At 42.0% G+C, this 57,671-nt stretch carries 58 protein-coding genes, 2 tRNA genes and 1 riboswitch (2 of these 61 only partly in view); of the genes, 29 read left to right on the top strand and 31 right to left on the bottom strand.

What is annotated here, in order from left to right; all coding sequences use genetic code 11:
* Nucleotides 1–408, bottom strand: partial view of an endonuclease/exonuclease/phosphatase family protein gene (locus tag F885_RS12620; RefSeq protein ID WP_005315193.1) — the beginning only. It extends 711 nt beyond the left edge of the window; the window shows 408 of its 1,119 coding nt (coding positions 1–408); it begins with the start codon at nucleotides 406–408; the stop codon falls past the left edge of the window.
* A 188-nt stretch (nucleotides 409–596) separates the two neighbouring features.
* Between F885_RS12620 and asd the strand changes: the two genes are divergently transcribed.
* From asd to truA, 5 genes are all read left to right on the top strand, one after another.
* Nucleotides 597–1,715, top strand: a complete 1,119-nt coding sequence (asd, locus tag F885_RS12625; protein WP_004802505.1) for an aspartate-semialdehyde dehydrogenase — start codon at nucleotides 597–599, stop codon at nucleotides 1,713–1,715.
* 141 nt (nucleotides 1,716–1,856) lie between these two features.
* Nucleotides 1,857–3,320 carry a FimV/HubP-related protein gene (locus F885_RS12630; RefSeq protein WP_005315192.1) on the top strand — a complete coding sequence of 488 codons (1,464 nt, stop codon included), beginning with the start codon at nucleotides 1,857–1,859 and terminating at the stop codon, nucleotides 3,318–3,320.
* Between the two features lie 61 nt (nucleotides 3,321–3,381).
* Nucleotides 3,382–4,641, top strand: a complete 1,260-nt coding sequence (locus tag F885_RS12635; protein WP_005315191.1) for a hypothetical protein — start codon at nucleotides 3,382–3,384, stop codon at nucleotides 4,639–4,641.
* A 44-nt stretch (nucleotides 4,642–4,685) separates the two neighbouring features.
* A complete protein-coding gene (locus F885_RS12640; protein WP_005315189.1) occupies nucleotides 4,686–5,654 on the top strand; it encodes an asparaginase domain-containing protein in 969 nt (322 codons plus the stop codon).
* Between the two features lie 15 nt (nucleotides 5,655–5,669).
* Nucleotides 5,670–6,467: a tRNA pseudouridine(38-40) synthase TruA gene (gene truA / locus F885_RS12645; protein WP_005315187.1), complete on the top strand. Its 798-nt coding sequence runs from the start codon at nucleotides 5,670–5,672 to the stop codon at nucleotides 6,465–6,467.
* Nucleotides 6,468–6,513: 46 nt separating this feature from the next.
* Here truA and F885_RS12650 read toward each other — a convergent pair whose 3' ends face one another.
* A complete protein-coding gene (locus F885_RS12650) occupies nucleotides 6,514–7,521 on the bottom strand; it encodes an AraC family transcriptional regulator (protein WP_004656037.1) in 1,008 nt (335 codons plus the stop codon).
* A 229-nt stretch (nucleotides 7,522–7,750) separates the two neighbouring features.
* Here F885_RS12650 and infA point away from each other — a divergent pair, with 229 nt between their 5' ends.
* Nucleotides 7,751–7,972 carry a translation initiation factor IF-1 gene (infA, locus tag F885_RS12655; RefSeq protein ID WP_001284370.1) on the top strand — a complete coding sequence of 74 codons (222 nt, stop codon included), beginning with the start codon at nucleotides 7,751–7,753 and terminating at the stop codon, nucleotides 7,970–7,972.
* A gap of 62 nt (nucleotides 7,973–8,034) precedes the next feature.
* On the opposite strand, the gene F885_RS12660 is transcribed toward infA, so the two are convergent.
* Complete coding sequence (locus F885_RS12660) at nucleotides 8,035–8,406, bottom strand: lysozyme inhibitor LprI family protein (RefSeq protein ID WP_004656039.1); 372 nt, start codon at nucleotides 8,404–8,406, stop codon at nucleotides 8,035–8,037.
* 175 nt (nucleotides 8,407–8,581) lie between these two features.
* Between F885_RS12660 and F885_RS12665 the strand changes: the two genes are divergently transcribed.
* Entirely contained in the window at nucleotides 8,582–8,980 is a 399-nt protein-coding gene (locus F885_RS12665) for a hypothetical protein (RefSeq protein ID WP_004802495.1), read from the top strand.
* A gap of 52 nt (nucleotides 8,981–9,032) precedes the next feature.
* Here F885_RS12665 and leuB read toward each other — a convergent pair whose 3' ends face one another.
* The 4 genes from leuB to leuC all read right to left on the bottom strand — a co-directional run bounded on the left by leuB (nucleotide 9,033) and on the right by leuC (nucleotide 12,952).
* Nucleotides 9,033–10,112: a 3-isopropylmalate dehydrogenase gene (gene leuB / locus F885_RS12670; protein ID WP_005315175.1), complete on the bottom strand. Its 1,080-nt coding sequence runs from the start codon at nucleotides 10,110–10,112 to the stop codon at nucleotides 9,033–9,035.
* Between the two features lie 46 nt (nucleotides 10,113–10,158).
* Nucleotides 10,159–10,734 carry a hypothetical protein gene (locus F885_RS12675; protein ID WP_032859189.1) on the bottom strand — a complete coding sequence of 192 codons (576 nt, stop codon included), beginning with the start codon at nucleotides 10,732–10,734 and terminating at the stop codon, nucleotides 10,159–10,161.
* 136 nt (nucleotides 10,735–10,870) lie between these two features.
* A complete protein-coding gene (gene leuD / locus F885_RS12680; protein ID WP_005315172.1) occupies nucleotides 10,871–11,521 on the bottom strand; it encodes a 3-isopropylmalate dehydratase small subunit in 651 nt (216 codons plus the stop codon).
* Between the two features lie 12 nt (nucleotides 11,522–11,533).
* Nucleotides 11,534–12,952, bottom strand: coding sequence for a 3-isopropylmalate dehydratase large subunit (gene leuC, locus F885_RS12685; protein ID WP_005315166.1), 1,419 nt, complete (start codon nucleotides 12,950–12,952; stop codon nucleotides 11,534–11,536).
* Nucleotides 12,953–13,294: 342 nt separating this feature from the next.
* On the opposite strand from leuC, the gene F885_RS12690 reads away from it, so the two are divergent.
* Nucleotides 13,295–13,501 carry a DUF2061 domain-containing protein gene (locus tag F885_RS12690; protein WP_004656050.1) on the top strand — a complete coding sequence of 69 codons (207 nt, stop codon included), beginning with the start codon at nucleotides 13,295–13,297 and terminating at the stop codon, nucleotides 13,499–13,501.
* Between the two features lie 53 nt (nucleotides 13,502–13,554).
* Nucleotides 13,555–14,418: a LysR family transcriptional regulator gene (locus tag F885_RS12695; protein ID WP_004802484.1), complete on the top strand. Its 864-nt coding sequence runs from the start codon at nucleotides 13,555–13,557 to the stop codon at nucleotides 14,416–14,418.
* A gap of 9 nt (nucleotides 14,419–14,427) precedes the next feature.
* Here F885_RS12695 and F885_RS12700 read toward each other — a convergent pair whose 3' ends face one another.
* The 4 genes from F885_RS12700 to F885_RS12715 form a co-directional block, all read right to left on the bottom strand.
* On the bottom strand, nucleotides 14,428–15,213 hold the full coding sequence (locus F885_RS12700) for a glycine-rich domain-containing protein (RefSeq protein ID WP_005315163.1): 786 nt from the start codon (nucleotides 15,211–15,213) through the stop codon (nucleotides 14,428–14,430).
* A 71-nt stretch (nucleotides 15,214–15,284) separates the two neighbouring features.
* Nucleotides 15,285–16,031: a sporulation protein gene (locus F885_RS12705; protein WP_005315160.1), complete on the bottom strand. Its 747-nt coding sequence runs from the start codon at nucleotides 16,029–16,031 to the stop codon at nucleotides 15,285–15,287.
* A gap of 56 nt (nucleotides 16,032–16,087) precedes the next feature.
* A complete protein-coding gene (locus tag F885_RS12710; protein WP_005315158.1) occupies nucleotides 16,088–17,521 on the bottom strand; it encodes a DUF2252 domain-containing protein in 1,434 nt (477 codons plus the stop codon).
* A 138-nt stretch (nucleotides 17,522–17,659) separates the two neighbouring features.
* Nucleotides 17,660–18,310: an HAD family hydrolase gene (locus F885_RS12715; RefSeq protein WP_005315155.1), complete on the bottom strand. Its 651-nt coding sequence runs from the start codon at nucleotides 18,308–18,310 to the stop codon at nucleotides 17,660–17,662.
* A gap of 183 nt (nucleotides 18,311–18,493) precedes the next feature.
* Here F885_RS12715 and F885_RS12720 point away from each other — a divergent pair, with 183 nt between their 5' ends.
* Together F885_RS12720 and ptsP are read left to right on the top strand one after the other, a co-directional pair.
* Nucleotides 18,494–18,970, top strand: coding sequence for an RNA pyrophosphohydrolase (locus F885_RS12720; RefSeq protein ID WP_004656060.1), 477 nt, complete (start codon nucleotides 18,494–18,496; stop codon nucleotides 18,968–18,970).
* Nucleotides 18,971–19,063: 93 nt separating this feature from the next.
* Nucleotides 19,064–21,358 (top strand): phosphoenolpyruvate--protein phosphotransferase, encoded by a 2,295-nt coding sequence (ptsP, locus tag F885_RS12725; RefSeq protein WP_005200346.1) that lies wholly within the window; start codon nucleotides 19,064–19,066, stop codon nucleotides 21,356–21,358.
* Between the two features lie 78 nt (nucleotides 21,359–21,436).
* Here ptsP and F885_RS12730 read toward each other — a convergent pair whose 3' ends face one another.
* Entirely contained in the window at nucleotides 21,437–21,886 is a 450-nt protein-coding gene (locus F885_RS12730; RefSeq protein ID WP_005200349.1) for a hypothetical protein, read from the bottom strand.
* 631 nt (nucleotides 21,887–22,517) lie between these two features.
* On the opposite strand from F885_RS12730, the gene F885_RS12735 reads away from it, so the two are divergent.
* The 3 genes from F885_RS12735 (at nucleotide 22,518) to F885_RS12745 (ending at nucleotide 24,975) form a co-directional block, all read left to right on the top strand.
* A complete protein-coding gene (locus F885_RS12735; RefSeq protein WP_005192148.1) occupies nucleotides 22,518–24,038 on the top strand; it encodes a catalase in 1,521 nt (506 codons plus the stop codon).
* Nucleotides 24,039–24,130: 92 nt separating this feature from the next.
* Nucleotides 24,131–24,571: a thiol-disulfide oxidoreductase DCC family protein gene (locus F885_RS12740; RefSeq protein WP_005315150.1), complete on the top strand. Its 441-nt coding sequence runs from the start codon at nucleotides 24,131–24,133 to the stop codon at nucleotides 24,569–24,571.
* Nucleotides 24,568–24,975: a DoxX-like family protein gene (locus tag F885_RS12745; RefSeq protein ID WP_005315140.1), complete on the top strand. Its 408-nt coding sequence runs from the start codon at nucleotides 24,568–24,570 to the stop codon at nucleotides 24,973–24,975. Before F885_RS12740 ends, F885_RS12745 begins: the two co-directional genes overlap by 4 nt.
* Here F885_RS12745 and F885_RS12750 read toward each other — a convergent pair.
* The gene (locus tag F885_RS12750) at nucleotides 24,962–26,014 is read right to left on the bottom strand and encodes an MBL fold metallo-hydrolase (protein WP_005315137.1); all 1,053 of its coding nucleotides are present in this window, start codon (nucleotides 26,012–26,014) and stop codon (nucleotides 24,962–24,964) included. The genes F885_RS12745 and F885_RS12750 overlap by 14 nt on opposite strands.
* A gap of 392 nt (nucleotides 26,015–26,406) precedes the next feature.
* On the opposite strand from F885_RS12750, the gene F885_RS12755 reads away from it, so the two are divergent.
* Entirely contained in the window at nucleotides 26,407–27,315 is a 909-nt protein-coding gene (locus F885_RS12755) for a LysR substrate-binding domain-containing protein (protein WP_005315133.1), read from the top strand.
* A 64-nt stretch (nucleotides 27,316–27,379) separates the two neighbouring features.
* On the opposite strand, the gene F885_RS12760 is transcribed toward F885_RS12755, so the two are convergent.
* The 4 genes from F885_RS12760 to F885_RS12775 form a co-directional block, all read right to left on the bottom strand.
* Nucleotides 27,380–27,988 (bottom strand): glutathione S-transferase family protein, encoded by a 609-nt coding sequence (locus tag F885_RS12760; protein WP_005315129.1) that lies wholly within the window; start codon nucleotides 27,986–27,988, stop codon nucleotides 27,380–27,382.
* A 52-nt stretch (nucleotides 27,989–28,040) separates the two neighbouring features.
* Nucleotides 28,041–28,739 carry a helix-turn-helix transcriptional regulator gene (locus tag F885_RS12765; protein ID WP_004802456.1) on the bottom strand — a complete coding sequence of 233 codons (699 nt, stop codon included), beginning with the start codon at nucleotides 28,737–28,739 and terminating at the stop codon, nucleotides 28,041–28,043.
* Nucleotides 28,740–28,814: 75 nt separating this feature from the next.
* On the bottom strand, nucleotides 28,815–29,489 hold the full coding sequence (locus F885_RS12770; protein ID WP_005315127.1) for an HAD-IA family hydrolase: 675 nt from the start codon (nucleotides 29,487–29,489) through the stop codon (nucleotides 28,815–28,817).
* On the bottom strand, nucleotides 29,486–30,418 hold the full coding sequence (locus F885_RS12775; protein ID WP_005315123.1) for an RluA family pseudouridine synthase: 933 nt from the start codon (nucleotides 30,416–30,418) through the stop codon (nucleotides 29,486–29,488). Before F885_RS12775 ends, F885_RS12770 begins: the two co-directional genes overlap by 4 nt.
* A gap of 432 nt (nucleotides 30,419–30,850) precedes the next feature.
* Here F885_RS12775 and F885_RS21000 point away from each other — a divergent pair, with 432 nt between their 5' ends.
* From F885_RS21000 to F885_RS12795, 5 genes are all read left to right on the top strand, one after another.
* On the top strand, nucleotides 30,851–30,997 hold the full coding sequence (locus F885_RS21000) for a hypothetical protein (RefSeq protein WP_004637771.1): 147 nt from the start codon (nucleotides 30,851–30,853) through the stop codon (nucleotides 30,995–30,997).
* A gap of 209 nt (nucleotides 30,998–31,206) precedes the next feature.
* A complete protein-coding gene (locus F885_RS12780; protein WP_005315120.1) occupies nucleotides 31,207–34,548 on the top strand; it encodes an Rne/Rng family ribonuclease in 3,342 nt (1,113 codons plus the stop codon).
* 194 nt (nucleotides 34,549–34,742) lie between these two features.
* On the top strand, nucleotides 34,743–36,584 hold the full coding sequence (locus tag F885_RS12785; RefSeq protein ID WP_005315117.1) for a long-chain-acyl-CoA synthetase: 1,842 nt from the start codon (nucleotides 34,743–34,745) through the stop codon (nucleotides 36,582–36,584).
* Nucleotides 36,585–36,757: 173 nt separating this feature from the next.
* A tRNA-Lys gene (locus tag F885_RS12790) sits at nucleotides 36,758–36,833 on the top strand.
* 120 nt (nucleotides 36,834–36,953) lie between these two features.
* Nucleotides 36,954–37,029, top strand: a tRNA-Lys gene (locus F885_RS12795).
* A 122-nt stretch (nucleotides 37,030–37,151) separates the two neighbouring features.
* Here F885_RS12795 and hemW read toward each other — a convergent pair.
* A complete protein-coding gene (hemW, locus tag F885_RS12800; protein ID WP_005315104.1) occupies nucleotides 37,152–38,306 on the bottom strand; it encodes a radical SAM family heme chaperone HemW in 1,155 nt (384 codons plus the stop codon).
* Between the two features lie 139 nt (nucleotides 38,307–38,445).
* Between hemW and F885_RS12805 the strand changes: the two genes are divergently transcribed.
* From F885_RS12805 to F885_RS12820, 4 genes are all read left to right on the top strand, one after another.
* A complete protein-coding gene (locus F885_RS12805; RefSeq protein WP_005315101.1) occupies nucleotides 38,446–38,907 on the top strand; it encodes a DMT family transporter in 462 nt (153 codons plus the stop codon).
* A gap of 30 nt (nucleotides 38,908–38,937) precedes the next feature.
* The gene (locus tag F885_RS12810; RefSeq protein WP_005315090.1) at nucleotides 38,938–40,296 is read left to right on the top strand and encodes an MATE family efflux transporter; all 1,359 of its coding nucleotides are present in this window, start codon (nucleotides 38,938–38,940) and stop codon (nucleotides 40,294–40,296) included.
* 173 nt (nucleotides 40,297–40,469) lie between these two features.
* A complete protein-coding gene (locus F885_RS12815) occupies nucleotides 40,470–41,762 on the top strand; it encodes an ABC1 kinase family protein (RefSeq protein ID WP_004802440.1) in 1,293 nt (430 codons plus the stop codon).
* 210 nt (nucleotides 41,763–41,972) lie between these two features.
* Nucleotides 41,973–42,227: a type B 50S ribosomal protein L31 gene (locus tag F885_RS12820; RefSeq protein WP_004802437.1), complete on the top strand. Its 255-nt coding sequence runs from the start codon at nucleotides 41,973–41,975 to the stop codon at nucleotides 42,225–42,227.
* 91 nt (nucleotides 42,228–42,318) lie between these two features.
* Here the strand turns inward: F885_RS12820 and F885_RS12825 are convergent, their stop codons facing one another.
* The 3 genes from F885_RS12825 to F885_RS12835 form a co-directional block, all read right to left on the bottom strand.
* Complete coding sequence (locus F885_RS12825) at nucleotides 42,319–42,648, bottom strand: DUF190 domain-containing protein (protein ID WP_005315087.1); 330 nt, start codon at nucleotides 42,646–42,648, stop codon at nucleotides 42,319–42,321.
* 16 nt (nucleotides 42,649–42,664) lie between these two features.
* Complete coding sequence (crcB, locus tag F885_RS12830) at nucleotides 42,665–43,045, bottom strand: fluoride efflux transporter CrcB (RefSeq protein ID WP_005315084.1); 381 nt, start codon at nucleotides 43,043–43,045, stop codon at nucleotides 42,665–42,667.
* 132 nt (nucleotides 43,046–43,177) lie between these two features.
* Nucleotides 43,178–43,244: riboswitch (Fluoride riboswitch) on the bottom strand.
* 80 nt (nucleotides 43,245–43,324) lie between these two features.
* Entirely contained in the window at nucleotides 43,325–44,176 is an 852-nt protein-coding gene (locus F885_RS12835; RefSeq protein WP_005315082.1) for a DUF2071 domain-containing protein, read from the bottom strand.
* A gap of 140 nt (nucleotides 44,177–44,316) precedes the next feature.
* Between F885_RS12835 and F885_RS12840 the strand changes: the two genes are divergently transcribed.
* On the top strand, nucleotides 44,317–44,649 hold the full coding sequence (locus F885_RS12840; RefSeq protein ID WP_004802427.1) for a HopJ type III effector protein: 333 nt from the start codon (nucleotides 44,317–44,319) through the stop codon (nucleotides 44,647–44,649).
* Between the two features lie 47 nt (nucleotides 44,650–44,696).
* Here F885_RS12840 and F885_RS12845 read toward each other — a convergent pair whose 3' ends face one another.
* From F885_RS12845 to F885_RS12865, 5 genes are all read right to left on the bottom strand, one after another.
* Nucleotides 44,697–45,299, bottom strand: a complete 603-nt coding sequence (locus F885_RS12845) for a flavin reductase family protein (RefSeq protein ID WP_005315080.1) — start codon at nucleotides 45,297–45,299, stop codon at nucleotides 44,697–44,699.
* An 18-nt stretch (nucleotides 45,300–45,317) separates the two neighbouring features.
* Entirely contained in the window at nucleotides 45,318–45,728 is a 411-nt protein-coding gene (locus F885_RS12850) for a GFA family protein (RefSeq protein ID WP_005315077.1), read from the bottom strand.
* Nucleotides 45,729–45,845: 117 nt separating this feature from the next.
* Nucleotides 45,846–46,505, bottom strand: coding sequence for a hypothetical protein (locus F885_RS12855; protein ID WP_005315075.1), 660 nt, complete (start codon nucleotides 46,503–46,505; stop codon nucleotides 45,846–45,848).
* A 58-nt stretch (nucleotides 46,506–46,563) separates the two neighbouring features.
* Complete coding sequence (locus F885_RS12860) at nucleotides 46,564–47,751, bottom strand: TIGR03862 family flavoprotein (protein ID WP_005315073.1); 1,188 nt, start codon at nucleotides 47,749–47,751, stop codon at nucleotides 46,564–46,566.
* Nucleotides 47,744–48,388: a class I SAM-dependent methyltransferase gene (locus F885_RS12865; protein ID WP_005315071.1), complete on the bottom strand. Its 645-nt coding sequence runs from the start codon at nucleotides 48,386–48,388 to the stop codon at nucleotides 47,744–47,746. Before F885_RS12865 ends, F885_RS12860 begins: the two co-directional genes overlap by 8 nt.
* Before the next feature lie 91 nt (nucleotides 48,389–48,479).
* Here F885_RS12865 and F885_RS12870 point away from each other — a divergent pair, with 91 nt between their 5' ends.
* Nucleotides 48,480–48,671 (top strand): DNA gyrase inhibitor YacG, encoded by a 192-nt coding sequence (locus tag F885_RS12870; protein ID WP_004802417.1) that lies wholly within the window; start codon nucleotides 48,480–48,482, stop codon nucleotides 48,669–48,671.
* A gap of 268 nt (nucleotides 48,672–48,939) precedes the next feature.
* Nucleotides 48,940–50,676: a hypothetical protein gene (locus tag F885_RS12875; RefSeq protein ID WP_005315069.1), complete on the top strand. Its 1,737-nt coding sequence runs from the start codon at nucleotides 48,940–48,942 to the stop codon at nucleotides 50,674–50,676.
* A 63-nt stretch (nucleotides 50,677–50,739) separates the two neighbouring features.
* On the opposite strand, the gene F885_RS12880 is transcribed toward F885_RS12875, so the two are convergent.
* From F885_RS12880 to F885_RS12900, 5 genes are all read right to left on the bottom strand, one after another.
* Nucleotides 50,740–51,384 carry an MBL fold metallo-hydrolase gene (locus tag F885_RS12880; protein WP_005315067.1) on the bottom strand — a complete coding sequence of 215 codons (645 nt, stop codon included), beginning with the start codon at nucleotides 51,382–51,384 and terminating at the stop codon, nucleotides 50,740–50,742.
* 29 nt (nucleotides 51,385–51,413) lie between these two features.
* On the bottom strand, nucleotides 51,414–52,430 hold the full coding sequence (gene hemH / locus F885_RS12885; protein WP_005315065.1) for a ferrochelatase: 1,017 nt from the start codon (nucleotides 52,428–52,430) through the stop codon (nucleotides 51,414–51,416).
* Nucleotides 52,431–52,500: 70 nt separating this feature from the next.
* The gene (locus F885_RS12890) at nucleotides 52,501–53,529 is read right to left on the bottom strand and encodes a DUF4062 domain-containing protein (protein WP_004802409.1); all 1,029 of its coding nucleotides are present in this window, start codon (nucleotides 53,527–53,529) and stop codon (nucleotides 52,501–52,503) included.
* A gap of 95 nt (nucleotides 53,530–53,624) precedes the next feature.
* Complete coding sequence (murI, locus tag F885_RS12895; RefSeq protein WP_005315062.1) at nucleotides 53,625–54,512, bottom strand: glutamate racemase; 888 nt, start codon at nucleotides 54,510–54,512, stop codon at nucleotides 53,625–53,627.
* Between the two features lie 43 nt (nucleotides 54,513–54,555).
* Complete coding sequence (locus tag F885_RS12900; RefSeq protein WP_005315060.1) at nucleotides 54,556–55,179, bottom strand: DUF1285 domain-containing protein; 624 nt, start codon at nucleotides 55,177–55,179, stop codon at nucleotides 54,556–54,558.
* Nucleotides 55,180–55,365: 186 nt separating this feature from the next.
* Between F885_RS12900 and F885_RS12905 the strand changes: the two genes are divergently transcribed.
* Both F885_RS12905 and F885_RS12910 read left to right on the top strand, forming a co-directional pair.
* A complete protein-coding gene (locus F885_RS12905; protein WP_005315055.1) occupies nucleotides 55,366–57,078 on the top strand; it encodes an electron transfer flavoprotein-ubiquinone oxidoreductase in 1,713 nt (570 codons plus the stop codon).
* A 409-nt stretch (nucleotides 57,079–57,487) separates the two neighbouring features.
* On the top strand, nucleotides 57,488–57,671 hold the 5' portion of the coding sequence (locus F885_RS12910; RefSeq protein ID WP_005315052.1) for a hypothetical protein. The gene runs 254 nt beyond the window's last position; 184 of the gene's 438 nt are visible here — the first part of the coding sequence; the start codon lies at nucleotides 57,488–57,490; its stop codon lies beyond the right edge, outside the window.

Here is a 57,671-nt window from a genome sequence, read left to right as displayed (position 1 = left end):
CGACTCCAGCGTAAGTACCAAATCTGGCTTTAAAATTTCAATTTGATCAAGTAACAGATGATATTTGTGATTAGGTGTCAGTACATTTGCCACCAATAAGGAAATTTGTTGCTCTGGATTGAGTTGCGTCTTTTTGACTTTTTTGACTTGCTTGCGCCATAACGGCGTATAAGGCAACACCATTTTAAGCTGATAGGCTATTGCTGCAACCAGCCCAAGAAAGAGCAGTTCAGTACTCAAGGTCCAATCGGAAAGCACAAATAACATCGCAAAAAATGTGATGATCCCGAGTGCTAATATTTGTAATCTCGGAAAGTCTGCACCCCGAAACCACCATTCATCTCTGGGGATCAAAGACCAAAATGAAAGCCATATCACCAGTGCTGCGCAAATCTGAATCCATATCATGTTCATTTTTCTCTTTGGGGTAGCATAGATTTACAATAAAGTTTTCGCTTTATCAATTTTCTATCTAATATAAACAAGATATTCCACTCAATAAACGCACTGTTTTATTTCAGTAAAGCTTGCAGTTGTGGGCACTTTTGATACACTCAAACCCCTTTAAAATTTTTTACATACCGAGGCACAATGACATGAAAGTAGGTCTGGTCGGTTGGCGTGGGATGGTTGGTTCTGTCCTAATGCAACGTATGGTTGAAGAGAATGATTTTGCTCATATTGAGCCATTCTATTTCTCTACCAGTAATGCAGGTGGCGAAGCACCTTCATTTGGTGGTAAGACTGCCCCAGCACTTATGGATGCAACAGACATTAACAGTCTGAAGCAAATGGATGTCATTTTAACCTGCCAAGGTGGTGATTATACCTCTGAAGTCTTCCCAAAGCTTAAAGCTGAAGGTTGGGATGGCTATTGGATTGATGCCGCATCTACGCTGCGTATGGCAGATGATGCAATCATCGTTCTTGATCCAGTCAACTTAAATGTGATCAAAGATGGTTTGGTCAACGGTACTAAAACTTTCGTTGGCGGTAACTGTACCGTTTCATTGATGTTGATGGGCTTAGGTTCACTGTTCCAAAATAATTTAGTGGAATGGGCGACTTCAATGACCTATCAAGCAGCGTCTGGTGCGGGTGCGCAGAACATGCGTGAACTGATCACAGGTATGGGTTATTTGTATAACAATACTAAAACCTTATTGGATGACCCTAAATCTGCAATCCTTGATATTGACCGTCAAATCGCAGAATTACAACGTGGCGAAGGTTTCCCGAAAGCAAACTTTGGCGTGCCATTGGCGGGTTCATTGATTCCGTATATCGACAAACAACTCGAAAGCGGTCAATCGAAAGAAGAATGGAAAGGTCAGGTTGAAACCAACAAGATTTTAGGTAATCAACAAATCGTTCCAATTGATGGTCACTGTGTGCGTATTGGTGCAATGCGTTGCCACTCTCAAGCAATCACATTGAAATTGAAAAAAGATGTGCCACTTGATGAAATCGAAGACATGATTCGCAACTCTAGCCAATGGGCAAAAGTCGTTCCGAATACTCGTGAAGCCTCTATGACAGATCTTACCCCTGTTGCAGTCACAGGTACTTTAACTGTTCCTGTTGGCCGTTTGCGTAAGCTCAATATGGGTAAAGAATATCTTGGTGCATTCACTGTTGGTGACCAACTGCTTTGGGGTGCTGCCGAGCCATTACGCCGTATGCTTCGTATTCTGGTGGAATACAAGAACGCTTAAGCAAAAATTCCTAAAAATCAAAAGCCGATCACATTTGATCGGCTTTTTTCTTGCGACGAAAGATGAATAATTTACAATTCATTTACATCACGGTAATGTATACTTTTTCCAGACCATAACATCACTTTTTCATGGATCGAGATGACTGTTTATAACAAATTAAAAATTGCCATTTTAGCCATCATTTCTTCGCAACACCTTTATGCAATTACGCTTGATCCAATTCAAATCCAGTCTGCGCCTGGTGAACTTCTTTATGCCGAAATGAGTTTCCACCAAGCCGATGCCAATTCTAAATTAGACGTCAGTTTGGCAACACCTGAAGATTTATTGATGCTTGGCGCTGCGCATCAGCCCCCTGCTAATCTTAATTTTTTTACACGCCGTAATAATCAAGGTGAAGGCGTGATTGTGATCACTTCATCACGTCCCATGACCGATGCTGAACTGAATATTATTTTAAAAATTCAGGAAGGTGGCGCATCTCATTTAAAGCATATTCGCCAACCGATGCGCCAAGTCGCGAAAGCACCTCTAGCGAAGAATGCCAATGAAAAATCACTCACACCCAAGTTTATTGTCAGTGAAAAAGATATCGCTTTAAACTTACCTGAAAGCACACGCTTTAATGTTACAAACGCAAATTCACAAGGGCAAAACTTAAAACAAGAAACACTCCTGAATGCGCCATTTACCCTTCCACCTGTATTAGAAACATCAAAGCCAAGTACGACAACAACAGTTGCCAGTGCAGTTTCAATCGCTCCTCCCGTGAAAGTAGAAACAACCGCGGCAGCGGCGAGCTCCGTGCCACAGCCAGCAACGCCTATCGCAGAAAAAGTACCACAGCAGCCAAAAACAGTGCCTGTCAAACAGGAAAGCACTCAAACTGTGAGTACGGCCGCTACCAAGCAAAGTACTGCATTGGATGAGGAACTCAAAGTAGCTGAACTTAAACCGATTGAAACCAAAGAAAAAGCAAAAACACCTAATCCAGTGAAAGAGACAGTCCAAGCGGCCAAAAAGAAGCTCCCGACAAAAGCAGCAGCAAACGATGACAAAGCCCAACAGCATGTGGTGCAACGGAATGAATCATTATGGAGTATTGCACAACATATTGCAGGGCAAACACAGCAGCCTGTTGCTCAGGTCATGAATCAAATCAAAGCACAAAATGAACATGCCTTTATTGGGGGCAACGCCAACCGCCTTAGACAGGGCTCACATTTAAACTTTAATCTTACTGCCACATCTACACAGCAGAATAAGAACACCAATCAAATTGCGGCACAAACACAGCGTCCAGCCGTAGGAAAAGCCAAATATCGGTTACAACAAGCTGAAATGTCTCTAGTGGCTGAGAGTAATCAAGATTCCAGTACTGGAAGTGCCAAAAAAGACACATTACAGCAAAAAACCAGTGCCGATTTATCATTAAAAGTTATGACAGCACGAGAAAAAACCGTTACATTACAAAGAAACGTAACACAGTTAGAATTGGCACTACGTCAGAAGGAACAACGTATTCAGCTGTTAAATGCTCGACTTGCTGAACTGCAAGATCAGTTGAAAGCGCAACAGGACACTAAAAAGCCAACACGCTAGGTTACGAGAATATTCTCATAAATTTGCATAAAAGCGGCTCTATCTTTAAGGGGTATAGATCATGTCAACTATAATCATTGTACTGCTCGTCATTGTACTGATTGTAGCTATCGTTTTAAAAAAACGTGAAAGCAATCAAGCCAATACTGCACCTAAAAAAGGTGCAAGCAAAACGACAAAAAAAGCAGCGACACGATCTGCTTCACGAACCACGCTCGTACGTGAAGAACAAGAGCCAGCAGCACCTCCAACGACTACAGCAATTTCTGAAAGCTTACGTCAAAAACTTGAACAACAAATTCAAAGTGGTAACTTTCAGTCTGCCGAGGCACAAATCAATCAAGCTTTAAAACAAGACAATTCTCAACATGAATTATATTTGTTTTTACTGGATATTCATTTAAAGCAAAAAGATGATTTGGCGATTGATCAATTGATCAAACATATTCATGCCTTAAAACTGGAAGATATTGCACAAGCAGCAGAAGCGAAGCATCGTGAATACGAGCAGAATAAACAGCCTGATTCAATTGAATTTAATTTAGCATCACATAGTTTTCAGCAAACACCTACATCTGAGCCACAGCTTCAAAGCAATGCTGCTGACTTTGATGCACTGGTTCAAACACCAGCTGCACAATCATTTGATGACTTACAGTCAGAATATGCTGCACCGACAGAAGAAGCAAAGCCTGTAGAAGCTGCCCCTGAAGTTCAACCTTTAGACTTTAATTTCTCCTTTGAACAGAAGCCTGTTGATGAAGCCGTGCCAGCACAGTCTCCAGTTGAAACATCTGAGAGTAAAGAACAGCAGCCACTTGAGTTTTCGTTTAACTTAGAACCAACACCACCAAGCATTGAAGAAGCAAAAACTGAAGACCTAAAACCTGAGCTTGATTTTAACTTTACTTCTTTAGAGGTTGCATCTCAGCCCGTTGCAGAAAAAGCACCTGTAGAAGAAGCGGCACCTAGCTTAGATTTTAATTTTGAACCTACCGTAGAAAAAACTGAACAACCTGCACCACTTGAAACCACAACGTTTTCATTTGACATTGCAGAACCAGCTGCAGTTGACACACAACCTGAATTGATCACTCCTGCGGCAACACCTGCAGCAGCGATTACAGTTCATGACCCATTGGCCCAGTCTTTCCCAGACCTGCAACAACTTGATGAAGCACAGCTGAATTTAGAGCTTGCAGAGCAGTATATTGAACTGGGCGCCTATGATTCTGCACGTGAGTTGTTAAAAAACAATCAGGCATTCAATGCAGAACAACAACAACGTTCAGAAAATTTACTGAATAAAATAGCTTCCTGAATTTGATCAGTCTAATATAAGCAGTCTCTCAGGCTGCTTTTTTTATGATGAAAACAATCGCTTTAATTTATATGGGTGGGACGTTTGGTTGTATTGGTGAACCCTTGATACCAATGCCTGAACAGGATTTTTTACCTTTATTAGTGAAGGTGATTCCACCACATTTGCAGGTTGAATGTTTCGCTGCCCCTAGCATTAAAGACAGCAGCGCTTGTACCGCAAGTGATTGGTTGAAATTGGTACAACAAATCCAACAATTACAACTCAATGGCTTTCAGCATTTTGTCATTATTCATGGAACGGATACACTGAGTTATGCTGCGGCAACACTGGCACGTTTTTTAGGCCATTCTTGCCACGCCATCATTACGGGCAGCCAATACCCATTATTGAATATTGAAGGCAATGATACCCGCGAATTCACCGATGCAATCGGCAATCTGTATTTAGCACTGGAGCAAGTGCTTACCTTACCAAGTGGTGTTTATCTTACCTTCCATGAACAAGTCTTTCATGCACAAAGTACTTTAAAAGCCCATACCACTGAATTAGACGCCTTTGTTGGCATCAAAGCAGACCAGAGCTGTAACACTACAGCAGATGCTTTTATTGTCCAAAATGAACAGATTGAGCAAGCCGCTCAACTTAGTGTTTTGAATTTGATGTTACAGCCGATTGAGAAACAACAACTTATTGTGCAGTTAAAAAATCTTCTGCTTAACCCACCTCACTTTTTGGTTCTGCAAGGCTTTGGTACAGGCAATATTGCGGTGAATGATGAAATTCTAGCATTATTTGAACAGCTCTATCAGCAACGGTGCTTACCCATTATTAGTACACAAGTGACCTTTGGGCAACTTGATCAACGCTATGCGGTCAGCTCATGGATTCAATCTGCCAAAGTTTTAGTCAATGATTGCCATAGCCATGCCGATTTATATGCAAAAGTCTTGCAAATGTATTTAAAATATCCGACCCACGAACAATGGTTCGCGCATTGGCATCAACATTAATTCTGAGGTTAGAACATGCAACGTTATGCAATCGGTATTGAATTTTGCGGTACTCAATACCGTGGTTGGCAAACCCAACAGGCTGGCGTTATCACTGTTCAGGAAACCATAGAAAAAGTACTGAGTCGTATTGCCAATCAGCCGATTATGTTGCATGGCGCTGGACGAACGGATGCAGGTGTACATGCGACCAATATGGTGGCACATTTCGACACCGAAGCCATTCGCCCAGAACAAGGTTGGATTCGTGGTGCCAATAGTCAATTGCCCAAAGACATTTCAATCCAGTGGATTAAATGTATGGATGAAAATTTCCATGCGCGTTTTAAAGCGGTGGCTCGTCGTTATCGCTATGTGGTGTATAACGCCCCGACTCGCCCTGCCTTGTTATATAAACAGGTCACCCATCTTTATCAAAAGCTTGATGTGCAAAAGATGATTACTGCCGCTGCAAAATTCGAGGGTACGCATAATTTTGAGACTTTTCGTGCCGCAGCCTGTCAATCCAATCAACCTGTACGTCATGTAAAACACTGTCGCTTATTCGAACATGGCCGTTATCTGGTCTTAGATATTCAAGCGGATGGTTTCTTGCACCATATGGTACGCAATATCATGGGCTGCCTGCTTGAAATTGGGCAAGGCATGTATGAAATTGACCATATTGATACCATGTTTGCCGCAGAAGATCGCACCGCTGCGGGGATTACCGCCCCACCTGATGGTTTATATTTTATTCAGTCTTATTATCCAGATGAATTCGATTTACCACAGCTACCTTTAGGTCCACACTGGTTAAATTTAGCTGAATAACAAAAAAGCCTTATCACAATGATAAGGCTTTTTTACTTAGAAGCAATTAACGCTGTTTACGCTTGCGATATTCAACTGGCGTTTCATTGGTCCAACGCTTAAAGGCACGATAGAAGGTACTTGGTTCAGAGAAACCAGTTAAATAGACAATACGCTCGACACTTTCATTGGTATTCGCCAACAGCTTTTTGGCTAAACGACAACGATAATCTGAAAGAATTTGCTGGAAGCTGGTATTGGCTTCACTGAGTTGGGTTCTTAAACGCCGAGGAGTAATATTCAACTGTGCTGCCACCGTTTCCAAGGTCGTTTCACCACTTTCAAGGGTTGAACCAATGGCACGACGGACTTCCCCAACGAGGTCATAACGCGCAAGTTCTTGTAATTTTTCAATCGCCAATTGCTCATGCAATTGTAATAATTCAGGCTCTGCTTGCCATAAAGGATAATCCAGTACGGCCGCATCAAAATAAAGGCGGGTTTCTTTTTGCCCCAAGCTCACTGGGCAGCCATAGACTCTAAAGTATTCGTCATCAGCAGCGCCCTCATTGAAGTTAAAATCAATATAAATCGGGTGAAACTGACCTTCGGTAATAAATTTAAAGAAACGTAAAATGCCTGACATAGCACATTCAGAGAAATGACGGTTGACCAAATTATCTGGCCAATACTGTTCGCCATTGCTCAAGTAACAGCGACCATCTTCAATCACCAGTTTGGCATCGAAAGCATCACTGATCAGGCGTTGATAGGCCAAGGCACGTTTTAAGCCCTCACCAAAGGTTTCACTACTAATAAATAAATGTTCAATCACTTGCCCACGATAAAGTGGTAGATGTTCACCGAGATGAAGCCCGATATCAGGATCGTTACTCACATCCTGTGCAGCGATCCAGAACGCATTTTGTGCACTTAGCGGCGTTCTTGCATTGGTATCCACTTGATTTAATGCCACGCCGGCCTTTGTTAAAATCTCTTCAGTTGGTAATCCTGCTTTACGAATTGCCTGATAACCAAAGCGCAATACAACTGATGCATCTGTTAGCTGACCCACGCTGTGCCCTTCCCTGTAGATACGTTATTATGACAATGAACAACAATTTTAGATTAACGTTGATTGACCAAACTGACAACAATATTCTGCTTATTTTGTTAAAAAAAATCGCGAATTGTCTGACAGTTCCTTTCGGTTAATATCTGACAGCCTCTAACAGACTTGATCTTGTAAATTTTAAATAAATTGACTATAATTTGCGCCTTCCCAATTTGATCTCAGGTAGGCTATGGCCAATAAAGAGGAACTCATTGAGTTCGAAGGCGTTGTCACCGAAACGCTTCCTAATACGATGTTCCGTGTACGTTTAGAAAACGGTCACGAAGTTATTGCTCACATTTCTGGTAAAATGCGTAAACACTATATCCGTATTTTGACAGGTGACAGTGTTAAAGTTGAAATGACACCTTATGATTTAACTAAGGGTCGTATCACTTATCGTGCACGCTAAGTCAGATTAGTGAATGCAAAAAAGCCACATCATGTGGCTTTTTTTATTGCTGATACGAAAGTTTATTCACTAAGGCGTGTTGTTTTACAACCCACCGTCTGACATTCACGGATACGCTCTTGCAGCCAGTTATTGCGTTCTTGCGTTGCGTTCAATTGGCATTGCACATAAACCGTACTCTTGGAATCATCACTACATTCTGCATCACGATGGCGAATCCACGCCAGTTGTGATTTTTTTAAAATTTTTTGTTGTGTATCGCTCAGCTGTTTGCGTAATTGCTGATAGTTTTTATTTAAATCAGCATCTGCACTGGCAAAAATTTTATTGGTACAGTAGATATCATCATAAGTATTACGGGCATTTTCGCAGTTATCCGCATAGCTCAATGTCGCCATTGCCCCACAGATCAAGCCAAATATTATTTTGCGCATGAAGTTGTCCAAATCGCTTAATTATCATCATTATCTAAGCATATTTTGCTAGGCTTGAACATTGTCCAAAAGTAGACAAGATTGTATCTTTTTAGCAATTCACATAAATGCTCTCGACACTCCTGCACTTTTGCAATTGAATAAAAAAAGATCAAAAAGATAAAGGATGATCATAATGAAAAATTATAAGTACCTGTTGTTCTGTACGCTTCTCGGTTTACAAGCTTGTGCGACATCAAACCAGCCAAATATTAGCCTACCCGACTATCTAAAACCGTTTATTGGGCAATCTGCGCAGACCATCCAGCAACAGCTCGACTTAAAACCCTTAGGTTTCCAAACACTGGCCCAACCGGTTAAGCAAAATAATCAACTGATTTATACCGTGATTCGTCCTGTCCGTATCCCGATTCCGATTGCACAATCAACCGAACTTGGCGCTCAGAATATTCCAATTCAAACTGCTGGCAATGCAGGTAGTGCTTATGATCTGAACTTAAAATGCCATATTATTTTTGAGCTGGATCAACAACAAATTGCACAATCAATTCGTTATGAGGGTAAGGCCTGCTGATTTATCAAATAAAAAACGCAGCTCATGCTGCGTTTTTTATAGACTTCAAGGCTTAGTTTAATGCTACAACTACAGCCTCACCCATCGCATCTGTACCGACCTTGTTCATGCCTTCCGACATAATATCGGCAGTACGTAAACCTTGGTCTAACACCTGACCGACCGCATCTTCAATTGCTTTCGCAGCTGCTTCTTCACGGAAGGTATAGCGCAACATCATTGCTACTGAAAGCACTGTTGCCAATGGATTGGCAATATTCTGACCTGCAATATCTGGCGCTGAACCATGACATGGTTCATACATACCTTTGCCATTCTCATCTAAAGAGGCAGATGGCAACATACCAATTGAACCCGTCAACATCGCTGCTTCGTCAGAGAGGATATCACCGAACAAATTACCTGTGACAATCACATCAAATTGCTTAGGTGCGCGGACCAACTGCATTGCTGCGTTATCTACATACATATGCGACAACTGAATATTTGAATACTGTGCTTGCTGCAAGTCAGTGACGGTTTGTTTCCACAATTCCGTTACTTCAAGTACGTTGGCTTTATCCACCGAACAGACCTTGCCACCACGCAATCCAGCCAACTCAAAAGCCACTTTGGCGATGCGTTTGATTTCACTTTCTGAATAGACGTCAGTGTTATACCCCTGCTTTTCACCATTTTCGAGTTCACGAATACCACGTGGCTGACCAAAATAGATCCCACCCGTTAACTCACGAACAATCAGAATATCAAGACCAGCAACGATTTCAGGCTTTAAGCTAGACGCATCCGCCAATTGTGGATACAAAATCGCAGGACGTAAGTTGGCGAATAAATTGAGTTCACTTCGAATTTTTAACAAGCCGCGTTCAGGGCGAATTGAACGCTCAATGCTATCCCACTTCGGACCACCGACTGCACCTAATAAAATTGCATCGGCTTTTTTCGCCTGTTCACTGGTCACTGTTGGGTACGGTTCGCCATGCGCATCAATTGCAGAACCACCAAGCAAACCATGTTCCCATGTCAAACCTAAATTAAATTTATCATTGACCTTGGTTAAAACCTTTTCAGCAGCTGCTACGATTTCAGGACCAATGCCATCACCCGCTAAAATTAAAATATGCTTCGACATTTATTTTTCCAATTTTCCTATGTGCAGCGATAACACTGCGAGCCTATTAAACCTTTTTCTCAACAAACTCACCAAGACCTGTACTGACGTCAAATGGACGACAGAAACGGCGAATGGTGTGTTGCTCTTGCTGTAAATCTACACACAATGGATCAGGTACAGAAACATTAAGTAAACTGCCTGAACGACGTGTTCGGTCTCGGTACATTTTAAAGGTATAGCGCACATGCGGTTTAAATGCATGAATCACATGGAAAGTTTCGGAACGATCAGGAGAAATCGGATAAAAACGAATGACGACTTCATATTGCTTGGCTGGCACACTTAAATAGACCTGCTGTTTGCGGCTAAATACTGAACCATGTAAGCGTACAATGCCGCGTTCCATTGCCTGTTGGCTAATCCGATGAGTTTTTGCATCAATGACCGCAATGTCACCAATTCGTTCAAACTCACAATTCTCAACACCTGAACAATATAAAGTTGTGTTGTCCGCCTTACTTTCCAATGTGTTCTGTGCAATACGAACCTGATCCACCACATTGGGTGCATTTTGACACGCAGTCAAAGTCATCGTAGCGCCTAGACACAGTAAAATACTGCGAGCGAGTCTTCTTTTCATTATTCAAGCCCAGTCCTCATGTCTTGTTAACATGTAAGCAAAATATTATCCGCTAGCATGTTAACAAGAGTTCAATCTCTGCGCTATGCCTATGTTAAAAATGTCTAAAACCCAATCTGGTTTCTTGCACCCAAACTTATGCTCGGATGTCTTGAAACACCCAAGGACGCGCTTGTTTCGCCTTAGCTTCAAAAGCACGAATATCATCGGCCACTTGTAAAGTTAAGCCAATATCATCCAAACCATTCAACAAGCAATGTTTACGGAATGGGTCAATTTCAAATTTAAATGCTTCACCTGCGGGCGTACGTACTTCCTGAGCTTCTAAATCAATCGTAAGTTGATAACCCTCATTCTCAGCACACTCCTTGAACAATTGATCCACAATCTGTTCAGATAAAATCACAGGTAACATGCCATTTTTAAAGCAGTTATTAAAGAAGATATCAGCAAAACTTGGTGCAATGACGGTACGAAATCCATATTCATTTAATGCCCATGGCGCATGCTCACGGCTTGAACCACAACCAAAGTTAGTCCGTGCCAATAAGATAGTTGAACCTTGATAGCGCGGTTGATTTAACACGAAGTCAGGATTCTTTGGGCGCTTACTAATGTCTTGACCTAAGAAGCCTTCATCTAAATAGCGTAACTCATCAAATAAGTTATCGCCGAATCCCGTACGTTTAATCGATTTCAAAAACTGTTTTGGAATAATTAAATCGGTATCGACATTGGCACGGTCTAAAGGTGCAACAACACCTTGCTCTACAGTGTATTTTTCCATGATATTGCTCCCTTAGAATGAACGAACGTCAACAAAATGGCCTGCAATTGCCGCTGCCGCTGCCATCGCTGGGCTTACTAAATGCGTCCGCCCACCATTGCCCTGACGACCTTCAAAGTTACGATTCGAGGTTGAAGCACAATGTTCACCGGGTTGTAACTTGTCAGCATTCATAGCCAAACACATTGAACAGCCTGGTTCACGCCATTCAAAACCTGCCGCCAAGAAAATTTGATCTAAACCTTCTTGTTCGGCTTGCTGTTTCACCAAACCAGAACCCGGCACAATCATTGCTTGCTTAATACTTGAAGCAACTGTACGCCCCTTCACGACATCTGCAGCAGCTCGGATATCTTCAATACGTGAGTTAGTACATGAGCCAATGAAAACACGATCTAACTGAATATCAGCCAAAGCTTGACCAGCAGTTAAGCCCATATATTGATAAGCACGGGTCCAGTCATTGCGTTGTACATCATCTTTGGCTTGTTCTAAAGTTGGTACTGCCTGTGAAACAGGAATCACCATTTCTGGAGAAGTTCCCCAAGATACTTGAGGCTCAATCTCTGCACCATTCAATACCACCACCGCATCAAATACGGCATCTTCATCCGAATGCAAGGTATCCCAGTATGCGACTGCTTGATCCCACTGCTCACCTTTTGGTGCATAGTTGCGGTCTTTCACATAGGCAATGGTTTTGTCATCAACAGCAACCATACCAACTCGAGCACCCGCTTCGATCGCCATATTACATACGGTCATACGACCTTCGATTGACATATCGCGGAACACTTGCCCGCCAAACTCAATGGCATAGCCTGTACCACCCGCAGTCCCAATTTTACCGATAATGGCTAACACGACATCTTTAGAAGTCACGCCTTTACCTAATACACCATCAACACGAACCAACATGTTTTTCGACTTCTTCTGTACCAAGCATTGTGTAGCCAATACATGTTCCACTTCCGACGTTCCGATACCATGTGCCAAACAGCCAAAAGCACCATGTGTTGCGGTATGCGAATCACCACAGACCACGGTCATGCCCGGCAAAGTTAAACCTTGTTCTGGGCCAACCACATGGGCAATCCCTTGACGGATATCATTAATCCCAAACTCAACGATATTAAAGGTTTTACAGTTGTCATCTAAGGTTTGTACTTGAATTCGAGAGGTATCATCTTCAATCCCTGCAATGCCCTGTTCACGCTCTTTTTTAGAAGTTGGCACGTTATGGTCAGGTGTTGCAACGTTAGCACTTAAACGCCAAGGTTGGCGATCGGCAAGCTGTAAGCCTTCAAACGCTTGAGGACTGGTCACTTCATGTAATAGATGGCGATCAATATAAATTAAGCTCGAACCATCATCGCGTTGTTTTACTAAATGGTCATCCCATAATTTGTCATATAAGGTCTTGCCTGCCATGTCGTCGCCCTCCATCGTGCTTGCCATTGGTCTGGGTATTTTTCATCTTGAATTGATTATAGCAATCGCTTCACATAAATCTAATTTATCATTTTTATAAATTAACAAACTTTTAGGAATGATAAATTTAAATTTTATATCTTGATCATCTCATTAAATTAAAAAAATTTAAATCATCTTAGCTGAGCACATTTCATACGCACTCTGGCTTTGAGCAGCTGATGTTAAATCAATCACCTCACGATTTATAAATCCAATCGTCCTGAATTGAAATTTCCTTTTTACATTTTAAATGATAATGATTATTATTTAATTAAATAGAGATTTTGTAGGGTGAAACAGATGTCAAATATTCAACAATTTGTCATGAACAATAGTCGGACTTTGAAAAAAACCTTGAGTTATTACATCATGCATATTAGTGTTGCGATGATCGTTGCTTACCTGATTACAGGCAATTGGCTCATGGCAGCTACCTTAAGTTTAATTGAACCAACGGTACAAGCCTTTGCTTTTTTCTTTCATGAAAAAGTATGGAATTATTTCTAATTCAAAAATACTGCTTATAAAACTAATTTTAAAATCTCCTTGGACAAGCTTGTATGAACCTCGCTGCTTTTGAAGCATTTGTAAAAGTGATGGAAACTGGTTCAATTTCCATCGCAGCAGAACAATTATTTATTACCCAACCCGCAGTCACCAAACGGATTCATAGCTTAGAAGACTATTTTGGGGTCAAACTATTTGAATCTGCGGGTCGGGGCATTCAGCCCACCCATGCAGCACATTCTCTATTGCCTAAAGTTCGTACTTGGCTAAATGAATTAGGGGAAATTCACCATACCTTAAGTCATGAACAAGCTCAGGTCCAAGGTCGTTTAAAAATAGGGACCAGTCATCATATTGGCTTACACCATTTAGCTGAACCCCTTAAGAACTTTGTACAACACTATCCTCAAGTCACCTTGGATGTGCATTTTGTCGATTCAGAACAAGCCCATGAACAAGTTTTGGCAGGTGAATTGGAACTGGCATTTTTAACCTTACCACCGGTTGGGGATGATCGTCTCAATTACGTGACCATTTGGAATGACCCTTTAGTCTTCGTGGCTGCTCCCTTCCACCCCTTGGCTCAACAGACACAGCTTAAATTGGAAGACTTGATTGCCTATCCAAGCCTATTACCAGCAGCACAAACTTATACCAGCCAAATTACCCTTTCAGAGTTTGAGAAAAATAACTTAAAACCAAAAATCACCATGAGCAATAATCCACTTGAGTCAATCAGAATGCTGGTGTCAATTGGTTTAGGTTGGTCTGTGTTACCAAAAACCTTGGTGAATCAAGATTTAAAACAACTTGATTTAAAACTAGATATGCAGCGTCAACTGGGTATGGTTTGGCATCCCGCACGAATCCAATCCAAAGCGGCTGAAGAACTGATTCGAATGATGCATGTAGGCTAGTGGTATCTGTTAATCTCCACCGCCCCCACCACAGCTGCTGCAACTACTACAGCTATTGCTGCTACTTCCACAACTCGAAGAGGATGACGAAGACTGAGCTTGCAAATATTGCGCATAATCCTTGGTCATCAATTCTAAATTAAAATACTGCCCTTCCTGCCAATTTAAGACCTGATCAATGGCAAATAGTCTCGGTAACAACGTGGTATTTCTTGGCTGAAAAGCATGCAACGTACAATTCATTCGCCATGCTTCAAACAATTGTTTGGTTTGCTGTTGAGACGGAGTCGTTGCATCATAGGGGCTATGCTGTAACTGCCGACCGAGTATCTGTTCACATAAGTCTTGATACTGCTTTGGGAACTCCAACATCACATGCCATAACGAATCCACTGCATGCGAAGGCATGGCATAGGCCTGTTTTTGCATGACATGCAATGCCAAATAATCCTTAAATCCAGCTTCGATCAATTGCCGTTGTTTTAGACCCAGTTCAGGATAATAGAATCTGAATTTGTTCCAAAAAATCGGATCGAATTTAAATTGCTCAATCTTTTGTAGTTTTTTAGATTTGGAACGCGCAATCAAAGCCAGATTCAGCACGATCAACGTCCAAAGTAAAGGTAAGATCACCCAAGCAGTAAAAAGCTGTTGCTGCCAACTGTACATTAAGATCAAGACGAACAGCGGGAGCGCGATCCATCGCATTTTAATCATGGGTTGTTGTCGTTTTAATTGCAGTAATGCATCGATTGAAATAGAAGTCTGCGCTTCCTGATTTATTTTTATTTTCATAAAGTGATCTTAAAAATAAATGATGACATTAATATGACAAAAAACCTCCCTGCTGGGAGGTTTAATCAAGATTATTTAATCTGCAATAAATGGCGAATTTGCTGAGCCATCTGCTGAACATCCAAGAGGTGGTGTGGAATCGTCATCGACAATAATTGATCTGAGCGGTGACGGCGATCAACCTCAAGCATGACATGGGTTTGGTGCGGTTCAGCCACAAAAGACACTTCCACCTCATTAAAACCACTGAATAAACGCGAAGAGACAAATTCAAGTTCTTGGTAGCAACCAATGGTCGATCTAAAGTTATGCGCAGTCAGTTGGCCTTTTTCCACATCCACGCTGGATAATACAAATCCGCATTGCTGCATGGCTTGTAAAAACATGTGCATGGCAGGTGTTGGCAGAACGCTTAAATAATCACGATCCGTTGCGTCCACACCCCAATCCACATCCAGACGGGTATTGATCCAAACCCGTGTTCCATTACGGCGGCAAGAAACTTCGGTGATTGGGGTTTCATGCGGTATTTCCATGGTGAAAGGAACATTGTGCGATTGATTTGCCGGCAATGAAAAATTAGAACTGATTAACCATTGATCCAACACCAAAGGCTGATTAAATTCATGATCGCCCGATTCCACCTCCGCCATGGTCATTAATTGCAGATAGAGGCCTTTAATTTCTTTATCGGTTGAGCCACCTTTAAAGTTAATCTCGCCACGTAACGTCTCGCCCGCTTGTAAGGTTGAATTAAACAAACGGGTTTCAAGCGTGACACCTTGCAGGCCCAAACCTGACATAATTTTGCTAAACATTTGTGTTTTTTCTCTCAAATCATCACTATTTTATGTCTGTACTCACAGACCTATTATTAAAGGGCGTCATCGCCAGCGAGCTGAATCTGACCATCGCTTACCGCGTTCATGAATTGCTGGTAGTCATTTAAATTACGCTCAGCTGACTGAGTCGCATAATTCTGTAAAACCCCAACGATCGTACTGCCTTCACCTAAATATCCCATCAACACATCGGCATTACCTGCTTTGGCATGCGCATGGGCTAAAGCAAGGCCGCAACTTTCTGCATATTCATAGAAATATTCATCATCCATATCACTAAGATCGACCGAGATTTTCATATCTCGTAACTGACGAACATGAAAATCTTGTTTCAAGCTGGAAAAACCCAAGAAAATATCACTGGCCGCTTGCATCAATTGCTGACCATGAATCACCCGCTCGCCTTCATGCTCAACCTTATTTTTAAACAGTGGACTGAGAATTGAAGGATTGGCTTCCTTCATTTGTAAGATCAGCGGTTCACGGTCTGCATCTTCAAATAAGGCAATTGCTGAACGGGTTCCAACACTGCCGACCCCGACCACTTTGAGTGCCACATCGGTCCGCTGATAACGATCAAACAATACCTGTCGGTCATATTTCAATGAATTACGATAGCGTTGAAAAAATTCATCGACCTGCTCAGCAAAGGGTTCATCCGCTTTGGGGTGCCATAGCAAAGGAGCATCATCAATAAAATGTCTAAACCCGGTTGCATCATCTTGTTGGGTCAACTTGGGTAATACCGAATGTGCATTGCGCTTTTGAGCTGAATCCAAATGCTTGGCGCGTTTCTTTCTGAGTTTTCGGCATTCTGTATTTTCTAATAAAGTGGTGGCATCAACCTTTTCATACCAAACTTGCAATGGGGATAAGGCCATATTTTCTAGCAAGTGTTTGCGATAGCTGTTCAGCATGGTTTTAATGGCTTTTAAGCCGCTGCGCTCTCCCAAGCCAATGTCTTTGGCCGCAATCACAAAACTGGTCACTAGACGTTTTAAATCCCACTCAAATGGCGCAACCAAGGTTTCATCAAAGTCATTGATGCCAAATAACAGGTTACGTTCAGGACTGGCAAAACCGCCAAAGTTGCTTAAATGGCAATCGCCACAAATTTGCTGAAACAGGCCTGAATTGTGTTGTTCCCATGCTTGATCAAACAGCATCAGTGCGGGCATACCACGATAGAACGTAAACGGCGAGACACTCATCCGCTTGGCACGAATCGGCTGTAATTGTGCTAGGCGTCCTTGATTGCTCCAATCATAAAGCGTTAACGCCGTGGTGCCTTTGGGACGTACTGAAAGTTGAGCTAAGTATTCACGTGGAACTTTTTTTCGTTGTGTCTTGCCTAATTGAAAGCCTTCGCTTTTGCTCAATAACTTGCCTTGATAGCTATGTCGTGTGAGATCAATACTCTCTGCGGTCCAAAGTTGTTTTGGTAATTTGATTTGTTGTTTTGTCATAACACCCCCTATAAATCCAGTAGTGTTATAGCAATAATTTGAATGAATCGGATAATGATTTTTTTAATTTTTTAGCGTGATTAAAGCACTGCCAAATATTCCATTTCATCAGGACAGATTTGGCAGCAAATCAAAACTTTAAATCGACCAGTCTTGAATGTCCCAAGCTTGCTGTTGCGCTAGCTTTTCTAAACGATCGTCTGGATTGACCGCAATCGCATGGGTGGCATATTCAAGCAAGAAACGATCATTAATTGAATCAGAATACGCCCATGACTCGGTCACTGATCGGCCAGCCAACCACTGATCCAGACGCGTGAGCTTGCCTTTTTGATAACACGGAATCCCTGTCACCTTGCCTGTATATTGACCATCAATTACTTCTGCATTGGTGGCAATAATCTCGGTAATGCCGAATTCACGGAAAATTGGTGCGGTAATAAAATCACTGGTCGCAGTAATTCCAACCAGCTCATGCCCCAGTGCTTGATGTCTTTTAATCGCCTCGAAGCCTTTAGGTCGCATCTGCGGACGGATGACTTTCTGCATAAACAACTGATGTAACTCAGTTAAATAGGCATTGTCGTGTTTGGTCAGGAATTCGAATACAAATTCATTATAAGCAATCGGGTCAAGTTGCCCTGCTTTATAGTCTTCGTAGAATTTGTCATTCATTTGACGATGATGAACTGGATCGACTAAACCTTCATTGACTAAAAATTCACCCCAAGAGTGATCAGAGTCAGTATTTAACAGGGTGTGATCTAAATCAAACAAAGCCAATTGCATAGAATTTCTCGTTTAAACTGAAAATTAAGAAAAAAAATGTAAATCTATCACCGCTAGTCGATAGAAATTCGTTAAGATCATAGCAATTTTTAAACATTTTACTTTGACCTTTTTCGAGTTGGACAAAAGAGTGACTGTCCCCGAGATCAAAGTCAACGATATAGACAAAATTTAGGTAGCCAAATGATCGACTCAGAAGGTTTCCGACCCAACGTCGGGATCATTTTGGCAAACGATGACGGACAAGTTTTATGGGCAAAACGCATTGGTCACAATGCTTGGCAATTTCCACAAGGAGGGATCCAATTTGGTGAAACCCCTGAACAGGCACTTTTTCGTGAACTGAGAGAAGAAGTCGGTTTATTGCCCGAACACGTCCAAATTATAGCGCAAACAAAAGGTTGGCTGCGTTATCGTTTGCCACATCGGTACATTCGGTCAGATTCAGATCCGGTATGTATTGGACAAAAGCAGAAATGGTTTTTACTGAAGTTAACGGCCTCGCCGCATCATATTCAGTTAAACCTATCAGACCCACCCGAATTCGATGAATGGCAATGGGTGAGTTACTGGTACCCATTGGGTCAAGTGGTCAACTTCAAACGTGATGTTTACCGTAAAGCTATGATGGAATTATGTTTACAACTACCTCAGCGCTAATTGTCATGAAATCATCATTTTAAGCAATGATTTTTGGCAACAGAGCTGTTATAACTAGGCCTATAACGATTCAATAAATTGGAGTAAACATCCATGTCAAACATGCAACTCGACACGCTTAGACGCATTGTGCAAGAAATTAATGCGTCCGTCAGTTTGCATGATTCCTTGGACATTATGGTCAATCATGTGGCCGATGCCATGCATGTGGATGTCTGTTCAATTTATTTATTGGACGAGCGTAATCGTCGCTACGTATTGATGGCCTCTAAAGGATTAAAACCCGAGGCGGTTGGCACGGTATCACTCAGTGTTGGTGAAGGTTTGGTTGGCTTGGTCGGTCAACGTGAAGAAATCGTCAACCTCGACAATGCCCCTAAACATGAGCGCTTTGCCTATTTACCTGAAACAGGTGAAGAGCTGTTTAACTCCTTCCTTGGCGTTCCAGTGATGTATCGCCGCAAGGTAATGGGAGTGCTGGTTGTTCAAAATAAAGAATCACAAGATTTTAGTGAAGCGGCCGAATCCTTTTTAGTGACCTTGTGCGCACAGCTTTCTGGTGTGATCGCTCATGCACATGCGGTGGGCAACATTGATGTATTCCGTAAACCCAGCAATGGACCCAGCTATAAAACCTTCCAAGGGGTGTCGGGCGCAGGTGGTGTGGCCTTAGGTCGTGCCATCGTGTTGTACCCTCCTGCTGACCTTGCTGCGATTCCAGATCGTGAAGCCGAAGACATCAGTGACGAATTAGAATTACTCGATCAAGCCATTGCAGCAGTACGTTTAGAGATTCAATCCCTAGATGAAAAAATGCAAGATTCACTCATGTCGGAAGAACGTGCCTTATTTAGCGTGTTTTTACGTATGTTAGATGAAAATGCACTACCGAGTGAAATTAAAGACCATATTCGTGCTGGCAGTTGGGCACAGGGTGCGGTACGCAAAGTCATCGACAAACATGTCGCGTTATTTGCACAAATGGAAGATGACTACCTGCGTGAACGTGTTTCTGATCTGAAAGATCTTGGGCGCCGAATCTTGGCTTGCTTGCAAGAAAACGATACTAGTCATCGTGAACTCAGTCCGGACAGCATTTTGATTGGCGAAGAGATCAGCACCGCAGCCTTGGTGGAATTGCCCGTGGATAATATTGCGGCGATTGTCACTTCTGAGGGTGCGGCCAACTCACATATGGTGATTGTTGCACGCGCCTTGGGCATTCCAACTGTGGTGGGGGTAACCGAGTTACCAATCACCACACTGGATGATATCGAAATGATTGTGGATGCCTATCAAGGTCGTGTTTTCGTCAATCCACCGCGTCGTCTACGTCAACGTTATAAAGAAGTACAAAAAGAAGAAGAGCAAATCGCCAAAGATTTGAAGCAATACGAAACCAAAGATGCAATTACCCCAGATGGCGTGTCGATTCCTCTATTCGTCAATACTGGACTAATGATTGACGTGGTTCGCGGTGTACAACGTGGTGCCAAAGGTGTTGGCTTATATCGCAGTGAAATTCCATTCATGTTACGTGAGCGCTTCCCTGGCGAAGAAGAACAACGTGCCATCTATCGCCAACAATTGAGTCATTTTGCCAACAAGCCTGTGATTATGCGTACCCTCGATATTGGTGCGGACAAGGACTTACCGTATTTCAGTATTGAGGAAGAAAATTCAGCATTGGGTTGGCGTGGCATACGCTTTACCCTTGATCATCCTGAAATTTTCTCTGCGCAAATTCGTGCCATGCTGAAAGCCAGTATTGGTCTAAATAATTTGCATATCTTGTTGCCAATGGTGACCAGTGTCAGTGAAGTGGAAGAAGTACTGTATCTGTTAGAACGTGACTGGATTGCGGTACAAGAAGAAGAGCAAGTTAAAATCACCAAACCTAAAATCGGGATTATGGTTGAAGTACCAAGTGTACTTTTACAGATTGATGAATTTGCCGAACTGGTTGATTTCTTCTCGGTAGGCTCAAACGATTTAACCCAATATTTACTGGCAGTCGATCGGAATAACCCGCATGTGGCCAACGTCTATTCGCATTTCCATCCATCGGTACTACGTGCACTAAAACGTTTGGTTCAAGACTGTCATATCCATCAGAAACCGGTCAGCGTCTGCGGTGAAATGGCGGGCGATCCATTGTCTGCAATTTTATTAATGGCAATGGGTTTTAACACCCTTTCGATGAGTTCAAGCAATATTCTCAGAGTACGCAAAGCGATTTGTCATGTCCCAATGACTGATGCTAAGAAACTGTTGGATGATGTTCTACAAATGAACAACCCACTGGTGATTAAAAGTTGGCTTGAACATTATTTCAAGACCCACGGTCTTGCCGATATGGTCAAATCCAATCGTATGCTCAATGTCTAAACGAGACATTTCCATATAAGACCAAACATAAAAAAGGGCGATACTTTCAACAAGATCGCCCTTTTTCAATACATATGCTTATTTTGCTGAACGCAGGTAAATCTGTTGTTTTCCGCCATTCAACGTCACGTTCGGAAATTTACGATCATAATCAATCACAATCGCATCTTTGCCAGTTAAATTCTTGGCATCCGATTCCCAAGTCACATAGTATTTGATTTTAGCATCATCCCGAACTGAGGGCTGAATAAGCTTACGGTGATCTGCAGGCACAGTAAAATCAACCGCAAATGGGACCTGAGAGATTTGAACTTTTTTCTGTTGAATCAAAGTCGCTGGGACATCCGCGATCTGACTATCTACTGCATATAAGCTTACTGTACCCTGTTGTTGCGTGACCGCATAATTTCCTTGCCCAACAAACTCAACCTTCAAGGAATTTGCTTTAGTCTCATCTTTTTGTGGCATGGAAGTACAACCTGCTAAAACAGTTAAAGACAACCCGAAACTCAATGCTAACTTTTTCATTTTTTTAATCTCTTCAAAGATAAGCACAAAATAACATAGCAAACGTAAAAATCTTAAGGGTTTACATATTTACTACTGAGCATCTGCTTTTAGATAACAAGAAAAGTATGCTGAATAAATTCAGTCGTTTTAACTGTACTCACTGAGTAAATTAATCAATTTTAAGATACATCAAAAACCATGAGAGAAATCAATTTAGGACTTTTTACATAACTCCAACAGGTAAAATAGGCCCTTTTATAAAAGAACTGATGTCTTTCTCACTTTCCAAAACAAACACTAGATTCAATTTTAACTAAAACCCAGTAAAGCAGTAAGTCTTTATTTTTTCGTTATCTTTTATCTTTTTTTAACAAATCTAACATTCAAAAAAGTACAGTTCATGTTTAAGATTTAGACAGCTTCAATCGAATAAAGCATTTATGACATCAACTTTAATCCATTGGAAAAAAAGCTTTCATCAACCTAGAGTAAAAATACAAAGGATGTGAACTTGATCATTATAAATCGCACTTAGGCATCCGAAGTTTCGATACCCAATTTGCGCATGAGACAGTTAAACATTCATATCTTTGAACGGTCAAACAGTTGAGGTGACCTCACTCACGGGTCATCTTGATGGAGATAGAACATGAGCCAAGACGATAAAAAATGTCCTTATAGCCACTTAACTACTGACTTCGGCGCACCTGTCGTCGACAACCAAAATAGTATGACCGCAGGTGCTAGAGGACCATTATTAGCCCAAGATTTATGGCTGAATGAAAAACTTGCCAACTTTGTCCGTGAAGTGATTCCTGAGCGCCGTATGCATGCCAAAGGTTCAGGTGCATTTGGTACATTCACCGTAACCCATGATATTACTCAATATACCCGCGCTAAAATTTTTAGCGAAATCGGTAAAAAAACTGAAATGTTTGCTCGCTTTACCACAGTTGCAGGTGAACGTGGTGCAGCAGATGCGGAACGAGATATCCGTGGTTTTGCTTTAAAATTTTATACTGAAGAAGGTAACTGGGACATGGTCGGGAACAATACCCCTGTGTTCTTCTTACGTGATCCACGTAAATTCCCAGATTTAAACAAAGCGGTAAAACGCGACCCTAAAACCAATATGCGTAGTGCAACCAATAACTGGGATTTCTGGACATTACTTCCAGAAGCATTACACCAAGTGACGATCGTGATGTCTGATCGCGGTATTCCTTCAAGCTACCGCCATATGCATGGTTTTAGTAGCCATACCTATAGCTTCATTAATGCCGCCAATGAGCGTTTCTGGGTGAAATTCCACTTTAGAACTCAACAAGGGATTAAAAACTTAACCGATGCAGAAGCTGGCGAATTGGTGGGTCAAGATCGCGAAAGTCATCAACGTGATTTATTCGATGCGATTGAACGTAAAGATTATCCAAAATGGACGCTTTTTGTACAAATCATGCCTGAACAAGATGCCGAGAAAGTTCCATATCACCCATTTGACTTAACCAAAGTTTGGCCTCACGGCGACTATCCATTAATTGAAGTCGGTGAATTCGAACTAAATCGTAATTCAGAAAACTTCTTCTTAGATGTAGAACAATCTGCTTTTGCACCAAGTAACTTGGTACCTGGTATTAGTGTTTCACCAGACCGTATGTTACAAGCGCGTTTGTTTAACTACGCGGATGCTCAACGCTACCGTCTTGGTGTGAATTATCAACAAATTCCAGTCAATGCCGCACGTTGCCCTGTACATAGTAACCACCGTGATGGTCAAGGCCGTATCGACGCCAACTATGGTGGCTTACCACATTATGAGCCAAACAGCTTCGGTCAATGGCAAGAGCAGCCTCAATACAAAGAGCCTCCACTGAAAATTAATGGTGATGCTGATTTCTGGGATTATCGTGAAGATGACAATGATTATTTCAGTCAGCCACGTGCATTGTTTGAATTGATGACACCTGAACAACAACAAGCACTGTTTGGTAATACTGCACGTGCGATGGGTGATGCTTTAGACTTCATCAAATATCGCCACATCCGTAACTGCTATGCTTGTCATCCAGCTTATGGTGAAGGTGTTGCTGCAGCACTAGGACTTACTGTTGCAGATGCTCAGGCAGCACGTGAAACCGATCCAGCCCGTCATTTACCAAGCTTCCTATAAGCTTTGAAATGCTAAAACAAAAGTCATCCTCGGATGGCTTTTTTTATGGAATTGGGTGACAATTTATTCAAAACAACATCAGAAAAAAAACCATGCCAAAACCATTACAGCAGCTGATTCAAGACCATAACATCATCTTGTTTGATGGCGTGTGTGTGCTGTGTTCAGCATGGGCAAATTTCATGATCAAGCATGATCAACACTGCCAATTCAAACTAGTTTCAGTGCAATCCAATATCGGACAGCAACTCCTCATCTATTGCCATCTGCCTACCGATCATTTTGAAACAATGGTCTTACTGGAAAATGGTCAATGTTACACCGAATCGACCGCCTTTCTACGCATCGTTCAACGTCTAGACTCCCCTTACGCCAGTTTAAAATATGCGCGTATTATCCCTAAACTAATACGTAATTTTGCTTATCGTCATATTGCGCTCAATCGATATCACCTATTTGGTAAAACCGAACAATGCTATCGCGTCACACCTGAAACTCAGCAGCATTTTCTATTGGATGAGGTCTTAACATGAATAGTCAGAACCAGACCATTCAACAGATCTTAAGGTTTTGTCAGTTAATTATTGCAGTGCTCTGGATTTATCAGGGACTGATTCCCAAGTTAATTTTTCAGGTACAAGATGAGCAATATGTTTGGCAACAACTCAATATTGCAGCCCCCTATATTCCGTGGATGATTTCACTGTCGGGCATTGCCGAGATCATTTTTGGTAGTCTATTTTTATTTTTAACTCACAAGTATTTACATTGGCTCAGCATTATCAGCCTGATTGGGTTATTTATTTTCGTTTTATATATTTATCCCAATCATATCTATCAAGCCTTTAATCCTGTGGTCATGAATATTGCTCTTGCGAGCCTTTCTGTGATTTCACTGTGGTGTATCAAAACATTCCAAAATGCTAAGCACGAATAAAGTGCCCTTCACGAATACAATAAAACGGATTGACCAATTTTGAAGAGGATTTCATGGCTTGCTGCAGTTCATGTTCAGGGGCATCACGATCTTCGTCCGTCAGCTGAAAGGTTCGATAATGAATCGCCAAAGAACGGTGGGCATGCAAATCTAAATGAGCATGAAATGCATCTTGTGGATTCATATGCACATAGCGCATCAGCATGCGTGGTTCATAAGCACCTATCGGCAATAACGCCACCCGCGCATCGCCATAACGCTCATGGATCTGTTTAAAGTGCGTGGAATAGCCCGTATCCCCAGCAAAGAAACAATGGCCTGTTTTAGCAAGCAAGGAAAAACCGCCCCACAATGCTCTATTTTGATCACGCACTCCACGCCCAGAAGTATGCTGTGCAGGTGTATAAGCGATCTTCAACTCATCATGAAATGGAATCTCCTGCCACCAATCCATTTCAATCACATGTAAGTGCTTAGGCAGATAATAACCATTGCCCAAGCCCGTATAAATTGGCATTTCAAATTTCTGATGTAACCATTCTAAAGTCGCCAGATCCATATGATCATAATGATTGTGGCTCAATAACACGCCATGAATGGTTGGAAGATGTTCTAAGGCAATGCCAGCAGGACAAACACGTTGTGGACCATTGCCCTGTTTCGGACTGACATATTCACACCAAACTGGATCGGTTAAAAAGTTATAAGGGCCGATTTGAATGAGAACTGTTGCATGACCGACAAACCAGATTTGCCAATCATTGAGATCTGCATGCGGGCGGTTCTGCGGAAGTTCCAACATATGATTCCGCATATTCCATTCATGCGAACGATCTACCGTCCACGTCGATGATTTACGGGTCGCCAGCCATTTGAGCAAACCTTTACGATCAAATGGTGTTAAGGGTTTCTGTAAATTATAAAAACGGTCAATGCCACAATGGTCAGAAGCCTCATGTGGAAAAGGAGGTTTCCCCCAAGTATGGCTCAAGCAAGATTGTGTCGGCAATTGGTAGGTTAATGTCGGCTTATCTTTCATGTACGTCTTCTTTGGTGGAATCTCATCGCATGAGGTGAATGGTTTGGTATACCGTTTAGGTCATGGACTATTTTTTAATGCGATAGCCTTTCAAATCATAATGATTTTTCTAGGATTCTCGTCTTATTCCAAATCACTATAATCGGTCTTTGATCCTAACATAAGCTTGTTAGTTATGCTGATTTTCTCTGGCAGAGTCAACACAATTTTACCGAACTAATAACGCACAATGACAATTCAAGCCAAGGGCTAAACCTCAGCTTTTTCGCTATTTCTTATATTTTAGAAAAAAGAATATTGTATATAAAATAAGCTCAGATATAATGCGCCAACAACATGATATTCCCATCATGATAACTAAAATAATAGTAAGACACTCTTGGATCAGTCTTATGGAATTACGTCATTTACGCTATTTCATTACCGTTGCTGAAGAGCTCAGTTTCAGTAAAGCAGCGCTTAAATTACACACGTCTCAACCTTCACTCAGCCAGCAAATTAAAGATCTCGAAGATGATGTTGGTGTACAACTGTTGCATCGGACCAAGCGCAAAGTAGAGCTAACTGACGAAGGCCAAGTTTTTCTCGAACAAGCACGTTTAACCCTCACTCAAGCAGACAAAGCCATTACCATGGCGCGACAGGTTGCTGCAGCCAAAGTACAATGTTTAAAAATTGGTTTTGTGCCCTCTGCTGAAATTCGCATTTTCCCTTATATTTTGCCACGTTTAAGAGTTCGCCTGCCCAAACTGCAAATTCGTACGCTTAACCTTAAAGAAAGCGATCAAATCAATCTGCTGAAAAAAGGTGATTTAGACCTGATCTTTATTAATCAAAAATTTGAAAATGAAGCATTTACAAGTCAATTGATACTCAAAGAACCCTTGGTGTTTATGCTACCTAAACAACATCCTTTGGCACAGCATGCACAGATCAACATTGATCAATTACAGGGTTTAGCCCTGACCATTTTAACCCACAAGCTGTCTCAGCCTTTGGCACGAATCATTACCCAGTACATCAAACAGCAGCAGATTCATTTTCAAAGCATCGATGAAGCCAATAGTATTGCCGAAGCGATTCAAGCGGTCCATTCTGGACAGCGTTGTGCCATTTTACCCGCCTATATCCAAGCCTTAGCCACCGACCAAATTGTCGTCAGATCATTGCATCATCCGTTGCCCTGCCTCGACGTTTTCATGGCTTACCCCAAAAATGAATCGAACCTTGCCACACAACAATTCCTAGAAGAAATTCGGCATATATTTGGCTTAGATAGCGCCCATTTGAATTCGCAATGAATTCCTCACAAATAAAAAAGCCGAATCAATCGGCTTCCGTATTCTTTAAGTAAAGCCTATTGGCTTAGGCATTACTAAAAAATTCAGCAAATTTCTGATAACTTGGTCGCTGTTTAATGTTTTCTAAATAGTGCTCAATCGCAGGATGAGACTGAATATCGCCCATCTTAAGCTGCCAAAATAACATCGCAGCAACCGTGACATCCGCAGCAGTAAACTGCTCACCACATAAATAGGGATCAACTTGATTGAGACCTTGTACAAAGGCGTTATAGGCATCTTGATAATCACCATACCCTACAGAGCCTTTCTGATCGGGCTTCACCTCAACACCGAGCATTTTATTGGTTGAAGCAGCTTCCCAAGGCCCAGAAATAAAGAATAACCAACGATAATACACGCCACGTTTTGGATCATTCAGTGCAGGTGCCAAGCCTTTGTCTGCAAATTTATCAGCCAGATAAGCACAAATTGCATCCAGTTCATACACCACCACATCACCATCGACAAGAACAGGTACTTTGCCAAATGGATTGATTTTTAAATATTCAGGTGCTTTCATCTCAGTTTGAAAAGCAACCTCAATACCTTCGCATTCAATGCCAAGCTCGATCAGCAGCCAGTCAACAACGACGCCACGCGAAAAACTATTGGTATAAAGTTTAAGTGCCATTTTGATATTTCCTTGGTGAGTTATTCTTATTTCAATGTAATTGTTTTGATTGTCAGTTTTTGTCAGTAGTCTCACGGCACATTTCCTGTGCCCACCACTGTTGAAATAATTGTTGTTTGAATTGCGGATACAGCTCCTGACTTAGGTTCAACGCTCGAATCCGATCAATACGGAAGTGACGAAAACCTTTACGTAGCTCACACCATGCTGCTAACACAATCCGATCATTAAAATAACCTAGCGCAAATGGCCACAAAATACGAGAACTTACCCGTTGTTGTTCGTCGGCATAATCTACGGTAATTTTTAACTGCTGGCGGATGGCCAAGCGCACTTGCTCTACCAAAGTTTCATCGACAGGTAACCAGACATTGATCGATCTTAAAGTGGTTTGTTCAAGTTGATGCTGACAATGCTCAGGCAGTACTGCATTGAGCTTTGCCAACACCGAAGTTGAGGCCGATTTCAAAGCCAAATCAGGAATATCGCTCAACCAATTCAGCGCTAAAAAAATTGCTTCGATCTCGGTTTCATTCAGCGTCATCGGCGGAAGCAGGAAATCTTGTTTTAGTTGAAACCCTAATCCAGCGGCAGCATCAATACAAACACCCTGCTCACGCAAGGTTTCGATATCACGATAGACACTGCGCTGACTAATCTGTAAACGCTCTGCCAACACCTGTGCGGTCACAGGATAGCGATATTCTCTAAGCAGCTGTAATAGATTGAGCAAACGGATTGAACGACTCATGTTGTCCCTATTGTTATTATGGATGATGGGAATGCAAACACTCCCATCATTGTCGTTTCATATGATGTGGATGGATTAACTCTCGGTTAAGGCTGCCACATTCAGCACACTTTGCAAATAAGCATGTAGATCCTGCACATTGTGCGCGATGACCAAGGGTTGATATTGCTGCAAGGTTTCAATGCTATGTACACCATAACTCACACCAATACGCGGCATATTCAGATTTTGAGCCATTTCTAGATCATAACTGGTATCGCCCACCATAACAGCACGATCAGCAGCGACATCCAGTTCAGTCAAAATTTCCTGCAGCATCAATGGATCTGGTTTGGATTTGGTTTCACTGGCTGCACGGGTAATATCAAAGATCTCATAGCTATTGGTTTGTGCCAAAACCCGATCTAAACCTTTACGACTTTTGCCTGTTGCCACAGCAAGCTTTAAGCCCTGCTGTTTTAGATCAGCGAGCAACTCTGCAACACCGCTAAACCATGCATCCCCTTTGGAGTTTGCCACATAGTGATCTGCATAACATTGCAAAATATCTTGCTGTAAATGCGGAACTTGTGGAAACAGGATCTGCATGACTTCAGGTAAACCTAAGCCAATAATACTTTTCGCAGCTTCATCCGTCAGCGGTTGTTCAAATTGCTGTGCTGCATATTGCAAGCTTGCTACGATTTGCCCAACCGAATCGAATAAGGTGCCATCCCAATCAAAAATCACCAGTTCGATATTTTGACTCATTTCTGCTTTCTCAACTGATCGATCACCTGTTGCATATCTTCAGGCATTGGCGCTTCAATGCTTGGATAGTTGGGAATGTCTAAACGCATGGCATGTAGGCACAAGCGACGTGCTTCAGGACCGGTATATGCCGTATTGTGTCCGTATTTATCATCCCCAACTAAAGGATGTCCAATACTGAGACCATGTACACGAATTTGATGGGTACGCCCCGAAAGTGGTGATGCATGCACCAAAGTCGCGGCTTTAAAACGTTCAACCACTTTCCAATCGGTTTTACTCGGCTTACCGTCTTTGGTGACACGGACACGACGTTCGCCATTGGCCAGTTCATAACGCAATAAGGGCGCATCAATCAATTGCTGATCCAAACTGACTTGTCCTTTGACAATCGCCGCATAAGTTTTTTGAATTTTATGCTCGCGCAGTAAATCCTGTAGCAGTTTTAAAGTACTGCGCTTTTTACTGATCATCACCAAGCCAGAAGTATCACGGTCAATACGGTGGATCAGTTCCAAGTATTTTTTACCTGTCGCGGCACGCAAGGCTTCGATTAATCCATAGGCCACGCCACTACCGCCATGCACCGCAATCCCTGACGGTTTATTAACGACCAATAGCCCTTCATCCTCATACACCACACGGCTGAGTAGACTTTGTGCCACGCCATCACTCACTGGTGCCGCAGTTTCATCCTTATGTTCATAGCGGATTGGTGCGACACGAATCTGGTCGCCAATCTTCAAACGTGTTTCTGCTTTTATTCTTTTTTTATTAACGCGTACTTGTCCTTCACGAACCAAACGGTAGATTCGACTCTTCGGTACACCTTTTAATCGGGTAAATAAAAAATTATCTATTCGCTGCCCGTCTTGATGCTCATCCACGTCAAACCAAGTGACACTTTGCCATTGTTGTGTAGAATTCATACGCTCGATTAATCCAAGATTTGTTAAATATGATTAAAAAATGATCATTTAGCTAAGTTATTTCACAAGAAACCTAAACTTAGCCCATAGGCAGATGCCGCAAGGTTTGATATATTCAGCGCACGGATACCACCGTAAGTGAGCATCAAATCAGAAATTTTATTTAGATAAAATTTTTAATCGATGAGATATTCACCAACAACTCGGATAGGTCCTAAAGAATTATGCCGACGCCGAAGGCTTATTATATCGGCAAAATGGCAAACTGTTGCGTTTAATTGTGCATATGCACATACAGTTTGTTCAGAAAAAATATGTCGCCAGCAATTTGCTGGTTATTAAACGTAAACTGATCCACATCAGACAATTTGCTCCCTGATGTCGCATTCAGGCTAAAGCGTTGATGCATTGGAACTGCTAAGCAGAGATACGATGATCATTCCGTATCAAGACTTCCAGATGGATCGACTTCAATGCTTAATGACAGTGAAAGTCACCATCCAATGCACCGCTCACCCGCCAGTGAAGCGTACAGGAAACTTTGATTATGTCGGATCTAGTGATATTTCACAGATGTAAGACATACATGAAATATCAACGGATTCAAGATTGAAGCAGTATTGCCGACATCGAAATAACCGTATCAAAACCCCAGCTGGATATTTACAGTCAGTGGTTTCAGAGCTTCCTACACAACGTTGCTTCTGAGTCTTGATCGCGCCAATTTGATGTTTGCTCAAAAATATTGGGCTTGTTGTTTGTGTGCATCACTATTAGGTGTCACACCCATGAAACGTATGTTGATTAATGCAACCCACGCCGAAGAAGTTCGCGTTGCACTTATCACTGGTAATCGTCTTTACGATTTCGATTTAGAGAATCGTACACGCGAACAAAAAAAATCAAATATCTATAAAGGTCATGTCACTCGCGTTGAACCGTCTTTAGAAGCGGTTTTCGTTGAGTACGGCGCACAGCGTCAAGGCTTTTTATCAATGCGAGAAATTGCAAACTCGTATTTCAAAGCAGACCCTCGTCAAACTTCAAATATTCGTGAACTCATCACTGAAGGCACTGAATTACTGGTTCAAGTTGAAAAAGAAGAACGCGGCAACAAAGGTGCCGCCCTGTCTACTTTTATCTCACTTGCGGGTCGTTATTTGGTCCTCATGCCAAACAATCCAAAAGGTGGCGGTATTAGCCGTCAAATTTCGGGTTCAGTGCGTGAAGAACTGAAAGAAATTTTAGCTTCTTTAAATGTACCGCGTGGCATGAGCGTGATCGTTCGTACTGCAGGTATTGGCCGTACACAAGAAGAGTTACAACTCGACTTACAACACTTACTCGACCTTTGGGCTCAAATCCAAGGTTCAGCAGGTTCTGGTCCATCACCAATGCTGGTTCATCAAGAAGCTGGTGTCGTGACCCGTGCAATCCGTGATTATTTACGTGATGACGTCGCTGAAATCCTGATTGATAGCGAGCAAGCCTATAACGAAGCGTATAACTTCGTAAAAGCAGTAATGCCACGTCAGTTAGACAAACTCAAAACCTATACCTTGAATGAGCCACTCTTTGCTCATTTTGGGATTGAAAGCCAGATCCAAACGGCTTATGAACGTGAAGTAAAACTTCCTTCTGGTGGTTCAATCGTGATTGACCAAACCGAAGCATTGGTATCGATCGATATCAACTCGGCGAAATCAACCCGCGGTCATGATGTTGAAGAAACGGCGCTCAATACCAACTTGGAAGCAGCCGAAGAAATCGCACGTCAACTTCGTTTACGCGATATTGGTGGCTTAGTCGTGATCGACTTCATCGACATGACCAAAGACCGTAACCAGCGTATGGTTGAAGCGAAATTACGTGAAGCAACGCAAAGTGATCGCGCACGTATTCAATTCGGTCAACTGTCACGTTTTGGTCTGATGGAAATGAGCCGTCAACGCCTACGTCCTTCGTTAGAAGAAGCGACTGGCTACGTTTGCCCACGCTGTCATGGCACAGGTATGGTACGTGACTTACGTTCACTGTCACTTTCAATTATGCGTAAGGTTGAAGAAATTGCTTTACGTGAACGTCAAGGTGAAGTTCAAGTCGAAGTCCCTGTGGAAATCGCAGCCTTCTTATTGAATGAAAAGCGTCACAGCCTAGTTTACTTAGAGCAAACCTCAAATGTACGTGTTACCGTATTGCCTCACCCGCACTTGGAAACACCACATTACCAAATCCAGTTCAATCCAGATGGTTTCGCCCCTTCTAGTTATGAACGTACTGAAGCAACCCGTTCTAGCGAAAAAGAACTGGGCTATGAATCTTCAGACTGGCATTTAGAAGATGCAGAGCATCATCATGCACCTGCTGCACAAAACCAAGCTGCTGCACCACAGAAGAAAGCTGCTCAGCAACATGCTGCGCAAGCAAAACAAACTCAAGCAAGCACGCAAAAGTCAGCAAGTCCTTGCGCTTGGTTAGAGAACTTATTTGTTCAAAAACAAGCACAAACCACCGATCAATCTCGTTCTGCACAAAATGCAGCGGCCGCGATTGAACAAATGGTGAATAACGGTGCGGTGAGCCGTGGTCAGTTTGGCCAAGTCAATGCACCAGCAATCGCTGAAGTTACTGCGCCAACTGCAAACAATGCTTATATTTCACAAAACCCTGTGAAACAAGAAGCACGTGAAAGCTTTGAGAAAGACGAGAAATCACATCGTCCGAACCAAAACCAGAAGAAGCGCAAGCACAAAGAACAACGTGAGCAACATGCACATGCGCATGAGCAACAAAATCAAGTGCATGAAGAAGTGGTTCAACTGTCACGTCAAGAACAGCGCCATGAGCAACGTGAGCTAAAACGTCAACAAAAACGTCAACAGCCACAAGAATCTCAAAACCAGCAACAGCATCATGATGCTGCTCAAGGCAATGAGTCTGCGCCTTTACCACGTCGTGACCGTAACCAACAACGTCCAAATCGACCAAATCGCCATCGTGACCAGAGTGTGTTAAATGAAACACCGACGACTGCACCCGAAGCTGTGGTAAATCCACAGCAGGTTAAAGTGGATGTGGTCGATGCACCTCGCAGTGAACCAATGAATACAGCGCTTGTTGTGAATATTGATCAAGGTCAAAGTGAAATTGTTGCATTAAATCCACAACAAGTAACAGCGCCAGCTGCTAAAGCAGAAAAAGCAAAACCTGTTGTAGAAAAAGTTGAAACACCTGCGCCAGCTCAAGTAGAACAAGCGACTACTGAAAAAGCACCTGTTGAAGAAACTGCACAAGCACCTGCACAACGTGCCAGCAATGATCCACGTTCACGTCGTCGTCAGCGCAACCACCAAACTGCACCGAAAACGGCTACAGTAAAAGTTGCACTGTCGCAAACACCTACGTTGGGACAATATACGCTGGGTAGCTTGATTCGTCATGTCTATGGTGATGATTGCACAATCCTGATTGAGCAATTCGGCTTAGTCACCACCTTTAACCGCGCTTTACAAAAGTTCGCTGAACAATATGCAAATAGTTTAGTGACCGAAACCGTCGTTAAAGAAGACAAACGCCCTGTCACACGTGATGCTGAACTTCCGACTCAGAAGCCAACTGAAGAAGCTGAACCTGCACCAGTGTTAGCATTAACACCACCGGATGCAGCGGCAGTTCGTGTTGCCAATGACCCGCGTGAACGTCGCCGTTTAGCGAAAATGGCTGCGGAGCAGGCAAAAGAAGCACATGTTGCCTCAAATGCAACGCCAGCTCCTGTGGAAAGCACTGAATCGAAAGAAGAAGTGAAACAAGCAGACGATGCGGTTGTCGTAGAAGCAGCAACTGCACCAGAGCAACAACCTTTAGAACTTGCCAGTACAGAGACTGTTGTAGAAGTTGCACCAGTTGAGGCTGAAGCAGTCGAACCTGCTGTGGTTGCTGAAGTTGAAACCGTAAGCGAGACTGTTGCAGAAGTTACTGAACCTGCTCAAACGGTTGAAAAAGCTGAACAAGCAACAACTACGACAGAAACAGAATTGGATGATGAAGCAGCGAAAGCGGAAAAAGAGAAATCGAACCGCCCTCCTCGTCGTCCACGCGGACGTCCACCAAAAAAGACCACAGCTGAGTGAGTAATTTGCTAAATTGCACTCAATAAGGCGAAGCCTAGTCATTTCGATGACTAGGCTTTTTTGTTATTTTGTCAAATTAGGTTGATTGCTCTAGGCACTTGCCATTACAAAACAGCATTAACAAAATGGTGTGAATGGTTGTGTTCTAACGGATAGCCATTTCTTGGATTGATCGAAAAATAAATAGGATTGATATGAGCCAAACTACGCAGACCGATATTATTACCCTTGGTGATGTCGCTACTCGACTTCCTAACTTCATCACTAAAGTACCTCATATCCTCAATGGTCTTAAACAAGCATATTTGCGAACGCCAACATCTCCTGCTGGTTTAGGTATTGCCTTTGAAAAAGCAGTCAAGCGTAACCCTCAAGGCATCGCACTGTTATTTGAAGATCAAAGCTATAATTACCAAGCACTCAATGAGTGGGCAAATCAGATTGCACATTACTACTTATCGCTTGGGGCAAAGAAAGGTGATGTGATTGCAGTGATGGTTGAAAACCGTCCTGAACTGATTGCCTCTATCGTTGCATTGGCAAAAATTGGGGTGACAATTGCACTGGTCAATACCTCGCAAGTCGGTAAGGTACTCGCGCACAGTATTAATCTGGTCAATCCAATTGCGGTGATTGCAGGTGAAGAAGTTCGCGCTGCAATTGATGAAGCACGTCAAGACTTAAAAGTTGCTCAAGATCGTTTCCACTGGTTTGCCGATCAAGAAACCCGTAAAAATGCAGGGACTGCACCACAAGGTTACGTGAACCTAGCGCAACAAATTGATCAATTCCCCAAATTCAATCCATCGACCACGCGCACAGTGACAGGTAAAGATGGTTTGTTCTACATCTATACCTCAGGTACAACCGGCTTACCAAAAGCAGTAATTTTCACTCATAGTCGCTGGACGCTGGCTTATGGCACCTATGGTCACATTCTGAATTTAGGTAAAGATGATGTGATGTACGTGACTCTCCCGCTTTACCATGCAACAGGTGTTGTGGTGTGCTGGTGTGGCGTGATTGCTGGCAGTGCAACACTTGCTGTTCGTCGTAAATATTCAACCAGTGCCTTCTGGAAAGATGTACAGAAATTCAATGCCTCTGCAATTGGTTATGTCGGTGAACTGTGTCGTTACCTGATTGATGCACCTGCAACAGAACAAGATCGTGCACACCGCGTCACTAAAATGATCGGTAACGGCATGCGTCCGAATATCTGGGGCAAATTTAAAGAACGCTTTGGTGTCGAAGAAGTACTTGAACTTTACGCATCTAGCGAAGGTAACGTTGGTTTTAGCAACATCTTCAACTTTGACAACACCGTAGGCTTCTCTCCAACACCGTATGCAATCGTTGAATTCGACAAAGAGAAGAATGAATTAGTCCGCGATAAGAAAGGTCATTGTAAGAAAGTGAAAACAGGCGAAGTCGGTCTACTGATTGGTAAGATCACCAGCCGTTCACCATTCGATGGCTATACCGATCCTGAAAAGAACAAGTCTGTGATTTTGAAAGATGTGTTTACCCAAGGTGACTCATATTTCAATACAGGTGACTTGGTTCGTGATATCGGTTTCCGCCATGCACAGTTTGTGGACCGTTTAGGCGATACTTTCCGTTGGAAGGGTGAAAACGTTTCTACAACAGAAGTAGAAAACATGGTCTGCGAATATGAAAAGATCGTAGAGGCTGTGGTATACGGTGTAGAAATTCCAAATACCAATGGTCGCGCAGGTATGGCAGCGATCACCTTGGTCGATGGTGCAGAACTCAATGAAGCGGACTTAAGCGACATGGTGAATGTGTTTAAAAAATGCTTACCGTCTTATGCCATTCCTGTTTTCTTACGTGTTCAAGAGAAAGTAGAAACAACTGGGACATTTAAATACCAGAAGAATAAACTGAAAGAAGACTCATTTAATCCGAGCAAAACTTCTGAACGTTTACTGGTTTTATTACCAGGTGCAAGCAGCTATAGTGATGTAAATGCTGAGATCTTTGATAATATTCAAAGCTATCAATACCGTTTCTAGTTTATTTTTTAGCTAAATAAGAGGAAATCGTGCTTTTTATAAACAATCATGCACATGTTTTTGAATTTCCTCTTGTGTTAGCTGAATAAGTTGCTAGAATACGCAACATCAAAACGAAGACGCATTTAGAACAAATTAGTTTTTCTTGCGAAGCTTGTTGAAATACTTGCTTAGGGTCGTTAGCTCAGCTGGTAGAGCAGCGGACTTTTAATCCGTTGGTCCCGCGTTCGAATCGCGGACGACCCACCATCTAATGTTTTGATAGTTTGTAAAATGTATTTTACAAATGCCTGTAAGAGGTTAAGCTATAGAAAATCATAGATTTTCTCTTGCGCTCAGGTAAAACGTTGTTTTACTTATCCTCGCTCAGGGTCGTTAGCTCAGCTGGTAGAGCAGCGGACTTTTAATCCGTTGGTCCCGCGTTCGAATCGCGGACGACCCACCAAATTCTAAAAAGCCTCATCATTGATGAGGCTTTTTTATTGTCTACTCAATTTCTTTCTAAAAGATGACAACAGAACTGGCTCCACTCTAAGCATCCTTGCTTAAAGTCATCATGTGCTTAAATTATAAAAACGCTTCTAATACCGAATTTAAGAAAATATGCCCCTGCTCTGTACAAGCAATTCGCTGGCTATCCGCAATCAATAATTTTTTCTCACGCAACTGTGCTAGCTTTTGATTTAACTGATCCAGTTCAAGTCCAGTACGTTGAGCATAAAATGCCGCTGCAACACCTTCGTTTAAACGCAAAGCATTCATCATAAACTCAAAAGGTAATTCATCAGCTTCGATACGCTTCATTTGCACATGCTCTGCTGGAACCTTGGCTAAATAATCTTTCGGCAAACGGGTTTTTTGAAAACGATAGACACCGTCTGGACGTGTCACCTTGCCATGCGCACCTGCGCCAATCGCCAGATAATCACCAAATTGCCAATAATTTAAATTATGCGTAGATGGCTTTTCCTTACGCCATGCTGAAACTTCATAATTGACATAACCATTGGCTTTTAAATATACCTCACCTTGTTCTTGAATATGTTCTAGAACTTCGTCTTGTGGTAATACAGGCTGAGTTCGGAAGAAAACCGTGTTTGGCTCAATGGTCAGTTGATACCAACTAATATGTGTTGCACCCTGCTCCACAGCCAATTTCAGGTCGGTTAAGGCCTGTTCCTCCGTCTGTTGGGGTAAACCATGCATCAGATCAACATTAACGCGCTTAAAGCCTGCCTGACGTGCCTGCTGAATCGCATCCAGTGCATTATTGGCAGAATGGATACGACCTAGCCGATGTAAATGTTCAGGATCAAAACTTTGCACACCGAGTGATAAACGATTAATTCCCACCGCCAGATAATCTGCAAATGGATCATGCTCAACCGTTCCTGGATTGGCTTCCAGTGTGATTTCACAGTCATCTTCAAAGTCTAAACGTGCTTTGAGTTGATCAAACAACCATTGATAACCTTGTGCAGAAATCAGTGACGGTGTACCGCCACCAATAAACACACTATGAATCGATCGACCTTGCGCCATTTCAATCTGAGTCTCAAAGTCAGCCACTAACGCAGCAAGATATTGCTGTTCCAAATCCAGTGACAATTGTCCATCAGGGACAGCGTGTGAGTTAAAGTCGCAATAAGGACATTTACGTACACACCAAGGCATATGGATATACAAGGACAGCGGGATATTTGCAGGATTTAACAGACTCAAAATACAAGCTCAATGACAGAACCTGATTATTTTAACATGACTCGACTCGGTACAGTTGCAGCTTCAATACGGTATACAACTTATCATCCCCTAGGTATTCAGTTAGACTGAAAGCATAAAGAACAATTAGACCGATAATATGATGAAAATTTCTAGCCAATTGCTATTTATTCTGCCGCTTGCTTTAGGGATTGGAATAGCAATGGCCTTTCAAACGGCAATCAATGCACAGCTCCGAGAGTATCTAAACTCGCCACTACAAGCCGCATTACTTTCTTTTTGTATTGGAACGATTATTCTAGCCCTACTGGTTTATTTCCAAGGTGCAGACAAACCCAGTTTAACTGAACTTTCACAAATTCCATGGTTTCTCTGGTTAGGTGGATGCCTTGGGGTTTATGCAATCAGTATGAGCATTTATACTGCACCTAAACTCGGATTTTTAACTTTTTCAGGTTTAGTGATTTTTGGACAATTGGTGATTTCCATGCTCATCGACCACTTTGGCTGGTTAGGTACAGAAAAAACACCCATTAACTGGCAACGTCTACTCGGTAGTATTGTGATTTTTATTGGTGTGCTATTCACATTACAACGCTAATTCTCCCTCATTTTAATAAGAGTAATTTTTGTGTCCCATGTCACAACCAAGCGATTTGAGCTTAAACAGCTATTTCATTTGATGTTCCCGATCCTGATTACACAGTTTGCGCAAGCTGGATTAGGTTTAATCGATACCATTATGGCAGGTCATCTTTCTGCTACGGATCTGGCGGCGATTGCAGTAGGCGTTGGCCTATGGATTCCCGTTATGCTGTTATTTGCAGGCATCATGCTGGCAACAACGCCCTTGGTCGCTGAAGCACGTGGTGCAAGAACCCCTGAAAAAATTCCAACCATTGCGCGCCAGTCTTTGTGGGTTGCGGTGATTCTTGGTGTTGTTGCGATGTTGATTCTGCAATGTATGCCCGTGTTTCTGCCCCTGTTTGGCGTGCCTGAAAGTTTAATACCCAAAGCAAGCCTGTTCTTACATGCGATTGGTTTTGGTATGCCTGCAGTGATGATGTATGCGGCACTACGCAGTTATTCTGAAGCATTGGGACATCCACGCCCTGTCACAGCCATTAGCTTGATTGCTTTACTGGTATTAATTCCGCTGAACTTTATCTTTATGTATGGCTTTGGGCCAATTCCAGCATTAGGTAGTGCAGGTTGTGGTTTTGCAACTGCGATCTTGCAATGGCTCATGTTTATCACTTTAGCCATTTATATTTCCAAAGCAAAAGCTTATCAACAGGCACCGATCTTCACCAAATGGGAAAGAATTGATCCTGTTTGGATTAAACGCATTTTAAAACTGGGCTTACCGATTGGGCTGGCAGTATTCTTTGAGGTCAGCATTTTCAGTACTGGGGCCATTGTACTGGGGCCATTGGGTGAAAATGCCATTGCAGCTCATCAGATTGCGATTTCAGTTACGTCACAGCTGTTTATGATCCCGTTGTCCTTGGCGATTGCCTTGACGATTCGTGTTGGCATGTATTATGGCGAACAAAACTGGCATGCAATGCGTCAAGTACAAATCGTAGGATTAATTACGGCTACGATCTTTGCTGCCTTGACCATGACACTCATTGTGCTTGCACGTCCCTATATCGTGGCGATCTATACCACGGATATCAATGTCATTCCTGTGGCAATGTACCTGCTCTGGTTCGCGATGGCTTATCAGTTGATGGATGCTTGGCAAGTCAGTGCCGCTGGGTGCTTACGTGGCATGCAGGACACTCAAGCGCCGATGTGGATCACCTTAATGGCGTATTGGGTCGTCGCCTTCCCGATCGGCCTATACCTCGCGCGCTATACGATTTGGGGCGCTGCTGGTGTCTGGCTCGGCCTGATTATTGGTTTAACAATTGCCTGTGTGCTACTGATCGGCCGTTTATATTTAAACAATAAACGTTTGGCACAACGTGCTCTCAATACATAAGCGCTATTGATTCAGAGCAGCACGGATGCTGCGCTTGCCTTGATGCGCTCATCAAGGCTCCCTTCCTTCACGACATGCTTACATCACTTAACATTTTGGTATAGGCAATTTAAGTTTTGTCGCCTATGATCAAAGCATCACTTTGAAACTGGATCATCCGAGGTCAAGCACATATGGCAAAGCATGCAAGCTCTCCCAGTAAGCGTTTTTTTAAACTGGCTGGCATGACCGCAAGTATTGCCAGCAAAAGTGTTGCCAACTCCATTCGCAATCTCACCGCAGATGAAGAACAAAAAAATGCTGCACGTAGCAAACTGTTCCAAGATATCGGCTTACAGATCGCTGACACCTTAGGCGAAATGAAAGGCGCGGTGATGAAAGTCGGGCAAATTGCATCGCAATATAAAGACATCTTCCCGCCAGAAGTGGCAAAGGCGATTGCCAAACTACAACGCCAAGCGCCTGCCATGCCTTTTGCAGCGATTCAGCAACAAGTTGAAAAAGAGTTAGGCAAACCTTTAAACCAGATTTTTAGCTCTTTTGAGACGGAACCTTTTGCTGCTGCCTCAATTGGTCAAGTGCATCGTGCAGTACTGCCCAATGGACAAGCGGTTGTGGTGAAAGTGCAATATCCTGGGGTGGATCAAGCCTGTGAAAGTGATTTAAAACAGGTTCGTCTGGCTTTACGCTTAATGGGCGTGTTAAAAATTGATAAGAAGCTGCAAGATCAACTGTTTCAGGAAATCCAAGACAGTTTATCTGCCGAACTGAATTATGAAATTGAAGCGCAAAACTTAGAAGTCTTTAAAACCTTCCATGAAAAGCTGGATGATCAAATCATTATCCCAACTGTATATAAAGATTATTCTTCTCGTCGTGTACTCACGCTCAGTCTTGAGCAGGGTGAATCCATCGAAACCGCCAGCACATGGTCGATTGAAACACGTAATCAAATTGGTCGTCGTCTGATTCGTGCTTTAGGGCAGGAAATGTTTTTCTTGAAGCGTTTCCATTGTGACCCACATCCAGGCAATTTTGCTTTCCGTGAAGATGGTAGTGTGATTATTTATGATTATGGCAGTGTCAAAACCCTTTCACCTGAAATCATCCAGCACTTCAAAGCACTGGTGAATGCTGCTCGCCAAGAAGATATTGCTCAGGTCGAAGACCTACTGGTTGAACTACATTCGATTGCTGAGAAACAAAAATTCCCAACTGAATTGTATACGCAATGGATTGAAATCCTGTTGCGTCCATTAAGCACCCATTATGACTTTGCCAAGAACTCATCGCATCACGATGGCATGCTGTTGGTGAAAAAATCCCTGAAATACTGGGATGTGTTTAAACCCTCTCCAGATACCTTGATGGTTAATCGAACCATTTCAGGACATTACTGGAACCTGATTCACCTCAAAGTGCATGACAATCTCAATGATTTATTTGAAGAATTAGTCCCGAACTAAACTTCATAAAAATGCCAATCAGATGATTGGCATTTTTATTTCTTTCATATTCAAACTTTTAACAAATCAAATAGCTTGAGCAAAGTTCTATATCTCATGCTCGCTGATTCATTGTTTACAAATAATTTCCAACAAAACTTGAAAAGAACAAGATTGACGGCATATATTGTTATGTTATAACATTTCCATTAACAATAGGAGTCATTCAAAATGCGTAAAGATATCCATCCTGCTTATCAACAAGTACTGTTTCACGATACCAATGCCGATACCTATTTTTTAATTGGCAGCACACTACAGACCAAACAAACCAAAGAATATCAAGGTCAGGTCTATCCCTATGTGACGCTTGATATTTCCAGTGCTTCACATCCGTTTTATACGGGTGAAGTTCGCCAAGCCAGCAATGAAGGCCGTGTCGCAAGCTTTAACAAACGCTTTGCGCGCTTTAACCGCAAAGCTTAATTTTCATTTAAGTTTCACACATTAGGCTGTAAGCATTAGAAGTCTAAGGCTATCTCTCCTCCACTTAGACTTCTTTTTTTATGTTTAGCTTTCAAGAATCCGGCTTAGCCTGCCCCACCACACCAAATTCAATCGGTGTTTTGACATAAAACAAAGAAATTTCTTTATCGTTCAAATAGTCTAATAATTCCATCGCCTGTTGATTGCTTACCGCAAACTGAATTTGTATGGGTCGATCGGCCAACTCAAAAAAACTGGCGGAATGAAATAAGCCTTGATGATCCACACCTTCCATCCCTGCCAGTACCGTCGCGCCACGCAAATTCATTTGCTTCGCCACTGCCAATAACCATTCACTCATCATTTGTCCCTGATAAGTCCGGTTTTGTGCCGTGTAAAAACTCAGTAAAAATCCATTCATTATCATCACTCCAAAGCTAAGCGGCACTCAGCCATTGATGCAAGCTCATACCTAAAATGGTAAACAGCAATGATCCAATCACATGAATCAAAATTGCTGCGCAGGCATAACCCAATTTACCGCTTTGTAATAAAGCAATAATCTCGGCAGAAAAGGTCGAAAATGTGGTTAATGCACCGCAGAAACCTGTAATCACAAATAGTTTGTAATTTGAACTCAGTGAGCTTTGAGAAAAATAAGAAATTGCAAAACCAATAATAAAGCCACCGACGAAATTAACGGTGACCGTACCTAAAGGAATATTGGGAAAAATTGGATTGAGTTTTAAACCCAGGAACCAACGCAACCATGCGCCGAGTACCGAGCCAAGCGCGATTGAGAGCAAAGGATAATACATGGCTTACTCCACACATCGCGCAGGAGATAAAGCGACATTTAACATGGATAGATCAACGTTTTTTTGATTATTTTTCATCTGCGAACTCCAAAATGGGAACAGAGCACGCACGAACCTACGCCCCCTGTTCAGGGTAACGTAGGCATCATTAGCCACAGTGGCGGTTTGTAATAGGAGGAATGCCATCTCCTTTGTTCTAAAATAACATAATTTTTAGACAACTCAACTGCTGTTTTGAGCTATAAATCAAGTGTGTATAAATATAAAGTTATCCACAATTTATGTCGTCCGAGATAAAACTTGCTCACCAAGCACGGTAAAATCCAGTTCAGGAACCACAAAAGCAAACGCTTCAGCATCCTCATCTAAACCGAATTGTTGCAACAATTGAGGGGCGTTTAAGCTCAGAATCTCAGCAGCTTGAATCTGCTGAAACTGTACAGGCATCTGAATATCGCCCTGCGACATTCGAGCCGGTTGGTCAACCCATTCCGCCCATGCATGGTCTTGATCGACCAAGAACTGAACTGCTTCATCCCAAGACGGAAATAATGTTTGCCATGTAACAGGTAACTGTTTTTCCGTTGTGATCTGCACTTCACTCTTCAAAGAATAATCTTGATCAAGGCAAATTTCGGTTTGAATGGCTTGTTGGTTGCGCTGGTGCTGAAAAATCGCTGCATATTGTGCAGGCATCACATCGCTGGCCAGACGACCACCTGAAACATACAGTACTTGATCAACCACGACCTGCTCAAAGATCACGGTCTTGGGCTGTGAATCATCCAGATAAAAGCGCCAGTTGCTTTGTTTGGGTGAAGGCAAGAACTGACGTAATTTACCCAAGAAACTGAATCCAAAATGCTGATGCTGATAAGTCAAAATGGTAAAAATGGTTTTCCCATCTTTTTCCCATAAGGGTACTTCTTTCGGATAGCGCAGACGTACTTGCTCAACATCAACCAACCAAGACAAGTACACCACATTGCTGACCTGACTCTGCAAGCGCATAAAAGGCAATATGCGCATCATCAAACGGCGGAGTTGTAACAGCAAACTACAACTTAAAATAGGGGCTAAAAGTCGAAGTATAGCGTTGGATATTGATAACTTTAAACGATGTCTATTCATTATTATTCAATAGATTAATACTCTGTTTGAGCATAAACCGCTGACTGTGTTACGTCCAGTTCAAATCGCGTCCAGCTTCTATTCTGCATTTTCAATGTTATGATGCTTGCCATTGATTCAATCAACATGGAATTTTAAAAATGGCTCAAAGCTTATTGGCACAACTGAAAGATGGCTCGGCAAAATTTGCAGATGTATTGGCATTTATCGAAGCACGTTATCAACATACTCCAACTGCCTTTCAGAATGGTGCACAATCGAATGCTGCGACTGAAAACCAAGGCAGCGCCAAAGTACTCAGCTTTGCCAAAATTGAAGGCTTGAATCAAGCAGATACGCTCAGTTTATTTGCAGAGCATTATGCGTCTGTATTGGCAACGCCAGAAGCCACTGACCATCAAAATATCCGCCAGTTTATGCAACATGGCTGGGATGGCGTGAAATTTGAAGCTGAAGCACTCTCTGCAAAATAAGAAAAAGGAGGCGAAAAGCCTCCTTTTTTATTGCTTTTATTCAAGGACTAGGGTCTTGTCAATTTCCGCAAGTCGGTGCTTAAACTATAAAAATCCCCGCCCATTTTGCCCACACTCTGAAGTTGCTGTTGATCAATCATCTGCCCATCCCAGAGTCGATCATCAACATAAATCGATTTCACATCCAACAAAGCTACTGTTCCACCTAATGGAAGCGTACTCAGTTGAATGATTTCCCTTAACTGGCATTCATAACGCACAGGCGCATGCTTTACCGCCAAGGCTGCGACCGCATGACTCGGTTCAGACTCAATCTGTGCAAAATCAAATTCACTTTGCTCTGATGGCAATAAAGCACAGGATAAATTCATCTTTTCCAGTAAGGCTGTATTGGCAATATGCACGACACATTCTCGTGTATCAATCAAATTACGAATGGTATCTTTATCCTGCCCATTTCTTGGATTGACCTGCGAATACCATAAAATGGGTGGATTACAGCTGGCAACATTAAAGAAGGAATAAGGAGCAATATTGGCAATCCCATCTGCCGACAGAGTACTGATCCATGCGATCGGTCGAGGGCTAATCCCCCCAACCAACAAGCGATAGATTTCATTGGCATCTAAATCAGACGTTTCAAAAATCATGAGAACAACACGTCCAATTTAGGGACGTTCAGCATATTGCGGTAAATCATCGGCAATACAATCCCATTCGGCTTTAGAAGCCGCAAAAATATGCATACTTGGTTTCTGCTGCAAAGGTGTATCTAAAGTCCCGATTCTTAAGCGATAAAGCTCAGGCTGTGCATCGCGCGAACTGATCAGTGGAGAGCCACATGCACCACAGAACCAGCGATACACGCCCGATGCAGCAAACTTTTTAACCAACTCTTCACCCTGAATAATTTTAAAAGCTGCACTGCTAATCGGTGCATTGGTCGCATAAGCCGTGCCATTGGCTTTTCGGCAACGCTGACAATGGCATTGTATGATCTCACCGATTTCACCATGAATCTCATAATGAATCCCATCACATAAACAACTGCCACGATATACAGATGAAGCTTGAGACATATCCCTATTCCTGATGAACATTTACTCAAAACTAGCATTTTTAAATGCTGAATCACAAGGCAAATCTGCTCAAGAAATATGACCAGATTTAAGAGGAATCACAAAGCCTTTTTCAACTCAACTGATCAAGGCAGTAAATGCGCCAATGATTAAAATATAGAACAGGATAGGCAATCCTAAAAACCAAAATTTTGCCCATCTATTGGTAGGAAACACTTGGGTAGCCCCACGGTAACTCACCCAACACGATAAGAATAAAAATGGAACGGGAATAAAGCCTAAAAATGTAGATTGATTATAGGCTTCAATATAATTTGAATATAAAAATGTTTGGATTGCCGTTGTAATCACAATCGGCAATACAAAGACCAAGGATTGCAATACATACACATGTCGGGCAAGTTGTGGATCAGCCTCTTTTGCGCCTGAAAACTGCAATCTTTTTTTATACCACCAGCCTTGTACCAACCACGCAATCGCTGCTGAAATAATTCCTATACCCAACACCCATAACCAGTAACTCAACCAGGATGCTGTAATCCAGTCGATCAATGGCCTAATGCCTCTTGTTTCTGCACTTAATAATTTTTGATCGACTCGATCCATGACCGCAACGATACCAATCAGATAAGCAGCAAAAAGGATACTTTGATGATGATAGTTTTTAGATTGTGAAAAGAATTTTTTCGGTTGGAAAAACAAGCGAAATAAGTTGTTCAGTTGAAATGGTTTGATGATCTCATTGTTTTGTGTTTCCAAAGTCGGCTCAATATTCATATACCCTCTTCATCAATTGATTTAGATTATTTTTATTTAAGTATTTTAGCTTATTTTATCATTTGATAAATATATTAACCCCTTCTGCTGCCGCTCTTCCAGTTGCGAAACAAGCTGTCAATAAATAGCCACCTGTCGGTGCATCCCAATCTAGCATTTCACCACAACAAAACACATATGGATTAGATTGCAATTGCAATTGTGGGGATACAGCAGTTTGCTTCACACCACCGGCACAGCTTATAGCCTCTTCGATTGGACGGAAGCCATCCAAAGGAATACTCAACTGCTTAATTTGCTGAGCCATTTGCTTGGCATCTGACCATAAGCTTTTTTCGACAATTTCTCGGAGTAGATTAATTTTGACAGTGTCCAAACCTGCTTTACGCCAGAGATTGGTCAAAGACTGCTTTTTATTGCCCTGTAATTTCTTTTCTAATTGATCAATGCTGACATCAGGTAGTAGGTCCAGATGTAATTGTAAACGCCGTTTTTGGGCAAGCTGTGCTCTGAGATCACGACCCAGTTTATAAATCACGCCACTCTCAAAGCCGTAATGAGTAATGATGATATCACCATGGCTGTGCTGTTCGGATTGCACCCATGCATTAACACGCTTCAACGGCTGACCGAAACACACCTGCATGAACGGCGACCATGTTTTCAGCACACCTGCATTACTGGCTTGGAAAGGCTCAATCTCGCTTGAAGCCAACCATTGCTGCCATGCACCATCACTGCCTAACTGCGACCATGATACTGCACCACAGGCCAAAATAATCGCATCATAAGTTGCACTAAAGCGCTGGGTTTGGTTCTCAATCGTGAGTTGATTTTCAGATAAATCCACACAACGATGACGATAGTGGAACTTCACCCCATCGGCCATTAAGCGTTTTAACCATGCACGAAGTAAGGGGGCAGCTTTCATTTCAATCGGGAAAATTCGACCAGAGCTACCGATATAAGATTCAATACCAAGTCCTTGCATCCAGTTCTGAATCCACTGCGCATCCCATTGCTTCACCCAAGGCCCCAACCATGCCGCATGGTCATAGCGCTGTATAAACCTATCGACAGGCTCAGCATGTGAAATGTTTAAACCTGTTTTACCCGCCATTAAAAACTTACGTGCTGCGGAAGGTTTCTGTTCAAACACGTCAATTTCATAATCATATTGGCTCAGTACTTCAGCAGCCATTAAACCTGCTGGACCCGCACCAATAATCGCAACACGCTTAGACATCAGCTTGCTCTTGTGCCTTTTGACCTTGCAAAGGTGCAAAATCATCAAAGCGAGTGCGATACCCTTCAGGCTTGCGAATGATGAGTTGTTGGCACAACTCACCACGCTCTAAGTATTTGATTTCAAAATGTGTTCGGGCAGAATCTGCTGCAATTTTTTGTTTTTCATGCGGCAGCTTCCACAATTCAATCAATTGTTGTTCTGCTTCATCAATATATTCAGAAATGTTACTCGCCAAAGTAATTGTGCCATTCGGCTGAAGACGAGAGAGTAGAAACTCGAAGAATGGCATATTCAGCCAACGCTGCGCTGGATTATGCGGTTCTGGATTCGGATAGAGAATGAAAAATTGTTCGACTTGTGCAGGGAACAAGGCATGTACCACCCACGGCAATGCATCGGCATGAATCGGATTTAAATGTTCGCGCGGCTCTAATTGGTGCTGCTTTTGCATCGCCACAAATTTTTCTTTGGTTCGTTCAATTGCATACAACGTGGTGTGCGGATTTTGCCCGGTAAACAACAAGGCGTGCTTGCCTTTTCCTGCCCCAATTTCAACGCAGATCGGCGTATTGGGAATGGCAATAAAATCACGAGGGGCTTGCATACGTTGTGCTTGAAATTGACGAATCGACATAATCTCATCAAACTATCTAGAAATCGGCATAAGTCTAACAACTCACCTTACTTTTGCCTAATCTATTTGTTCTATGTTTTAGGAATTTTCTATGCCACGTACATTCCCCTGCCCGCGTTGCGGTGAAGCCAGCACTTGGGAAGGTAATCAATTTCGTCCTTTCTGTTCGGAACGCTGTAAGTTGATTGATCTCGGTGCTTGGGCCAGTGATGAATACAAACTCCCGACTCAGGATGCGCCACAAGCAGATCAAAAACGCAATGAAGATGATTATGAAGATTAATCATCTTCATTCTTTCAACCATTAGAAAGTTTTCCTCCAATCCAGATTGATGCATTTTAATAAAAATTTACATATTTCAGATATGTGAATTACATCACAGTAATTTACTTTTTTTTGACCTTGTGCAAATCTTAATTCAAACATTGTAATGAATAAAAATAGCAAATAACTCACGACAACTTATATCTCATACTGATCCAACCTTAATCAAAATTTTATAGGGGTCAGTTTGTTTAATAAAAATATTTAGACTTACTAGGATGTAATAATGAATCAATCTATTCCTTACCAGCTCAGGGTTTTAGCGACCCAAATTGATCCAAATCTAGATGCAAATTGGCAACTCAGTTTACAAACACTTTTTTCTATTTGCTCTGTTGAAGACCGTGAGAATATCTGCCAACAGATTTTGCAACTCAAGAAGATTCACTGGAACCGAAAAGAACACAGTTTCTCTTATCTTGCCAAGCATGACATCCATCTATTGGCAGAAAAAATTCAAGATGCACCGATTAAAGTTTTAGTCAGAAGCATTGCCAATTCTTTGGAAAAATTAAAACAATACCAAGATATTTATGCCATCTCCGACTATTTAGAAAACATGCTCGGTCAGATTAACCGCATCAATACTGAAAATGATTTTGATCTACAAGAACAGAAAAAACAGGTGTTAAAAGAATTTATCTATGCCTCTGCACAGATCATTTTGCAGAAAGAAATTATTCAATTACCCGCCAATCAAAGACATATCAATACGGATGTCATCAAGACCTTTATTACTGAAGTATTTTTAAAACAACAGCTACTCAAATATTCCTTTAATATTATTCGTTCTCATCAGTTACGTGAAGAAAAGCCACATATTCTTAAATATTTTTTATACCAACAGCAAAAAACAAAACAGCTTGATATTGTTAAAACGTCTCAATATATCTTTGCACTCGCACCGAGCAAAGAAGGTATGACAAATACTTTTTCGATTCGACGCTTTTTGCAGGAAGAAAAATTTGAAGCCTGTGAAAATATTTACTTCAATGCCGCTTTTTTGGCTTTAGACCAAATCGAAGATGAATCACAGCATCAGCAATTCCGATGGCAAATGAATCACATCATTACGATTGATAAACAAGTCAATCACTATATCTCTGATATTGTTCGTCATATCGAGCTTTATGCCAATAAAACCCTGATTCCCTTTTTGATGGAACCGCTCAATCCCCACGGCGTCTTTATTGAAAAGTTGGTTGAACAACGGTTGATTGATTTTGAGCAAAAGCTCTGTCGCAATATTCTAGAACCCATTGCAGATGCGTTAAAACATGCGGTACATCATAGTGATGAATGCCATTATCTCTACATTAGCGTTAAACAAACCTTAGATGATCTGATCAGCCATTTTATTGCCTTTCAATCACAACCTTCAATTATCTTAAATAAACAGGTCAATCTATTTATCGCGCGACTTAAATCCTACGCCACCTTATTGCAAAAACGCCATAGCGATGTATTTACCGTGTTTTCTTATGATGACTGGAAAAAGCACCATACAGCAGCATTAGAGCCGACCAATATTCTCAAAGACTTAAGCATTAGTTGTTTGCAAGAATATAAAGATGCATTTTCAGAGTTAAAAGAGAATCAGCGTCAACTGAAACAAAGTGTGTCTTTTCTCAGTAAGCTACTGAATAAACCACAGAAAATAAAAGATAATATTATTAAGTTAAAAGAGAAAACCTCACAAATCAAAAAACATGCCCATCAGGAAATTATTCGTATCCAACGACGTTTTCCTTCCTTGATCGTGTATTTAGAATTTGAATCACTGATTTCAATCAATCATAAAGAACGGCATTATGCCTTCCCGACAGGAGACAATGGTATTACCCGTCTACCAATTTTGATTCAGATCCCAGAAGATAAAGCATCTTTTGATTTACAAAGTATTTGTAATAGTTTGAATTTTGATTTGAACTTAGCCAATCAAAAATGGCTAGAAAGCATTTAGTCAGCAATAAAACAGGCTGAGCCTGTGTATAAACACTGATTTATACACAGGCTCAATACCGAATCAACCCGCTTTGCTTGCCACAAAAGGATTGAATTGCTTTTCATAACCGATGGTGCTCATAGGTCCATGACCTGAGATAAATTGCGTTTCATCTGGCAGGCTAAAGCATTCGCGTTGAATCGAATCTAACAGCTGCTGGTGGTTGCCTTTTGGGAAATCTGTACGCCCAATCGAACCCTTAAACAGTACGTCACCCGTCCACAACAAGCCATGCTTGGCGTTATAGAACATCACATGTCCTGGGGTATGACCTGGCGCAAAACGGACTTCAAACTCATCCTCACCCAGCTTTAATAGTTCGCCACCTTCAAGCCATTGATCAACTTTTACAGGCTGTGGAATTGGGAAACCGTAACGCGCTGAGACTTCCTGAATCATATCCAACCAGAACTGATCTTCTTTGTGCGGGCCAATCACAGGGATCTTCCACGCTTCAGCCAACTCACCGACTGCACCTGCATGATCCAAATGTCCATGGGTCAACCATAGTGCTTTCACTTTTAAGCCCAAGGCTTCTACTTCTTTTTTAAGTACCGCAGCATCACCACCCGCATCAATCAAAATCGCTTCTTTGCTTTCACTGTCCCACAGGATTGAGCAGTTTTGGGCAAATGCAGTAACAGGGACAATTTTGACTTGTAGCATAGAAACCTCTGGCGAAATAAAGCGTCGATTTAACGATGGGCTAAGGTATGAGTGAGTGCATCAAGATTAGCCTGAACCAGACTGGCAAGCAAATCTATATGCGCCTGATCTGCATTCAAGGCAGAAATATAGGCATAGTCACCACCACCTGCATGCTGGAAAATTTCTTTATTTTGCATTGCCAACTCTTCCAGCGTTTCCAAACAATCAGCTGAAAATGCAGGGCTAATGACCTGTACGGACTGTACTTTTTGCTCACCCCATTGTTGTAATAGCTGGTCGGTATACGGTTTAACCCACTCTTGCTTACCAAATCTTGACTGGAAGCTAATCGCCCATTCATGCTCTTGTAAATGTAGCGCATCTGCAACCAAACGCGCGGTCATTCGACAACGATCGGCATAAGGATCACCTTTATCTGCATAAGGCTGTGGAATACCATGGAACGACATGAGTAATTTTTCAGCTTTACCATGCTGTAATTGGTAATTTAATACGCTATCTACCAAGGCCTGAATAAACAGAGGATGCTGATAATAATCCTTAATCAGGGTAATACCAGGCAAGTGGCGCTGCTGTGGAATCCATTTGGCGAAGGCATCGTATAAAGGTGCAGTTGAGGTCGCAGAATATTGTGGGAACAGTGGTAATAAAATGACATGCTCTTGTGGTGTTTGCGCCAGTTGATCAAGTACATCATGAATACTGGGTTGACCATAGGTCATTGCAGGGACAACGCTAAGCTCAAACTGATGATTTTCATCTTGTAGACGCTGCTTAATCAGCAGTGTTTGTTCCAATACAATTTCACGCATTGGCGAGTCATTTGACCAAACCGAAGCATAGGCTTCAGCCACTCGTTTTGGACGGAAGGTCAGGACAAATAAGTGCAGGATGATCCACCAAATCAACTTTGGAATTTCAATCACACGTGTATCTGACAAAAATTGCTTTAGAAAGCGTCTTACTGCTGGCACAGTAGCTGCATCAGGTGTACCAAGATTGGCCAGAATCACAGTCACTTTTGGTTTTTGTGTTGCTAACATAGACCGCATCCGCTTTTCATTGAGTTCATTCAATTACTTTAGCAGTTTTAAGGCTTTTTTCTAAATTGGATTAATGCATGGTCTTAAATTGAAAAACCCGATTACTGTCCAAAACATTACTTTCCAATAATTTCTGCCCTTTTGCTGTCAGTTGCCACAGCATACGCTGACGATCATCGCGTCCTGTCGGCATGATCCATTCATTTTGACGCATCTGTAATTTAATTTCATGCAATGCCCGAATATTGACTTGAGCACGAGAAACCGCATGTGCTCTTGGCATCTCTTTGCGTGCATCCTCCAAACCCGTTTCATTTAGATATTCATTCATGCGTTTAGAAAAATATTCTTCAGGTGTTGGAATGACAAAAGCCGAGCCCAAAACATTCAGTAATTGTGCCCACGTCATTTTACGATGCGGTTTAACTTCTTTGAAATTACCATCTTGATAAGCATGCATGCGGTACTCAAAAGAATACAGTTCATGCATCGAAACTTTAGCAACATTGGTCAATGGATCTGTTTCACGATTACCGAGCTCTGTTTCCAGCTGTTTGACTTTGGCTCGCAATGCATCAATTTCATCACGTAGTACCTGTGTGTTTTGCGGACGCACCCAACCCACGACAGGATAACGCTCTAACATCTGCGGCATACTTGAACGCACTGCCAACTCTAAATCTCTTAATGTTCGATAACAAAAGACTTGGTCAACTTCATGTTGAAGCTGCTTTCTAAACTCTTTAAATTTTTCTTTTAACTCAGATTTATGATCATGCAATTTTGTATCACGCGATTCAGGATCTTCATGCATAAATACAATGACTGGCTTCTGTTTGGTCATGGCATAAATATATTCCAAATGCATATAACCGACACCTGAAACCGACTGCTCGCCATATTGGCTACCCAACAGAATCACCACATAATCACAATCATCAATTTGACGACGTGCAATCGAGGTACTTAAAGGCGTACGTTGCTCTAAACCCCAAGACAGGAATCCCATTCCCACAAGAGTTTGTGCCAAAACCGCTCGCTCTGGTTGCATTTCATTGCCAGAGGTAGAAATAAAGACTTGATAACGAGTATCTTGCATAGGCGAAGCCCCAATTCATTTATCAATAATATCAAGTATGCATCTTGATTTTTATTAACAGCTAACCCCAATAAAATATATAAAACTGGCTCAATTTAGATATGAGAAACACCTAGATCGTCCAAATTTCTAACTTTCCATGTTAATTGTTCTGGTATAAGGTGCTGAAGGACTGATTGCAGTGCGACAGCATTGTTACCACTGACATAACATTCAATACGTGTAATATTATGACGCAATTTGTCACATAATAACCCATTTTTAATTAAAATATAGGTTGTTTGTCGTGCAACCGCTTGTCCAGAATCAATTAATTTTAATTTTTCTGCAAAAATCTGATGAATCGCTTGTTTTAGAAATGGATAGTGCGTGCATCCCAACACTAAATAATCGGCCCCCTGCTCAACCACAGGTTGAAGTATCTGTTGCAAGACATTTAAACACGCCTGACTCATCTCCTGACCGGCTTCTACAAACGGCACCAAGTCTAAATTCGTCACTGTTAAAACATTAACCCCAGCAGGCTCCGCAAATTTAGAGATGACATCTTTAATCAACTGACCGCGAAAGGTTGCAGGTGTCGCCAGTACTGCTACAACTTTTGACTGGGTTTGGATCACTGCTGGTTTCAATGCAGGCACTAAACCAACAATTGGAAATCGTTCACCATAATGGTCACGTAAATAATCCAAGCTAAATGCCGAAGCTGTATTACATGCGACTACCGCAATTTTGCAACCTTGACGATACAGCCATTCAATCGCTTGAGCCGTGAGCTGGCGAATTTCCTGATCGCTACGTGCCCCATACGGGACATGTGCTGTATCTGCATAGTAGATAATCCGCTCATTGGGTAAATGTTGGGCAATCTCCTGCGCGACCGACAATCCACCTACCCCTGAATCAAAAACACCAATAGGCGCATCTGCTGATGCGTGTGGCATAGGATTGAGTAAAAGAGGCATCGATTGAACAGCTGTCATACACATTTAGGCATTGGTTTATTCGCTCTTTTAAGCTTAAACCTCAGGTGCTCAAATGCAAGACCAAATCACCACTTTTTAGTGTTAAAACCGTCTCGCCCTGCGCATTTTCAGACAAACTGCCGTAGTTCACGAGATGATAAAAACTCTGACGTTGAATCAAGGCATTCATACCAAAGCGAACATGTACATAGGGCCTTAACTCACCGTCATATTCACGCATAAAAATGGGATGTTGCTCATCAACAATCACCACATCCTGATTGATCGTCGTCAGCTGCAAATAGGTTTTACCTTCGATTTCCACCTGATCTGCCTGATTAACGAGCAAAGGCTCATCTTCGACTTCAATTTCAATCTGTTCAACTGGGGTTTTAAGATAGAATTTGCCGTCTTCTTTCCACAAGATTTTGCTAAACAGGTCGAGTAGCGCTTGTCGTTTGACCAATTGACCTTCGTGCCACCATTCGCCATTGGCTTTTATGCGTAGATCCATTTTGCCGCAATGCTTTGGATGCCACTGGTCCAATGGGGGAATTGACCTTTTGTGACTTTGCTGTACATCTTTTATGTATTGTGCAATGTCGATTAAGTTTTTATCATCAGAAAACATGATTTTTCCCTGATTTTCTAAAGGGTTTTGTGGAGAATCATTTTCATTTATCATAGTTTATGCCTTGATGACGAGAAAATATGACCGCTCAGCCAATTGGCGAGACCAAGGTTTAAAACTATACTAGCCCAAACGTTTGCGAGCACATACTATCATTTGTGTTCGGCAATTCAGAACACTCATGGCAGCACCGAATCGCAATATTACGGTTGCCACCCTTAAAAATATGAGGAGTCCTACATGGAACACATCGAACGTGAAGCGATGGAGTTTGACGTAGTGATCGTTGGCGCAGGACCTTCGGGTTTATCTGCTGCGATTAAAATTCGTCAATTAGCGATTGAAAACAACCTGCCTGATCTTTCTGTATGTGTTGTTGAAAAAGGCTCTGAAGTAGGTGCGCATATCCTTTCTGGTGCTGTACTTGAACCACGTGCCATGAATGAATTGTTTCCAAACTGGAAAGAAGACGGTGCACCTCTCAATGTACCTGTAACAGGTGACGAAACCTATTTCCTCACCTCTGAAAGCAATTCACAAAAAATGCCATATTGGATGGTACCGAAATCAATGCACAACGAAGGAAACTATGTCGTTTCTTTAGGTAATGTAGTGCGTTGGTTAGGTCAAAAAGCCGAAGAACTTGAAGTTTCAATCTTCCCGGGCTTTGCTGCTGCTGAAGTGCTTTACCATGAAGATGGTACGGTAAAAGGCATCCAAACAGGTGATATGGGCATTGGCAAAAATGGTGAGCCAACCCATAACTTCACGCCTGGCTATGAACTGCATGCCAAATATACCTTATTCGCTGAAGGCTGCCGTGGTCACCTCGGTAAGCGCCTGATTGCAAAATTTAATCTCGACAAAGATGCTGATCCACAACATTACGGGATCGGAATCAAAGAACTTTGGGAAATCGACCCTGCGAAACACAAGCCAGGCTTAGTGATGCATGGTGCTGGTTGGCCTTTGTCTGAAACAGGTTCTTCTGGCGGTTGGTGGTTATACCACGCTGAAAATAACCAAGTCACTTTGGGTATGATCGTCGATTTATCTTATGAAAATCCGCACATGTACCCATTCATGGAAATGCAACGTTGGAAAACACATCCAACCATTAAGCAATTCCTTGAAGGCGGCAAACGTATTTCTTACGGCGCACGTGCAGTCGTCAAAGGTGGTTTTAACGCTTTACCTAAATTGACCTTCCCAGGCGGTTGCTTGATTGGTGATGATGCTGGTTTCTTGAACTTCGCAAAAATCAAAGGCTCTCACACAGCAATGAAATCAGGTATGTTGTGCGGTGAAGCAGTCTTTGAAGCGATTGCGGCGGGTGTTGCCAAAGGTGGTGATCTTGCGATTGCACGCGTACTCGAAGGCGACGACCATTTCGACAAAGAGCTGACCGCTTATACTGACAAATATAACAATTCTTGGTTAAAAGAAGAGTTATATCGTTCACGCAACTTTGGTCCAGCGATGCACAAGTTTGGTCAATGGGTGGGTGGTGCATTTAACTTTATCGATCAAAACATCTTTAAAGTGCCATTCACTTTGCATGATCTTAAACAAGACTTTGCCGTGCTTAAAACAGTGGATGCGTCAACGTTTAAGCCAAACTATCCAAAACCAGATGGCAAGTTAACTTTTGACCGTTTATCTTCTGTATTCGTATCCAATACCGTACATGAAGAAAACCAGCCTGCTCATTTGAAGTTAACTGACCCTTCAATTCCAGTGAACGTGAACTTACCGAAATGGGATGAGCCAGCTCAACGCTACTGCCCTGCTGGTGTTTATGAAATCATGGAAAATGATGATGGTTCTAAACGCTTCCAGATCAACGCAGCCAACTGTGTACACTGTAAGACTTGTGATATCAAAGACCCATCACAGAACATTACGTGGGTAACGCCTGAAGGTGGCGGTGGTCCGAACTATCCGAATATGTAATTCCTTGCGACCCACTAAGACGCTGTCTTGGTGGGTTTTATCTTTGTGGACTTTAGCTACTTCAATATTCAAATATATTTTCAGCATCGGATATAACAAACAGACAAGGTCTGAAATAAAAAATAAATATTTATAAAATCGGCACCATCTGATTAAATTTAGTGCATAAAACGTAAATTAATTAAAATCTCAATATGATAATTTCAAACCTTAAAATAATTTTAAAGGTTAAAGATGAATAATTTTAAGAAGTGTATATTTTTACCATTTATAGCTTTATGCTCTTTTCATACTTATGCAGCTAATTCTCCATTAGCCCAAGAATTAAAAGCACAAGCGAATGTACAGAATATTATTATATGTCTACGGATGAAATTTATAACCTAGGATTTTCTTTAGTCTATTGATCATGAATAAAAAATTTAAACTATTTAGCTCATTCATTGGGTTCATATGTTTTCTTTATGGATGTAACAACCCTAACCAAGAGACTAAAAGCTCTCAATCTACAGTCATTATTCCTCAAATAAAATATACTGGTGAAGGAGACAATGCCAGTTATAGCGAGGCAACTATAAACATTGAAGGGTCAT

The organism is Acinetobacter higginsii (genome assembly GCF_000369845.1).
Lineage (GTDB): Bacteria > Pseudomonadota > Gammaproteobacteria > Pseudomonadales > Moraxellaceae > Acinetobacter > Acinetobacter higginsii.
Note: the sequence above shows the minus strand (reverse complement) of the source record. Positions and strands in the feature narration are given on the sequence as shown.

What these genes read in the sequence shown, in the direction of transcription:
- asd (WP_004802505.1), top strand. Translation starts at nt 597, where the DNA reads ATGAAAGTAGGTCTGGTCGGTTGGCGTGGGATGGTTGGTTCTGTCCTA.
- F885_RS12630 (WP_005315192.1), top strand. Translation starts at nt 1,857, where the DNA reads ATGACTGTTTATAACAAATTAAAAATTGCCATTTTAGCCATCATTTCT.
- F885_RS12635 (WP_005315191.1), top strand. Translation starts at nt 3,382, where the DNA reads ATGTCAACTATAATCATTGTACTGCTCGTCATTGTACTGATTGTAGCT.
- F885_RS12640 (WP_005315189.1), top strand. Translation starts at nt 4,686, where the DNA reads ATGATGAAAACAATCGCTTTAATTTATATGGGTGGGACGTTTGGTTGT.
- truA (WP_005315187.1), top strand. Translation starts at nt 5,670, where the DNA reads ATGCAACGTTATGCAATCGGTATTGAATTTTGCGGTACTCAATACCGT.
- infA (WP_001284370.1), top strand. Translation starts at nt 7,751, where the DNA reads ATGGCCAATAAAGAGGAACTCATTGAGTTCGAAGGCGTTGTCACCGAA.
- F885_RS12660 (WP_004656039.1), bottom strand. Translation starts at nt 8,406, where the DNA reads ATGCGCAAAATAATATTTGGCTTGATCTGTGGGGCAATGGCGACATTG.
- F885_RS12665 (WP_004802495.1), top strand. Translation starts at nt 8,582, where the DNA reads ATGAAAAATTATAAGTACCTGTTGTTCTGTACGCTTCTCGGTTTACAA.
- leuB (WP_005315175.1), bottom strand. Translation starts at nt 10,112, where the DNA reads ATGTCGAAGCATATTTTAATTTTAGCGGGTGATGGCATTGGTCCTGAA.
- F885_RS12675 (WP_032859189.1), bottom strand. Translation starts at nt 10,734, where the DNA reads ATGAAAAGAAGACTCGCTCGCAGTATTTTACTGTGTCTAGGCGCTACG.
- leuD (WP_005315172.1), bottom strand. Translation starts at nt 11,521, where the DNA reads ATGGAAAAATACACTGTAGAGCAAGGTGTTGTTGCACCTTTAGACCGT.
- leuC (WP_005315166.1), bottom strand. Translation starts at nt 12,952, where the DNA reads ATGGCAGGCAAGACCTTATATGACAAATTATGGGATGACCATTTAGTA.
- F885_RS12690 (WP_004656050.1), top strand. Translation starts at nt 13,295, where the DNA reads ATGTCAAATATTCAACAATTTGTCATGAACAATAGTCGGACTTTGAAA.
- F885_RS12695 (WP_004802484.1), top strand. Translation starts at nt 13,555, where the DNA reads ATGAACCTCGCTGCTTTTGAAGCATTTGTAAAAGTGATGGAAACTGGT.
- F885_RS12700 (WP_005315163.1), bottom strand. Translation starts at nt 15,213, where the DNA reads ATGAAAATAAAAATAAATCAGGAAGCGCAGACTTCTATTTCAATCGAT.
- F885_RS12705 (WP_005315160.1), bottom strand. Translation starts at nt 16,031, where the DNA reads ATGTTTAGCAAAATTATGTCAGGTTTGGGCCTGCAAGGTGTCACGCTT.
- F885_RS12710 (WP_005315158.1), bottom strand. Translation starts at nt 17,521, where the DNA reads ATGACAAAACAACAAATCAAATTACCAAAACAACTTTGGACCGCAGAG.
- F885_RS12715 (WP_005315155.1), bottom strand. Translation starts at nt 18,310, where the DNA reads ATGCAATTGGCTTTGTTTGATTTAGATCACACCCTGTTAAATACTGAC.
- F885_RS12720 (WP_004656060.1), top strand. Translation starts at nt 18,494, where the DNA reads ATGATCGACTCAGAAGGTTTCCGACCCAACGTCGGGATCATTTTGGCA.
- ptsP (WP_005200346.1), top strand. Translation starts at nt 19,064, where the DNA reads ATGTCAAACATGCAACTCGACACGCTTAGACGCATTGTGCAAGAAATT.
- F885_RS12730 (WP_005200349.1), bottom strand. Translation starts at nt 21,886, where the DNA reads ATGAAAAAGTTAGCATTGAGTTTCGGGTTGTCTTTAACTGTTTTAGCA.
- F885_RS12735 (WP_005192148.1), top strand. Translation starts at nt 22,518, where the DNA reads ATGAGCCAAGACGATAAAAAATGTCCTTATAGCCACTTAACTACTGAC.
- F885_RS12740 (WP_005315150.1), top strand. Translation starts at nt 24,131, where the DNA reads ATGCCAAAACCATTACAGCAGCTGATTCAAGACCATAACATCATCTTG.
- F885_RS12745 (WP_005315140.1), top strand. Translation starts at nt 24,568, where the DNA reads ATGAATAGTCAGAACCAGACCATTCAACAGATCTTAAGGTTTTGTCAG.
- F885_RS12750 (WP_005315137.1), bottom strand. Translation starts at nt 26,014, where the DNA reads ATGAAAGATAAGCCGACATTAACCTACCAATTGCCGACACAATCTTGC.
- F885_RS12755 (WP_005315133.1), top strand. Translation starts at nt 26,407, where the DNA reads ATGGAATTACGTCATTTACGCTATTTCATTACCGTTGCTGAAGAGCTC.
- F885_RS12760 (WP_005315129.1), bottom strand. Translation starts at nt 27,988, where the DNA reads ATGGCACTTAAACTTTATACCAATAGTTTTTCGCGTGGCGTCGTTGTT.
- F885_RS12765 (WP_004802456.1), bottom strand. Translation starts at nt 28,739, where the DNA reads ATGAGTCGTTCAATCCGTTTGCTCAATCTATTACAGCTGCTTAGAGAA.
- F885_RS12770 (WP_005315127.1), bottom strand. Translation starts at nt 29,489, where the DNA reads ATGAGTCAAAATATCGAACTGGTGATTTTTGATTGGGATGGCACCTTA.
- F885_RS12775 (WP_005315123.1), bottom strand. Translation starts at nt 30,418, where the DNA reads ATGAATTCTACACAACAATGGCAAAGTGTCACTTGGTTTGACGTGGAT.
- F885_RS21000 (WP_004637771.1), top strand. Translation starts at nt 30,851, where the DNA reads ATGATCATTCCGTATCAAGACTTCCAGATGGATCGACTTCAATGCTTA.
- F885_RS12780 (WP_005315120.1), top strand. Translation starts at nt 31,207, where the DNA reads ATGAAACGTATGTTGATTAATGCAACCCACGCCGAAGAAGTTCGCGTT.
- F885_RS12785 (WP_005315117.1), top strand. Translation starts at nt 34,743, where the DNA reads ATGAGCCAAACTACGCAGACCGATATTATTACCCTTGGTGATGTCGCT.
- F885_RS12805 (WP_005315101.1), top strand. Translation starts at nt 38,446, where the DNA reads ATGATGAAAATTTCTAGCCAATTGCTATTTATTCTGCCGCTTGCTTTA.
- F885_RS12815 (WP_004802440.1), top strand. Translation starts at nt 40,470, where the DNA reads ATGGCAAAGCATGCAAGCTCTCCCAGTAAGCGTTTTTTTAAACTGGCT.
- F885_RS12820 (WP_004802437.1), top strand. Translation starts at nt 41,973, where the DNA reads ATGCGTAAAGATATCCATCCTGCTTATCAACAAGTACTGTTTCACGAT.
- F885_RS12825 (WP_005315087.1), bottom strand. Translation starts at nt 42,648, where the DNA reads ATGAATGGATTTTTACTGAGTTTTTACACGGCACAAAACCGGACTTAT.
- crcB (WP_005315084.1), bottom strand. Translation starts at nt 43,045, where the DNA reads ATGTATTATCCTTTGCTCTCAATCGCGCTTGGCTCGGTACTCGGCGCA.
- F885_RS12835 (WP_005315082.1), bottom strand. Translation starts at nt 44,176, where the DNA reads ATGAATAGACATCGTTTAAAGTTATCAATATCCAACGCTATACTTCGA.
- F885_RS12840 (WP_004802427.1), top strand. Translation starts at nt 44,317, where the DNA reads ATGGCTCAAAGCTTATTGGCACAACTGAAAGATGGCTCGGCAAAATTT.
- F885_RS12845 (WP_005315080.1), bottom strand. Translation starts at nt 45,299, where the DNA reads ATGATTTTTGAAACGTCTGATTTAGATGCCAATGAAATCTATCGCTTG.
- F885_RS12850 (WP_005315077.1), bottom strand. Translation starts at nt 45,728, where the DNA reads ATGTCTCAAGCTTCATCTGTATATCGTGGCAGTTGTTTATGTGATGGG.
- F885_RS12855 (WP_005315075.1), bottom strand. Translation starts at nt 46,505, where the DNA reads ATGAATATTGAGCCGACTTTGGAAACACAAAACAATGAGATCATCAAA.
- F885_RS12860 (WP_005315073.1), bottom strand. Translation starts at nt 47,751, where the DNA reads ATGTCTAAGCGTGTTGCGATTATTGGTGCGGGTCCAGCAGGTTTAATG.
- F885_RS12865 (WP_005315071.1), bottom strand. Translation starts at nt 48,388, where the DNA reads ATGTCGATTCGTCAATTTCAAGCACAACGTATGCAAGCCCCTCGTGAT.
- F885_RS12870 (WP_004802417.1), top strand. Translation starts at nt 48,480, where the DNA reads ATGCCACGTACATTCCCCTGCCCGCGTTGCGGTGAAGCCAGCACTTGG.
- F885_RS12875 (WP_005315069.1), top strand. Translation starts at nt 48,940, where the DNA reads ATGAATCAATCTATTCCTTACCAGCTCAGGGTTTTAGCGACCCAAATT.
- F885_RS12880 (WP_005315067.1), bottom strand. Translation starts at nt 51,384, where the DNA reads ATGCTACAAGTCAAAATTGTCCCTGTTACTGCATTTGCCCAAAACTGC.
- hemH (WP_005315065.1), bottom strand. Translation starts at nt 52,430, where the DNA reads ATGTTAGCAACACAAAAACCAAAAGTGACTGTGATTCTGGCCAATCTT.
- F885_RS12890 (WP_004802409.1), bottom strand. Translation starts at nt 53,529, where the DNA reads ATGCAAGATACTCGTTATCAAGTCTTTATTTCTACCTCTGGCAATGAA.
- murI (WP_005315062.1), bottom strand. Translation starts at nt 54,512, where the DNA reads ATGACAGCTGTTCAATCGATGCCTCTTTTACTCAATCCTATGCCACAC.
- F885_RS12900 (WP_005315060.1), bottom strand. Translation starts at nt 55,179, where the DNA reads ATGATAAATGAAAATGATTCTCCACAAAACCCTTTAGAAAATCAGGGA.
- F885_RS12905 (WP_005315055.1), top strand. Translation starts at nt 55,366, where the DNA reads ATGGAACACATCGAACGTGAAGCGATGGAGTTTGACGTAGTGATCGTT.